This is a genomic window from Leifsonia sp. EB41 (genome assembly GCF_041262565.1).
Lineage (GTDB): Bacteria > Actinomycetota > Actinomycetes > Actinomycetales > Microbacteriaceae > Leifsonia.
Window position 1 is genome coordinate 620,907 of sequence record NZ_JBGCCJ010000001.1, and the last position, 56,309, is coordinate 677,215.

At 71.0% G+C, this 56,309-nt stretch carries 50 protein-coding genes and 1 other RNA gene (2 of these 51 cut by a window edge); 27 read left to right on the forward strand and 24 right to left on the reverse strand.

Annotated elements, in window-relative coordinates; all coding sequences use genetic code 11:
• The 3 genes in view from ABH923_RS03030 to dut are tightly spaced (each overlapping or abutting the next) and all read right to left on the reverse strand, a layout consistent with a single transcriptional unit that may run on beyond the window.
• Positions 1–581, reverse strand: the 5' portion of a protein-coding gene (locus ABH923_RS03030; RefSeq protein WP_370053857.1) for a DUF3159 domain-containing protein. It extends 232 nt beyond the left edge of the window; 581 of the gene's 813 nt are visible here — the first part of the coding sequence; it begins with the start codon at positions 579–581; its stop codon lies off the left edge, out of view.
• The gene (locus ABH923_RS03035) at positions 578–1,216 is read right to left on the reverse strand and encodes a DUF3710 domain-containing protein (protein ID WP_370053859.1); all 639 of its coding nucleotides are present in this window, start codon (positions 1,214–1,216) and stop codon (positions 578–580) included. Before ABH923_RS03035 ends, ABH923_RS03030 begins: the two co-directional genes overlap by 4 nt.
• On the reverse strand, positions 1,213–1,671 hold the full coding sequence (gene dut, locus ABH923_RS03040; RefSeq protein WP_370053861.1) for a dUTP diphosphatase: 459 nt from the start codon (positions 1,669–1,671) through the stop codon (positions 1,213–1,215). The genes ABH923_RS03035 and dut overlap by 4 nt, the downstream gene beginning before the upstream one ends.
• A 39-nt stretch (positions 1,672–1,710) precedes the next feature.
• On the opposite strand from dut, the gene ABH923_RS03045 reads away from it, so the two are divergent.
• Complete coding sequence (locus ABH923_RS03045) at positions 1,711–2,157, forward strand: DUF3093 domain-containing protein (RefSeq protein WP_370053863.1); 447 nt, start codon at positions 1,711–1,713, stop codon at positions 2,155–2,157.
• A gap of 44 nt (positions 2,158–2,201) precedes the next feature.
• Here ABH923_RS03045 and ABH923_RS03050 read toward each other — a convergent pair whose 3' ends face one another.
• Positions 2,202–2,495, reverse strand: coding sequence for a DUF4193 domain-containing protein (locus ABH923_RS03050; RefSeq protein WP_179605681.1), 294 nt, complete (start codon positions 2,493–2,495; stop codon positions 2,202–2,204).
• Between the two features lie 205 nt (positions 2,496–2,700).
• Here ABH923_RS03050 and sepH point away from each other — a divergent pair, with 205 nt between their 5' ends.
• The gene (gene sepH / locus ABH923_RS03055) at positions 2,701–3,864 is read left to right on the forward strand and encodes a septation protein SepH (RefSeq protein ID WP_370053865.1); all 1,164 of its coding nucleotides are present in this window, start codon (positions 2,701–2,703) and stop codon (positions 3,862–3,864) included.
• Between the two features lie 18 nt (positions 3,865–3,882).
• Here the strand turns inward: sepH and ABH923_RS03060 are convergent, their stop codons facing one another.
• Positions 3,883–5,007, reverse strand: coding sequence for an alkaline phosphatase family protein (locus ABH923_RS03060; protein WP_370057274.1), 1,125 nt, complete (start codon positions 5,005–5,007; stop codon positions 3,883–3,885).
• 88 nt (positions 5,008–5,095) lie between these two features.
• On the opposite strand from ABH923_RS03060, the gene ABH923_RS03065 reads away from it, so the two are divergent.
• A complete protein-coding gene (locus ABH923_RS03065) occupies positions 5,096–7,570 on the forward strand; it encodes a DNA topoisomerase (ATP-hydrolyzing) subunit A (protein WP_370053867.1) in 2,475 nt (824 codons plus the stop codon).
• Positions 7,571–7,651: 81 nt separating this feature from the next.
• Here the strand turns inward: ABH923_RS03065 and ABH923_RS03070 are convergent, their stop codons facing one another.
• Entirely contained in the window at positions 7,652–9,736 is a 2,085-nt protein-coding gene (locus ABH923_RS03070; protein ID WP_370053869.1) for a type IIA DNA topoisomerase subunit B, read from the reverse strand.
• Positions 9,737–9,958: 222 nt separating this feature from the next.
• Here ABH923_RS03070 and ABH923_RS03075 point away from each other — a divergent pair, with 222 nt between their 5' ends.
• From ABH923_RS03075 to ABH923_RS03085, 3 genes are read left to right on the forward strand one after another with little or no spacing between them, the layout of a single operon-like run.
• Positions 9,959–10,195, forward strand: coding sequence for a hypothetical protein (locus tag ABH923_RS03075; protein WP_055915732.1), 237 nt, complete (start codon positions 9,959–9,961; stop codon positions 10,193–10,195).
• A gap of 36 nt (positions 10,196–10,231) precedes the next feature.
• The gene (locus ABH923_RS03080; protein ID WP_370053871.1) at positions 10,232–10,999 is read left to right on the forward strand and encodes an alanine racemase C-terminal domain-containing protein; all 768 of its coding nucleotides are present in this window, start codon (positions 10,232–10,234) and stop codon (positions 10,997–10,999) included.
• Positions 10,996–12,072, forward strand: a complete 1,077-nt coding sequence (locus ABH923_RS03085; RefSeq protein ID WP_370053873.1) for an alanine racemase — start codon at positions 10,996–10,998, stop codon at positions 12,070–12,072. Before ABH923_RS03080 ends, ABH923_RS03085 begins: the two co-directional genes overlap by 4 nt.
• Positions 12,073–12,079: 7 nt before the next feature.
• Here the strand turns inward: ABH923_RS03085 and ABH923_RS03090 are convergent, their stop codons facing one another.
• The 5 genes from ABH923_RS03090 to ABH923_RS03110 form a co-directional block, all read right to left on the reverse strand.
• On the reverse strand, positions 12,080–12,808 hold the full coding sequence (locus ABH923_RS03090; RefSeq protein WP_370053875.1) for a type 1 glutamine amidotransferase: 729 nt from the start codon (positions 12,806–12,808) through the stop codon (positions 12,080–12,082).
• Positions 12,805–14,079 (reverse strand): MurT ligase domain-containing protein, encoded by a 1,275-nt coding sequence (locus ABH923_RS03095; protein ID WP_370053877.1) that lies wholly within the window; start codon positions 14,077–14,079, stop codon positions 12,805–12,807. The genes ABH923_RS03090 and ABH923_RS03095 overlap by 4 nt, the downstream gene beginning before the upstream one ends.
• 3 nt (positions 14,080–14,082) lie before the next feature.
• Positions 14,083–15,414 carry an RNA polymerase sigma factor gene (locus ABH923_RS03100; RefSeq protein ID WP_370053879.1) on the reverse strand — a complete coding sequence of 444 codons (1,332 nt, stop codon included), beginning with the start codon at positions 15,412–15,414 and terminating at the stop codon, positions 14,083–14,085.
• A 201-nt stretch (positions 15,415–15,615) separates the two neighbouring features.
• On the reverse strand, positions 15,616–16,956 hold the full coding sequence (locus ABH923_RS03105) for a nitrate/nitrite transporter (RefSeq protein WP_370053881.1): 1,341 nt from the start codon (positions 16,954–16,956) through the stop codon (positions 15,616–15,618).
• 49 nt (positions 16,957–17,005) lie between these two features.
• Complete coding sequence (locus ABH923_RS03110) at positions 17,006–17,950, reverse strand: proteasome assembly chaperone family protein (RefSeq protein WP_370053883.1); 945 nt, start codon at positions 17,948–17,950, stop codon at positions 17,006–17,008.
• Between the two features lie 118 nt (positions 17,951–18,068).
• Between ABH923_RS03110 and ABH923_RS03115 the strand changes: the two genes are divergently transcribed.
• The 3 genes from ABH923_RS03115 (at position 18,069) to sucB (ending at position 22,586) form a co-directional block, all read left to right on the forward strand.
• The gene (locus ABH923_RS03115; protein ID WP_370053885.1) at positions 18,069–19,550 is read left to right on the forward strand and encodes a leucyl aminopeptidase; all 1,482 of its coding nucleotides are present in this window, start codon (positions 18,069–18,071) and stop codon (positions 19,548–19,550) included.
• Between the two features lie 103 nt (positions 19,551–19,653).
• Positions 19,654–21,027, forward strand: coding sequence for a dihydrolipoyl dehydrogenase (lpdA, locus tag ABH923_RS03120; RefSeq protein WP_370053886.1), 1,374 nt, complete (start codon positions 19,654–19,656; stop codon positions 21,025–21,027).
• A gap of 65 nt (positions 21,028–21,092) precedes the next feature.
• The gene (gene sucB, locus ABH923_RS03125; RefSeq protein WP_370053887.1) at positions 21,093–22,586 is read left to right on the forward strand and encodes a 2-oxoglutarate dehydrogenase, E2 component, dihydrolipoamide succinyltransferase; all 1,494 of its coding nucleotides are present in this window, start codon (positions 21,093–21,095) and stop codon (positions 22,584–22,586) included.
• Positions 22,587–22,687: 101 nt separating this feature from the next.
• Here sucB and ABH923_RS03130 read toward each other — a convergent pair whose 3' ends face one another.
• Positions 22,688–23,623 carry a hypothetical protein gene (locus tag ABH923_RS03130; protein WP_370053889.1) on the reverse strand — a complete coding sequence of 312 codons (936 nt, stop codon included), beginning with the start codon at positions 23,621–23,623 and terminating at the stop codon, positions 22,688–22,690.
• A 169-nt stretch (positions 23,624–23,792) separates the two neighbouring features.
• On the opposite strand from ABH923_RS03130, the gene lipB reads away from it, so the two are divergent.
• From lipB to ABH923_RS03145, 3 genes are all read left to right on the forward strand, one after another.
• Positions 23,793–24,506, forward strand: coding sequence for a lipoyl(octanoyl) transferase LipB (lipB, locus tag ABH923_RS03135; RefSeq protein ID WP_370053891.1), 714 nt, complete (start codon positions 23,793–23,795; stop codon positions 24,504–24,506).
• A complete protein-coding gene (lipA, locus tag ABH923_RS03140; RefSeq protein ID WP_370053892.1) occupies positions 24,503–25,492 on the forward strand; it encodes a lipoyl synthase in 990 nt (329 codons plus the stop codon). The genes lipB and lipA overlap by 4 nt, the downstream gene beginning before the upstream one ends.
• A 120-nt stretch (positions 25,493–25,612) precedes the next feature.
• The gene (locus ABH923_RS03145) at positions 25,613–26,311 is read left to right on the forward strand and encodes a DUF4191 domain-containing protein (RefSeq protein WP_370053894.1); all 699 of its coding nucleotides are present in this window, start codon (positions 25,613–25,615) and stop codon (positions 26,309–26,311) included.
• Positions 26,312–26,396: 85 nt separating this feature from the next.
• Here ABH923_RS03145 and ABH923_RS03150 read toward each other — a convergent pair whose 3' ends face one another.
• Both ABH923_RS03150 and ABH923_RS03155 read right to left on the reverse strand, forming a co-directional pair.
• Positions 26,397–27,581: a low temperature requirement protein A gene (locus ABH923_RS03150; protein ID WP_370053895.1), complete on the reverse strand. Its 1,185-nt coding sequence runs from the start codon at positions 27,579–27,581 to the stop codon at positions 26,397–26,399.
• Between the two features lie 39 nt (positions 27,582–27,620).
• Positions 27,621–28,046, reverse strand: a complete 426-nt coding sequence (locus ABH923_RS03155) for an RDD family protein (protein ID WP_370053897.1) — start codon at positions 28,044–28,046, stop codon at positions 27,621–27,623.
• Positions 28,047–28,220: 174 nt separating this feature from the next.
• Between ABH923_RS03155 and glnA (ABH923_RS03160) the strand changes: the two genes are divergently transcribed.
• From glnA (ABH923_RS03160) to ABH923_RS03170, 3 genes are all read left to right on the forward strand, one after another.
• On the forward strand, positions 28,221–29,645 hold the full coding sequence (glnA, locus tag ABH923_RS03160) for a type I glutamate--ammonia ligase (RefSeq protein WP_370053898.1): 1,425 nt from the start codon (positions 28,221–28,223) through the stop codon (positions 29,643–29,645).
• 120 nt (positions 29,646–29,765) lie between these two features.
• Complete coding sequence (locus ABH923_RS03165; protein ID WP_370053899.1) at positions 29,766–30,161, forward strand: hypothetical protein; 396 nt, start codon at positions 29,766–29,768, stop codon at positions 30,159–30,161.
• Between the two features lie 594 nt (positions 30,162–30,755).
• Positions 30,756–31,265 carry a hypothetical protein gene (locus ABH923_RS03170; protein WP_370053901.1) on the forward strand — a complete coding sequence of 170 codons (510 nt, stop codon included), beginning with the start codon at positions 30,756–30,758 and terminating at the stop codon, positions 31,263–31,265.
• A gap of 3 nt (positions 31,266–31,268) precedes the next feature.
• Here the strand turns inward: ABH923_RS03170 and ABH923_RS03175 are convergent, their stop codons facing one another.
• Positions 31,269–32,603 carry an LCP family protein gene (locus tag ABH923_RS03175; RefSeq protein ID WP_370053903.1) on the reverse strand — a complete coding sequence of 445 codons (1,335 nt, stop codon included), beginning with the start codon at positions 32,601–32,603 and terminating at the stop codon, positions 31,269–31,271.
• A gap of 297 nt (positions 32,604–32,900) precedes the next feature.
• On the opposite strand from ABH923_RS03175, the gene ABH923_RS03180 reads away from it, so the two are divergent.
• The gene (locus ABH923_RS03180) at positions 32,901–33,212 is read left to right on the forward strand and encodes a hypothetical protein (protein ID WP_370053905.1); all 312 of its coding nucleotides are present in this window, start codon (positions 32,901–32,903) and stop codon (positions 33,210–33,212) included.
• A 60-nt stretch (positions 33,213–33,272) separates the two neighbouring features.
• On the opposite strand, the gene ABH923_RS03185 is transcribed toward ABH923_RS03180, so the two are convergent.
• A complete protein-coding gene (locus ABH923_RS03185) occupies positions 33,273–36,296 on the reverse strand; it encodes a bifunctional [glutamine synthetase] adenylyltransferase/[glutamine synthetase]-adenylyl-L-tyrosine phosphorylase (RefSeq protein WP_370053907.1) in 3,024 nt (1,007 codons plus the stop codon).
• A gap of 7 nt (positions 36,297–36,303) precedes the next feature.
• Positions 36,304–37,641 carry a type I glutamate--ammonia ligase gene (glnA, locus tag ABH923_RS03190; RefSeq protein WP_370053909.1) on the reverse strand — a complete coding sequence of 446 codons (1,338 nt, stop codon included), beginning with the start codon at positions 37,639–37,641 and terminating at the stop codon, positions 36,304–36,306.
• A 92-nt stretch (positions 37,642–37,733) separates the two neighbouring features.
• Between glnA (ABH923_RS03190) and panB the strand changes: the two genes are divergently transcribed.
• On the forward strand, positions 37,734–38,585 hold the full coding sequence (gene panB, locus ABH923_RS03195; protein ID WP_370053910.1) for a 3-methyl-2-oxobutanoate hydroxymethyltransferase: 852 nt from the start codon (positions 37,734–37,736) through the stop codon (positions 38,583–38,585).
• Here panB and ABH923_RS03200 read toward each other — a convergent pair.
• Both ABH923_RS03200 and ABH923_RS03205 read right to left on the reverse strand, forming a co-directional pair.
• On the reverse strand, positions 38,582–39,022 hold the full coding sequence (locus ABH923_RS03200; RefSeq protein WP_370057275.1) for a DUF6194 family protein: 441 nt from the start codon (positions 39,020–39,022) through the stop codon (positions 38,582–38,584). The two genes, panB and ABH923_RS03200, sit on opposite strands and share 4 nt — an antisense overlap.
• Positions 39,023–39,038: 16 nt before the next feature.
• Positions 39,039–39,251: an SPOR domain-containing protein gene (locus ABH923_RS03205; RefSeq protein WP_370053912.1), complete on the reverse strand. Its 213-nt coding sequence runs from the start codon at positions 39,249–39,251 to the stop codon at positions 39,039–39,041.
• Positions 39,252–39,263: 12 nt separating this feature from the next.
• On the opposite strand from ABH923_RS03205, the gene map reads away from it, so the two are divergent.
• The gene (gene map, locus ABH923_RS03210; protein ID WP_370053914.1) at positions 39,264–40,130 is read left to right on the forward strand and encodes a type I methionyl aminopeptidase; all 867 of its coding nucleotides are present in this window, start codon (positions 39,264–39,266) and stop codon (positions 40,128–40,130) included.
• Here map and ABH923_RS03215 read toward each other — a convergent pair.
• Entirely contained in the window at positions 40,093–41,556 is a 1,464-nt protein-coding gene (locus tag ABH923_RS03215; protein ID WP_370053916.1) for an MDR family MFS transporter, read from the reverse strand. The two genes, map and ABH923_RS03215, sit on opposite strands and share 38 nt — an antisense overlap.
• 67 nt (positions 41,557–41,623) lie before the next feature.
• Here ABH923_RS03215 and ABH923_RS03220 point away from each other — a divergent pair, with 67 nt between their 5' ends.
• The 8 genes from ABH923_RS03220 (at position 41,624) to ABH923_RS03255 (ending at position 51,034) form a co-directional block, all read left to right on the forward strand.
• A complete protein-coding gene (locus ABH923_RS03220; protein ID WP_370053918.1) occupies positions 41,624–42,259 on the forward strand; it encodes a TetR/AcrR family transcriptional regulator in 636 nt (211 codons plus the stop codon).
• Complete coding sequence (gene ppgK, locus ABH923_RS03225) at positions 42,256–43,011, forward strand: polyphosphate--glucose phosphotransferase (protein ID WP_370053920.1); 756 nt, start codon at positions 42,256–42,258, stop codon at positions 43,009–43,011. Before ABH923_RS03220 ends, ppgK begins: the two co-directional genes overlap by 4 nt.
• A 226-nt stretch (positions 43,012–43,237) precedes the next feature.
• Positions 43,238–43,327: a potassium-transporting ATPase subunit F gene (locus ABH923_RS03230; protein ID WP_370053922.1), complete on the forward strand. Its 90-nt coding sequence runs from the start codon at positions 43,238–43,240 to the stop codon at positions 43,325–43,327.
• 1 nt (position 43,328) lies between these two features.
• Positions 43,329–44,993, forward strand: coding sequence for a potassium-transporting ATPase subunit KdpA (kdpA, locus tag ABH923_RS03235; RefSeq protein ID WP_370053924.1), 1,665 nt, complete (start codon positions 43,329–43,331; stop codon positions 44,991–44,993).
• A 2-nt stretch (positions 44,994–44,995) separates the two neighbouring features.
• Positions 44,996–47,125: a potassium-transporting ATPase subunit KdpB gene (kdpB, locus tag ABH923_RS03240; protein WP_370053926.1), complete on the forward strand. Its 2,130-nt coding sequence runs from the start codon at positions 44,996–44,998 to the stop codon at positions 47,123–47,125.
• Positions 47,126–47,151: 26 nt separating this feature from the next.
• Positions 47,152–47,772, forward strand: coding sequence for a potassium-transporting ATPase subunit KdpC (kdpC, locus tag ABH923_RS03245; protein WP_370053928.1), 621 nt, complete (start codon positions 47,152–47,154; stop codon positions 47,770–47,772).
• A gap of 32 nt (positions 47,773–47,804) precedes the next feature.
• On the forward strand, positions 47,805–50,345 hold the full coding sequence (locus tag ABH923_RS03250) for a DUF4118 domain-containing protein (protein ID WP_370053929.1): 2,541 nt from the start codon (positions 47,805–47,807) through the stop codon (positions 50,343–50,345).
• The gene (locus ABH923_RS03255) at positions 50,342–51,034 is read left to right on the forward strand and encodes a response regulator (protein ID WP_370053930.1); all 693 of its coding nucleotides are present in this window, start codon (positions 50,342–50,344) and stop codon (positions 51,032–51,034) included. The genes ABH923_RS03250 and ABH923_RS03255 overlap by 4 nt, the downstream gene beginning before the upstream one ends.
• 21 nt (positions 51,035–51,055) lie before the next feature.
• Here ABH923_RS03255 and rnpB read toward each other — a convergent pair.
• From rnpB to ABH923_RS03275, 4 genes are all read right to left on the reverse strand, one after another.
• An RNA gene (gene rnpB / locus ABH923_RS03260) (RNase P RNA component class A) lies at positions 51,056–51,409 on the reverse strand.
• 75 nt (positions 51,410–51,484) lie between these two features.
• Entirely contained in the window at positions 51,485–52,219 is a 735-nt protein-coding gene (locus ABH923_RS03265; protein WP_370053932.1) for a zinc ribbon domain-containing protein, read from the reverse strand.
• Between the two features lie 34 nt (positions 52,220–52,253).
• The gene (locus tag ABH923_RS03270) at positions 52,254–53,072 is read right to left on the reverse strand and encodes a Nif3-like dinuclear metal center hexameric protein (protein WP_370053934.1); all 819 of its coding nucleotides are present in this window, start codon (positions 53,070–53,072) and stop codon (positions 52,254–52,256) included.
• 51 nt (positions 53,073–53,123) lie between these two features.
• Complete coding sequence (locus ABH923_RS03275) at positions 53,124–55,433, reverse strand: cytosine permease (protein ID WP_370053936.1); 2,310 nt, start codon at positions 55,431–55,433, stop codon at positions 53,124–53,126.
• 73 nt (positions 55,434–55,506) lie between these two features.
• On the opposite strand from ABH923_RS03275, the gene ABH923_RS03280 reads away from it, so the two are divergent.
• Positions 55,507–56,309, forward strand: partial view of a thymidylate synthase gene (locus tag ABH923_RS03280; RefSeq protein ID WP_370053937.1) — the 5' portion only. It continues 7 nt past the right edge of the window; 803 of the gene's 810 nt are visible here — the first part of the coding sequence; the start codon lies at positions 55,507–55,509; its stop codon lies beyond the right edge, outside the window.

The window sequence follows — 56,309 nt, forward strand, 5'->3', positions numbered from 1 at the left end:
GTCAGAGCCTGCATGACGCGGAACTTCGACTTCACCCAGCGCCAGGCGAGCCCGTCGCCCATCAGGTAGCCGGCCGCGAGGCCGATCAGCGGCCAGCGCACCAGGATCGAGATCAGGAGGGCGGCGGCGTAGGCGGCGTTCGTCCAGATCCCGAGGAGGAAGTTGTCCTCGCCGCGCCCGGTGATGAGCGCCAGGATCGCCGAGATCCCGACGCCGATCAGACCGGCGAGGGCCTGCGTGACGGGCGTCTTGCCGACGATGCGCACCACGGTGAACACGGCCGCGACCGCGACGGAGACGCCGATCGACAGCGGGACGTTCTGCGTGAACGTGAAGAGGATGAGGAAGACCAGTCCGGGAAGTATGGTCTCCAGCAGGCCGCGGACGCCGCCGAGGGCCGCCATCAGAGCGGTGCCGGTCGGCGTCTCGCCGTCCACGAGCTGGCCCATGCCCGAGTTGCGCGCGGCCTTCGCCAAGCTCTCGCCGAGCGTGGAGGCGACCGGGTCGCGCTCCTCGTCGCCGGGCTGCGCGCCGGGCTCCGGCTCGTGGTGCTGGTCGGTCACGTCACGGCCACCGCTCACAGCGAGCTGTATCCGCTGTCGCCGGTGCTCGGCGCCGACGGCATGCGCAGCGGGATGAGGTCGCGCGGCGGCATCGGGGTGTTGCCGCGCACGACGACGATGCTGCGGAAGAGGTCCTCGACCAAGGCCGCGGCCTCCGGCTTCACGGCCGCGTCGCCGGCGATCACGCCGCGCAGGAACCAGCGCGGGCCGTCGACGCCGACGAAGCGTGCGACCCGGGTCTCCCCCGGCGCGCCCTGCGGCGGGGCGACGGGGATCTCGGCCACCAGCTCGGGGCCGAAGACGCCGTCGCGCTCACTCACGCGGCCGCCCTGGCGCTGCACCTGCTCGGCGATCTGGCCGCGGATCTCGTTCCACAGGCCGGTGCTGCGCGGAGCCGCGAACGGCTGCACCTGCAGCGTCGAGTTCGCGTAGTCGAGCCCGACCGCGACGACGCGCTGCGACTCCTCCTCGACCTCCAGGCGGAGGTGGAGGCCCTCGCGCGGCAGGATCTTCACGCCGCCGAGGTCGACGTAGGGACGGACCGGGTTCGCCTCGCTCTCGTCGAGGGGACCCTCCGTCTCCCGATCCTCCGGTGCGGACTTGTCCACGTCCTGTGGCTCGGCCTCGCCGGGGGTGTCGATGCTGTCGGTCAAGCGTGTTCTCCTGCCTGCGTGACGGTGTAGCCGGACGAGCCGAAGCCCGCGGTGCCGCGGTGGCTGTCCGGGAGGGCGTCGACGGGGATGAACCGGGCCTGCGCGACCGGCATGACGATCAACTGCGCGATCCTGTCGCCGACGCCGATATCGTACGGCATCGACCTGTCCGTGTTCAGGACGGTCACCTTGATCTCGCCGCGGTAGCCCGCGTCGACGGTGCCCGGCGCGTTGACGATGGTGATGCCGTGGCGCATGGCCAGGCCGCTGCGCGGCACGACGAAGCCGAGGTAGCCCTCCGGCAACGCGATCGAGACGCCCGTCGGGACGGTGTGCCGTTCGCCCGGACCCAGCGTCACGGGCTCCGCCGCGCACAGGTCCGCGCCTGCGTCACCGGGGTGGGCGTACACGGGGATGCGGTCGGCGACGATCGGGACGTCCACGGTTTCTGTCACGTGTCGAGGGTAGTGCACGAAGGATGATCGAATAGTCCTATGGACCTCTACCGCGAACGGCTCTGGGCGACCCCCTGGCTCTTCATCTCCACCATCCTCGTCGTGCCCGCCGTGATGCTCGTCTTCGCCCCGATCAACTTCCCCGTCGGCGTCGTGCTGGCGATCGTCTTCTACGCCGCGATCGTGATCGCGCTGCTCGCCTCCGCCCCCGTGATCCGGGTGACATCGGCCGAGTTCACCGCGGGGAACGCGAAGATCCCGCTGGAGTTCATCGGTGAGCCGAAGGCGTTCACCGGCGAGGAGGCGACGATGGAGCGCGGGCAGCGGCTGGACGCCCGCGCCTGGCTGCTCATCCGCGGCTGGATCAAGCCGGTCGTGAAGGTGCCGCTGCTCGATGTGGACGACCCCGCGCCCTACTGGCTGATCTCGACAAGAAACCCGGACCAGCTGGTCCGGGTTCTCGATGAGGCCCGACGTCCCCTGTAGTCCGGTGAGGGGCTACCAGGCGTTGTGGCGATGCGGTGCGCTGCTTACGCGGCGCACTCCATGCAGATCGGTCCGAGCTTCGTCTCGTGGTCGATCTGCGAGCGGTGCTTCACCAGGAAGCAGCTCACACAGGTGAACTCGTCCGCCTGGGGAGGCAGCACCACGACGTCGAGGTCGAGGTCCGACAGGTCGGCGCCGGGGAGCTCGTAGCCGCCCGGGTTGTCGGCGTCTTCGACGTCGACGACACCAGACATCTTGTCCGGAACTCGCTCCTTGAGGGCCTCGATCGACTCGGAGTCGTCCTCGGTCTTCCGCGGTGCGTCGTAATCCGTTGCCATGCCCATCCACTTCTCGTCGTAACGGCCGATTCTCGCAATCGGCGGCCATAGTTTGCATCAATCGCCTGCGAATAGCAAAACCGCGCAGGAGCCTCTCAGCGTTTGCTCGGTGTTCAACTTCCGGCACGCCCGCGGTATTCCCCGGAAGTCCCCCATTCCCGTGGCATTCTGGGCCGGAACGAACGCGAGCTCGGAAGGCATCACAATGCAGGATTTGAAGGTCATCGGGGTCGAGAACGGTGCCATCGTCGCCGTCGGCGACGACGGTGAACGCTTCCGCATCGCCGTCGACGACACGCTTCAGTCGAAGATCCGGCAGGTGCGGCAGCAGGTCTCCGCCGAAGTCCCCAAACTGTCACCGCGCGAGATCCAGGCGCACATCCGCTCCGGCATGTCTGCCGACGATGTCGCCGCGGTCACGGGCGCGCCCCTGGACTATGTCCAGCGCTTCGAGGGACCCATCGTGGCCGAGCGCGAGCACGTCGTCGCGAGCGCCCTCAGCGTCCCGGTCCGCACCGCCGCCGAGGTCGACCCGCTGGGCGACCCCGACACGTTCGGCTCCGTCATCCGCGACCGCCTCGCCTCGCTGGGCGTCGCCGGCGAGCGCTGGGCGAGCTGGAAGGACGTCGAGGCCGGCTGGATCGTGAAGCTCGAGTTCACCGCGGACGAGATCGACCACGACGCCCGCTGGAGCTACGACCTCCGCAAGCACGCGCTCGCCCCGCTCAACTCGGAGGCCACCACGCTCTCCCAGGCCGGCGAGCTGCGCGGCGGCGCCCTCATCCCGCGCCTGCGCGCCGTCCTCCCGAACGAGGGCGAGCCGGACAGCTCCCGCTTCGACAGCGGGGCGTTCACCTTCCCCGCCCCCGGCGTCGACCTGCTCGGCCCGGAGGTCACCCAGCCGATCGAGCCGCTGGAGCAGCACGCTCCCGGCCGCGCCAACAACTCCATCGCGATCTCCGCGATCAAGCGCGCGGACGAGACGCCGCGCGACCTGCACCAGACCGCCGACCTCCTGGAGGCGCTGCGCCGCCGCCGCGGGGAGCGCGAGGCCGCAGGCTACGACGAGCCGGCACCGCAGACCGACCGCGGCGACCGGACCGGCCGCCACGAGCAGGTCGAACAGCCGACGCTCCTCGACCCGATCACGCCGTTCCGGGTCGTCGAGGAGTCGATCACCGTGATCGAGGAGTTCGGCCCGCCGCCCGCGGCGCCCGCCTCCGGCACGTCGACGCCTCCCCCGCCCGCGCCGCTGTCCTCCACGCAGGAGCAGACGCCGGTCGCGTCGGGCCGCCGCAAGGGACGCGCCGCGATGCCGAGCTGGGACGAGATCGTCTTCGGCGCGCGCACGGACGACGACCTGGCCTGAGCGCCTGCCTCCAGAGGTCTAGCCGGCTGCGCCGAACCGCAGCAGCGGCACGCGCGTCTCCTCGACCGTGAGCGAGCCGTGCTGCCCGATCATGCTGCGTCCGGTTCGCTGCGGGTCGCGCGAGTCGTAGTAGGCGATGCGCTTCCTGGCTGCGACGAGCACGTCGCCGATGCGCGGCGCGACCTCCGGCGCGACGGACGGGCCGAACCAGCCCGCCTCGATCGCCTCGGCGCGGGTCGCGACCCACGAGCGGCCGCCCTCCACCTCCTGCCAACGCGCAGCCACGGCGTCCGCGGGCGCGCCCTCCTCTGTATAGAGGTGCAGCAGCCGCGGCTCGCCCGCGACCTCCGCGACGCCCTCCAGCAGCTCGGGGGCGGTGTCGTAGAGCACATGCCCGCTCTCGGGGATGTCGACGATGCCGTGGTCGGCGGTGACCAGCACACCCTGGCCAGGGCTGAGGGAGGCGGCAAGCCCGGCGACAAGCGCGTCCAGGGTCTCCAACTCGGCCGTCCAGCGCGGCGACTCCCAGCCGCGCGCGTGGGCGACCTGGTCGAGCTCGGCGACGTAGAGATAGGTGAGCGCGGGACCGGGCGTCCGGAGCACCTCCCGCGCGGCGTCGAAGCGGTCGGCCATCGTGCGGCCGCCGATGAACTCCGCCCCGCGGAGCACAGCGTGGGTGAAGCCGGAGTCCGCGTACGCGGGGACGCCGAGCGCGTACGAGGCGACGCCGTCGGCAGCCGCACGCTCGAAGACCGTCTCGACGCGCTGCCAGGTGGCCGGGTCCATCCGGTCGTCCCAGCCGTTGAGCTGGTTGGTCAGCCGGCCCGCGTCGTCCCGGACGCGGTAGCCGACCAGGCCGTGCTCCCCCGGCGTCGTGCCGGTCGTCAGCGTCGCCAGAGCGGCGGCCGTCGTGGTCGGGAAGCCGGCGTCGATCGTCGTGGTCTTCCCGAGCCGGGAGGCCAGGGTCCTGGCGTGCCCCTCGCGCGCCCGCAGCGCCGCGGCGCCGAGGCCGTCGACGACCACGACGACGACATGCTGCAGCGGAGGCAGCCCGAGGTCGTTGCCCTCCCCGCGCAGCGCCCCCAGGGAACTCGGCATTACCGTGGCGAGGCTCGCTCGGGTGGTGAACGCGGCCGGTAGCATGGGGGGCATCCGGCCCAGTCTGTCACAGCTGGACGGACGGGAGCCGTCGAACCCCGCGCCTCCTGCCGCCCCACCACCGAATGCACGAATGACACCAGCAGACGACCAGGCCCCGACCACCGAACGCATCGAAGACGTCGACGTCACGACCGAGATGCAGGGCTCGTTCCTGGAGTACGCGTACTCCGTCATCTACTCGCGGGCGCTCCCCGACGCCCGCGACGGCCTGAAGCCTGTGCAGCGGCGCATCCTCTACATGATGACCGAGATGGGCCTGCGCCCGGACCGCGGTCACGTCAAGTCGGCGCGCGTCACCGGCGAGGTGATGGGAAAGCTGCACCCGCACGGCGACAGCGCCATCTACGACGCGCTCGTGCGTATGGCGCAGGACTTCACCCTGCGCGTCCCGCTGGTCGACGGCCACGGCAACTTCGGCTCGCTGGACGACGGCCCCGCCGCGGCCCGGTACACGGAGGCGCGCCTCGCCGCCGCCGCGCTCGCGCTGACCGAGGACCTCGACGAGGACGTCGTCGACTTCGTCCCCAACTACGACAACCAGCTCCTGCAGCCCGACGTGCTGCCCGCCGCGTTCCCGAACCTCCTGGTCAACGGCGCCAGCGGCATCGCGGTCGGCATGGCCACCAACATGGCCCCGCACAACCTGGTGGAGGTCGTCGGCGCCGCCCGTCACCTGCTGGCCAACCCGGAGGCCACGCTCGACGAGCTGATGGACTACGTGCCGGGCCCCGACCTCCCGAGCGGCGGCACCATCGCCGGCCTCTCCGGTGTGCGCGACGCCTATGCGACCGGCCGCGGCAGCTTCAAGATGCGCGCCAAGGTGGGCGTCGAGGCGATCACCGCGCGCAAGAGCGGCCTCGTCGTCACCGAGCTGCCCTACGGGGTCGGCCCGGAGCGCGTGATCGAGAAGATCAAGGACGGCGTCAACGCGAAGAAGCTGAACGGCATCTCCGACGTCACCGACCTCTCCGACCGCCAGCACGGCCTCCGGCTCGTCATCGGCATCAAGACCGGCTTCAGCCCGGACGCCGTTCTGGAGCAGCTCTACCGGCACACGCCGCTGGAGGAGGGCTTCTCGATCAACAACGTCGCCCTCGTCGCGGGCGGCCCGCAGACCCTCGGGCTGCGCGAGCTGCTGCGGGTCTACATCGACCACCGGATCAGCGTCGTCACCCGGCGCTCGGAGTTCCGGCTCGCCCGCCGCAAGGAACGCCTCCACCTGGTCGAGGGCCTCCTCGTCGCGATCCTCGACATCGACGAGGTCATCCAGGTCATCCGCACCTCGGACGACACCGACCAGGCGCGCACGCGGCTGCAGCAGGTGTTCGACCTCAGCACGCTGCAGGCCGACTACATCCTCGAACTGCGGCTGCGCAGGCTGACGAAGTTCTCCCGCATCGAGCTGGAGACCGAGCGCGACCAGCTGCGGGCGGAGATCGCCGAGCTGGAGGAGCTCCTGGGCAGCCGCGCGCGCATCGACGCGCTGGTGTCCGACGAGCTGGAGCAGGTCGCGCTGAAGTTCGGCACCCCGCGCCGCACGCTGCTCACCGAGGCCAAGCCGTCGATCGCGGGCGCGGGCTCGCGCAGCAAGGCGATGACGATACAGCTGGAGGTCGCAGACACCCCGTGCCGCGTCTACCTGTCGACCACCGGCCGCATCCTGCGCGTCGACGCGGGCGCCGGGGAGGGTGAGGGCCTGGACCGCATCCAGCCGCCGGCCCGCCGCAGCAAGCACGACGCGATCCTGTCGCGTCTCGACACCACCAGCCGCAGCGAGATCGGCGCCGTCACCGACCGCGGCCGCCTCATCCGGTTCTCCCCCGTCGACCTCCCGGCCGCCCCGCTCAACTCGGTGCAGCTCGGCGCGGGGGTGAAGGTGGGCGACTACCTCGCGCTGGCCGACCGCAAGGAGCGCGTGCTCGCGATCGTGTCTCTTGACGCTCCGCGTGCGATCGCGCTCGGCACCCGGCAGGGCGTGGTCAAGCGGGTGACGCCGGGCGACTGGGCGAACAAGCCCGAGTTCGAGGTCATCGCGCTGAAGGCCGGCGACGCGGTCGTCGGCGCAGTCCAGTCGGCGGACGACGCCGAGCTGATCTTCGTCTCCAGCGACTCCCAACTGTTGCGCTTCTCCGCCGGCTCGGTGCGTCCGCAGGGCCGCGCGGCCGGCGGCATGGCCGGCATCAACCTGGCCGGCGACGCCCGCGCGGTGTTCTTCGGCGCCGTGGAGGCCGATGAGCGCTCCGAGGCGGTGGTCGTCACCATCGCGGTCAGCGACCAGACCCTCCCCGGCGCCGACCCCGGCAGCGGCAAGGTCAGCGACTTCGCTGAGTTCCCGGCCAAGGGACGCGCCACCGGCGGCGTCCGCTCGCAGCGCTTCCTCAAGGGCGAGACCGAGCTCGCGCTCGCGTGGGTCGGCGCCGCTCCCGCCCTGGCCGTCGGCCCCGACGGCAGCGCCCGCATCCTCCCCGAGGGCGGCGCCCGCCGCGACGGCTCCGGCACCCCCCTCGACATGGTCGTCACCTCCCTCGGCCGCCGCCTCGCCTGACCCACGTCCCAGAGGGGACGCAACACGCCGTTTCGAAGTCGTCGAAACGGCGTGTTGCGTCCCCTCTGAGCGATGCCGACGTCAGGCGTCGATGCGGGCGCGGGACAGGTCGTCGGCGCCCGCGATGATGAACTCCTTGCGCGGGGCCACGTCGTTCCCCATCAGCAGCTCGAACACGCGATTGGCCGCCTCGGCGTCGGAGACGCGCACGCGGCGCAGCGTCCGGTGGGAGCGGTCCATCGTCGTGGTCGCGAGCTGGTCGGCGTCCATCTCCCCGAGGCCCTTGTAGCGCTGGATGGGCTCCTGGTACTTCCGGCCGCGCTTCTTGAGGTCGGCGAGCACCGCCTGCAGCTCGGCCTCCGAGTAGGTGTAGATCGTCTCGTTCGGCTTCGAGCCGGGGTTGACCGCGACCACCCGGTGCAGCGGAGGCACCGCGGCGAACACCCGGCCCTCCTCGATCATCGGCCGCATGTAGCGGAAGAACAGCGTCAGCAGAAGCGTCCGGATGTGGGCGCCGTCGACGTCCGCGTCCGACATGATGATGACCTTGCCGTAGCGCGCGGAACCCAGCTCGAACGAGCGCCCGGAGCCCGCGCCGATCACCTGGATGATGGCGGCGCACTCCGCGTTGGAGAGCATGTCGGAGACCGACGCCTTCTGCACGTTGAGGATCTTGCCGCGGATCGGCAGCAGCGCCTGGTACTCGCTGTCCCTGGCCCGCCGCGCGGTCCCCAGCGCCGAGTCGCCCTCCACGATGAACAGCTCGCTGTTGGCCACGTCGCTCGACCGGCAGTCAACCAGCTTCGCCGGCAGGGAGGACGTTTCCAGCGCGTTCTTGCGCCGCTGCGTCTCCTTGTGGGCGCGGGCCGAGATGCGGGACTTCATCTCCGCCACGACCTTGTCGAGCACCAGCGCGGACTGCGTCTTGTCGTCGCGCTTGGTCGACGCGAAGCGCTCGGCGAGGGTCTTCTGGATGACGTTGGCCACGATCGCGCGCACCGCCGGTGTGCCGAGGACCTCCTTGGTCTGGCCCTCGAACTGCGGCTCGGGGAGGCGCACGGTCAGCACGGCCGTGAGCCCGGCCATCACGTCGTCCTTCTCCAGCTTGTCCGTGCCCGCCTTGAGCCGGCGCGCGTTGAGCTCCACCTGCTGGCGCAGGAACTTGAGCAGCCCCTGGTCGAAGCCGGTCTGGTGGCTGCCGCCCTTGGGTGTGGCGATGATGTTGACGAACGAGCGCATCACGGTGTCGTAGCCGGTCCCCCAGCGCAGGGCGATGTCGACCTGGCACTCGCGCTTCAGCTCGGTCGGCACCATCGCGCCGCCGTCCGAGAGCACCGGCACCGTCTCGGTGAAGTGGCCCTCGCCGGTGAGCCGCCAGGTCTCGGTGATCGGGCTGTCCGGCGACAGGAAGTCCACGAACTCCGAGATGCCGCCCTCGTAGCTGAACGTGGTCCGCTCGCCCTCGGCCGAGCGCTGGTCGTCGATGGAGATCGCAAGGCCCGGGATGAGGAACGCCGTCTGCCGGGCGCGGCCCACGAGGTCCTCCACCGAGAAGTCGGCGCCGGCCGTGAACACCTGGCGGTCGGCCCAGTAGCGGATGCGGGTGCCGGTCACGCCCTTCCTGACCTTGCCCGCGATCCGCAGCTCGCTGCCGCTCACGAACGGGGAGAACTTCGCGTCAGGGCTCGGCGCGGCGTCACCGTCGTCGAAGACGCCCGGCTCGCCACGGTGGAACGACATCGCCCAGGTCTTCCCGTCGCGGTCGACCTCGACGTCGAGCCGCTCGGAGAGCGCGTTGACCACCGAGGCGCCCACGCCGTGCAGACCGCCGGATGCCGCATAGGACCCGCTGCCGAACTTGCCGCCGGCGTGCAGCTTGGTGAAGACGACCTCCACGCCGGTCAGTCCGGTCTTGGGCTCGACGTCGACCGGGATGCCGCGCGCCGTGTCACGGACCTCCACGCTGTCGTCGGGGTGCAGGATGACCTCGATCGCGGAGCCGTGCCCGGCGAGCGCCTCGTCGACGGAGTTGTCGATGATCTCCCACAGACAGTGCATGAGGCCGCGGGAGTCGGTGGAGCCGATGTACATGCCTGGGCGCTTGCGGACGGCCTCCAGGCCCTCCAGCACCGAGAGGTGCCTCGCCGAATAGTCCGAGCTCGCCACGAGCGCTCCTTGTGTTCCGTGCAGTGTTCCGGGTTGCGACGCGCTCGCGCGCGCCGTGCATCTTTCAGCGTACGTGCTGCGTCAGGCGATCCCGACCCCGACACCCACGGGCCCGAAGGCTACGCGTTGAGCGAAATAGCAGCGGATACGCGCCTCGTCTCCGGGTTTACGTGGTTCTATAGACGTACCGAGTTCACCGGTTGCGACGGAAAGGAGCATCACATGTCTACTATCACCTCGGAGAACGGTGCGGTTGACGAGCTCGAGTCGGGGCCGCAATTGACGGCCGCAGACCGCTGCGACAGCTGTGGCGCTCAGGCGTACATCCGCGTCGTGGTCAACAACGGCGAACTCCTCTTCTGCGCCCACCACGGCAAGAAGCACCAGGAGAAGCTCTCGCAGATCGCGCACAGCTGGCACGACGAGACGGCTCGTCTCTTCGAAGAGCAGCGCGCCTAGGGTCCCCGCGACTCACGCGAACGGGCTGATCGAGCGATGGCAGGGGCCACCGGCGTGCGCAGGCGCGCATTCGTCGACCTCGATGTCATCCGCTCGAACGCCACCACGGCGGCCACCGCGTCGCTCCCCGACTGCACCGCCGATCTCCGCGCGGACGCGTACGGGCACGGGCTCATCCCCGTCGCCCGGGCGCTGACCGACGCGGAGGTCGGCGGTCTTCTCGTCTCCCGGGTGGAGGATGCCGCGGCCATCGCGGACGCGGGGATCCCCGTGCCGGTGACCGTCGGCTTCCCGGCCGGCCGGCACGCCAGGGGCCCGGCCCACCTGCTCGGCCCCGAGCTGCTCGGGCTGACCGACGCTCCCGGCGTCGCCCCCGCATTGCGCCTCACCGGCGAGATCATCGCGGTGAAGCGCGTCGGCGCCGACCGCGGCGTCTCGTACGGCTACACCTACCGCACCGACCGCCCCAGCACACTCGTGCTTGTCGCGCTCGGCTATGCCGACGGCATCCTGCGCGTCGCCTCCAACAAGGCGCCCGTGCTGGTCGGCGAGACCACCGGCCGGATCACCGGCCGGATCGCGATGGACCAGTTCGTCGTCGACATCGGCGACGCCGACGCACAGCCGGGCGACCCGGTGGTGCTGTTCGGCGACCCGTCCCGCGGCGAGCCGTCGGCACTCGACTGGGAGGCCGCGCTCGGCGTCGCCGCTCCGGTCATCACGAGCCGGCTGGGCCGCCGCATCGAGCGGATGTACGGGCATTGGACCAAGGCGACTCCGGGGAACAGGAGGGCGGCGCAGTGACCATCGTGGACGCGATCGCGGAGCCGCTCCCCCGCGCGGTCATCGACCTCGCCGCGCTGCGACGGAACATCGCGCACCTCACTGCGCTGATCGCTCCCGCCGAGACCATGCTCGCGGTCAAGGCCGACGCCTATGGCCACGGTCTCCTGCCCATCGCCGAGGCAGGGCTGGAGGCGGGTGCGACGTCGCTCGCCGTGCTGGAGGTCCCCGCTGGGCTCGTCCTGCGCGCCGCGGGCATCACCGTCCCGCTGCTGGCCTGGCTGCATGGCGAGGACACCGACTGGCGCGCGGCCATCGAGGCCGACATCGAGCTCGGCATCTCGGCCGTCTGGCAGCTCGACGCCATCGCGGCCGCCGGCGCCGACCGTCGTGCCGTCGTGCACCTCAAGGTCGACACCGGCCTCAGCCGCAATGGCGCCACCCGCGAGCAGTGGCCGCACCTGATCGACGCCGCGCTCGAACTCCAGCGACAAGGCGTCGTGCGCATCCGCGCGGCCTGGTCGCACCTGGCCGACGCCTCCATCGCCGACGACGAGGCCTCCCTGGCGGAGTTCCGCAGCGCGGTGGCCGAGGCCGAGGAGCATGGAGCCCGGTTCGAGATCCTGCACCTCGCGGCGAGTTCGGCCGGCATCCGGATGCCCGAGGCCCGCTTCGACCTGGTGCGCTTCGGGATCGCCGCCTACGGCTTCTCCCCGTTCGACGACACCACCGGCGCCGAGCTCGGGCTGGAGCCCGTGATGCGGTTGGAGGCGCCGGTCGTGGAGGTGCACGTCGGGGGCACCACGCACGTCCGGCTCGGGATCGGGTTCGGCGACGGCGTGCCCGTCCTGGGCATCGCCAAGACGTCGGTCCTCCTCGCCGGCCAGCGCTGCCGCGTGATCGCGGTGGATGTCGACACCATGCTCGTGGACGCCGGCTCGGCGCGCGTCGCTGTCGGCGACTCCGCTGTCCTCTTCGGGTCGGGCCGGGACGGCTCGGTCACCGCGGAGAAGTACGCCGACTGGGCGGAGACCATCGCCGACGAGATGGTCACCGGCGTGGCTGTGCGCGTCCCGCGCGTCTACGAGAACTGACGCGCGGTCAGAGGGCGACGCTGAGACGCGCGGCGATCGCACGCCGCGCGTTCGCCGCGTAGCGGTCGACGCGCTCGGTCTGCGCCACCGGAGGCAGCTCGCCGCGCAGCGCGGTCTGCAGCATCCGGTCGGCCAGCACCGGGTTCATCGGGAGGACCGGACCGTGCAGGTGCGTGCCGATCGCACTCCCGAGCACGACGCCCTCCGTCTTGTCGCCGTTCCCGAAGCCGCTCACCACGTCGCCAAGGGGCGCCGCACCTGCGGCGTCCGCGCTGAACGTCGTGGTGGCCGAGTGGTTCTCGAAGCCCGCGAGCGTGACGCCATCGGCCATCCGCACGACGACCTCCGCGACGTGCCGACGCGACCCCAGCACCGCGCGGGTCGGGAACACCCCGGCACCGGCGAGCGTCTCGCCGTCGGGCGTCACGATCTCCTCGCCGAGGAGCTGCCAGCCGCCCGCGATCGCGAGGATCGGCACTCCGGCGTCGCGCCACTGCCGCAGCCGCGGGGCGATCCGTGCCACGTCCCCGGCCACGGCGCGCTGCGACGAGAGCGGGCCGGAGCCGATGTGCACGATGTCGGCGCTGGCCGGCAGCTCGCCGCCGGGAGCGTGCGACACGATGTCGACGTCCACGCCGCGCCAGCGTGCGCGCTCGGCCAGGGCGAGCACGTTGCCGGCGTCGCCGTTGATCCCGAGCTCGCGCGGGTAGAGGTGCAGGATGCGGAGGACGGTCACTTGTCGCCGCCTTCCAGGTCGAGGAAGCCGAGCTGCTTGCGGATCGCCATCATCTGCTCGTAGTTGACGATCATCGTCTTGGTGCCGCGGGACGGCTTCGGCAGGGCGAGGAACGCCTGGAGTGCGGGCCGCAGCTCCGGCATCACCTGGTCGACCTCGATGCCCGCGTAGGCGAACCGGGTCGCGAACTGCCAGGCCTTCGTGCCGGAGACGATGTCCACGTGCTCCAGCTTGGAGAGGTCGATGTCGTAGACCCAGGACGGATCGGGCGTGCCCTCGTCCACCGCGACGAAGACCTGCTCCGGGCTGTGGCTCAGGTAGTCGAGGTTGAGCTGGAGGCTCGGCGGGTTCTTCATCATGATGATCTCGATGTCCTCGTCGCCGACCTTCAGCGTCTCGCCGCGGCCGTAGACCGTGCGCAGCGAGCTCATCGCCGCGACGACGGCCTCCGCCTGGAAGCGGTCGCCCAGCACCCGGCGGGCCATCGCCGTCGCACCTGCGGCGTCCACCGCGTAGTGGAGGCCGCGCGCGGGCAGGCCGATGCGGATGGACTCGCCGCCCATCGTGAGCTGCGCGCTCTGCGTCTCCAGCTTGCTGACGAACACGGCGGGCACCGGGAGGGCGCCGGCGGCGATGCCGGAGAGGTCCGCCACATTGGCGAGTCCGTTGGGCGAGGACTCGATGATGGCCGGGGCCACCGCGAAGGTCGTCACGTCGCGGCCCGCGGCGGCGAGCTCCGCGCCTACCCGGGCGAGGCTGTCGTCGTCGGCGTTCACCACGACGAACTCCGCCGACCGCTCCGCGATCGTGCGCAGCATCCCGATCACGCGGGTGGGCTCGAAGAAGCGGTTGAGCTGGTCGATCTGCACGTTGAGGAGCAGTGAGCCGCGCGGCTTCAGGACGGTCGCGAGGTCCACGCCGTACGCCTCGTCCACCTCGATCACCCCGACGTCACCGCGGACATAGCCGTCGAGCGGCACGTCCGCCAGCAGTGCCGAGGCGATCCCCTGCGGCAGATTGCCGCCGGACGGGTTGGTGAAGACGTTCAGCCCGTGCTCGCGCAGGATCGCGGTGAGCATGTTCGTGGTCGTCGACTTGCCGTTGGAACCGGAGACGAAGACGACGCCCAGCGGGAGGCGGCTGACAGCACGTTCGAGGAACTTCGGCGCGATCGCGAGCGCGACCCGCCCCGGCACCGCGGAGCCGCCTCCCCGCAAGCGCAGCAGCCAGCGGGCGAGGCGGCCGGCGATGACCGCCAGTCGATAGCGCACCGTTTACTCGAGGTAGTCGCGCAGCGACTGCGAGCGGGACGGGTGGCGCAGCTTCGCCATCGTCTTCGACTCGATCTGCCGGATGCGCTCACGCGTCACACCGAAGGTGTCGCCGATCTGGTCGAGCGTCTTCGGCATGCCGTCGCCCAGGCCGAAGCGCATGCGGATGACGCCCGCCTCGCGCTCGGACAGGGAGTCGAGGAGGCTCTCGAGCTGCTTCTGCAGCATCGTGAAGCCGACCGCGTCGGCCGGCACGACCGCCTCGGTGTCCTCGATCAGGTCGCCGAACTCACTGTCGCCGTCCTCACCCAGCGGGGTGTGGAGCGAGATGGGCTCGCGACCGTACTTCTGCACCTCGATGACCTTCTCAGGGGTCATGTCGAGCTCCTTGGAGAGCTCTTCCGGGGTGGGCTCGCGGCCGAGGTCCTGCAGCATCTGCCGCTGGACGCGGGCCAGCTTGTTGATGACCTCCACCATGTGCACCGGGATGCGGATGGTGCGGGCCTGGTCGGCCATCGCGCGGGTGATCGCCTGACGGATCCACCAGGTGGCGTAGGTCGAGAACTTGAAGCCCTTGGTGTAGTCGAACTTCTCGACGGCGCGGATCAGACCCAGGTTGCCCTCCTGGATGAGGTCCAGGAACTGCATGCCGCGGCCGGTGTAGCGCTTGGCGAGGCTGACCACGAGGCGCAGGTTGGCCCCGAGCAGGTGGCTCTTGGCGCGCTGGCCGTCGCGGGCGACCCAGCGCAGCTCGCGCTCGAGCTCCTTGGGCATGTTCGGGGTGTTCGCAAGCTTGTCCTCCGCGAACAGGCCGGCCTCGATGCGCATCGCGAGCTCGACCTCCTCCGCGGCGTTCAGCAGCGGGACCTTGCCGATCTGCTTGAGGTAGTCCTTGACCGGGTCGGCGGTCGCGCCGGTGATCGTCGTGGAGTACACGGGGACGTCGTCGTCCTCGTCCACGGCGCGCAGCACGAGGGCGTCGGTGGGAAGCGGGGCGTCGGCCGCGGCCTGCACGGCCGCGCTCTCGCCCTTGGGGCCGGAGCCCTCGGCGTCGTCCGCCTCCGCGTCGTCGCCCTCGGACTCCTCGGTGTCGGCGTCGACGGCGTCATCGGCCACCACGGCCGTGTCGTCCACGTCGATCTCGACCTCGGCGTCCTCGTCGAGCTCCTCGTCGTCGTCGCCCTTGGCCTTGGTGGCGCCCTTCTTGGGCGCGGCCTTCTTCGCGGGCGCCTTGGCCGTCGTCTTCTTCGCTGCCGGCTTGGCGGCCGCAGCGGTCTCCTCGGTCTCCTCGACCGCTTCGGCCTCGCGGGCCTTGGTTGCTGCACGGGTTGCCATCTGCCTACCTTTCATACAAGCGAAGGCCATTCATCCAAGCGAAGGGCATCCATACCGGGCGGAGGGCCGTGGTGAGCCGACCGTGCGCCCGGGCTGAGGTCGCGTGCGGACATTACTAAGACCCATGTCAAGCCTTGGGCTGTCGCGCCGGGCACCATCAAGTGCTCCGACCCCAAGAACATGAACGGGTCCAGGTATCAATTATTGCACGTTCTCGCCAGGCTCCCGACCATTTCGCCTTCGCCAAGCGTCAACCAGTGCAACCCACAAGGGGCCCACTTCTATTCCCTCCTCCTCCGCGAGACGGCGGCGGGTTCGCCGGCGGGCGCGGACGAGGAAGACGACGCCGAGGCCGATGATCACGTACTGCAGGGCGAACGCCCAGCGGAAGGAGTCGAGAGCGTAGAGACCGGTCACCGTGTGGGCGGTGTTCTGGGCGTCCAGGGCGACGCCGATGAGGAACATCATCACGAAGCTCGCCAGGAACCCGCCGACGTTCACGATGCCGTTGGCGGAGCCCAGGCTGTGCAGCGGGTTGGAGGTGCGCGCGAAGTCGAAGCCGATCAGCGAGCCGGGTCCGCCGATCCCGATGGCCACCAGCACGAGGATCAGGAGCCAAAGCGGCGGCGTCCCCGGCCACAGCAGCAGGAGCGCCCAGACGATCCCCATCATCCCGACGATCGCGAGCACGAGGTTGCTGCGGCGCAGCGGGAAGCGCGCCGTCAGCAGCCCGAGGATCGGGCCGGCGATGAGCCCGGCGACGACCGACACGATCAGGAGGCCGCTGGCCTCCGCCGGGTCGATGCCCAGCGCGAACACCATGAACGGGAGGCCCCACATCAGGCTGAACACGGTGCCGGAGGACTGCGTGGTGAAGTGCGACCAGAACCCGAGCTGCGTCCCCGGCCGGGCGAGGCTGATCCGGAGCTGCCGGATCGACTCGCGCCAGGTCGCCGGTCGCGGGCCCTCGCTCGACCCGACCGGCCGGTCGCGGATGGCGGCGACGATCCCGACGAGCGCGACCACCGACACCGACGCGGCACTGAGGAAGGCGGTCGTCCAGCCGGACTCGTGCAGGAGCAGCGCGAACGGGACGGCGGTCAGCACCTGGCCGAGCTGGCCGATGTTGCCGATCCACTGCGAGAGCTGCGGGACGAGGCGGCCGCGGAACCAGGAGTTCACCAGCCGCATGAGCGAGGTGAACACGGTCGCGTCGCCCGCACCCACCAGGATGCGGCCGACGATGGCGAGCGTGATGGTCGGCGCGAAAGCGACCGTCACCTGCCCGACGACCATCAAGGCGGTCCCCGCGATCATCAGCGCCCGCGAGCCCACCCGGTCGATCAGCACCCCGACGGGCACCTGCATCGCCGCGTAGACGATGAGCTGGACGACCGCCATCGACGACAGGACGGCGGCGGAGACGTGGAAGCGGTCGGTCGCGGCGACGCCCGCGACGCCGATGCTCGTGCGCTGCATGACGGCGACGAGGTAGGCGAAGACTCCGATCCCGAAGATGACCCAGGATCGACGCGAATTCACCCCACGATCCTATGCCCGGCGAGCGAACGGGACCGTCGCGGAGGCCGGGTCAGCGGTCGGTGCGCGGGTTCTCGTCGTCGCCGCGGCGGTCGTCGCCGTGGCGACGGAACGCCAGGAAGTTCTCCAGCTCGGCCGCGATCTCGTCGGCGCTGGGCAGCTCGCCGTCGCGGTCGGTCAGCGGCGAACGGAGCTGGGTGTCCTCCATGTACGTGTCGTGCCGCTCCTCCAAGGTGCCGACCAGCTTGCCGAGCTCGGCGTTGCCGGCGACCTGCTCGTCGATGTTCGCGACGAACTCGCGGTCCTCCTCGCGCAGCCGGTCGGTCGGGAAGATGAGGCCGGTCGCCGCGCTGATGCTCTCCAGCCCGGCGATAGCCGCGGCCGGGTACTCGGTGTCGGCGAGGTAGTGCGGGATGAGCAGGACGAACCCGGCGATCGGGTACGAGAGCTGCTGCAGCCGGAACTCGAGCAAGTGGAGGGCGTTGCCCGGCACCTGGGTCTGCGGCTTCCAGATCGACATCGCCTCGATGAGGTCGCGGCGATTGCCGCTGACCGTCACGCCGATCGGCCGGGTGTGCGGCACCGGCATCGGGATGGAGTGCACCCAGGTGACGCTCTTGACCGCGTAGCGCTCGATCAGCCCGAGCACGGCCTCCGTGAACGCCTCCCAGCGGAAGTCGGGCTCGAACCCGGACAGGAGGAGGAACGGCTGGCGCAGCTCGTCGTAGACCAGGTGCAGCTTCAGCGTGGACGGCTGGTAGTCGGCCAGGTGGTCCTGGTCGAAGTAGATGATCGGCCGGCGGGCGCGGTAGTCGAGCAGGATGTCGGCGTCGAAGGTCGCCACGACCTCGCTGTCGAGCGTGCCGAGGAGGTAGGTGCCGAGCTGGCTGACGCCGGAGCCGGCGTCGGCGAAGCCGGTGAGGCCCGCGATCAGGGGCAGGCCCTCCGGCACCACCAGTGCCGGATTCAGCTCGTACAGTTCGCCCGGGTCTCGCATACATCAACTCTAGGCCGCGTGCCCCGCCCGGTCGCCGCGCACAGTGCCGCTCGCAGCACGCCCACAGCGAACATACGGCCTCCGCCGTCGCGCGGCGCTCAGCGGTTAGGGTCGAGATATGACGCCTCCCGCCCTCAGCCTCACTTCCGCTCCCTCCTCCTCCGCCGATGTCCTGGTCATCGCCGCGCGCTCCGGCGCCGACGGCGTCACCGTGCTGTCGGCGGCGGCCCCGGACGGGCTCGGCGTATCGCTCGCGGCGGTCGGCTTCGGCGGGGGCAAGGACGAGCTGGTCCGGCTTCCCGGCGTGGACGGCGGGCCCGCCCTCGCGGTGGTCGGCCTCCCCGAGCCGGTGGACGAGGACGCGCTGCGCTACGCGGCTGGCACGGCGATCCGCCAGCTCGCCGGTGTCGGGCACGTCGCGCTCGACCTCCCGACCGACGACGACGCGCAGCTCGGCGCCGTCCTCGAAGGTGCGGCGCTCGGCGCCTACTCCTTCACGGAGTACCGGTCCGTGAGCCGCGCGGGCGTCAAGACGCCCGTCGAGACCATCGAGGTCGTCGGCGAGTCGGCGGGGGGCGATGCTCTCGTCGCGCGCGCGGCCGCCGTGTCCGGCGCCGCCGCCCTGGTCAAGGACCTGGTCAACACTCCCCCGATCGACCTCTACCCCGCCTCGTTCACCTCGCGCGTCGAGGAGGCCGTCGAAGGCCTGCCCGTCACCGTGGAGGTCTGGGACGAGCGCCGCCTGGAGGCCGAGGGCTTCGGCGGCATCCTCGGCGTCGGCCAGGGGTCTGTGCGGCCGCCCCGGCTGGTGAAGGTCGACTACGCGCCGGCCGCCGCGGAGAAGCACCTCGCGCTGGTCGGCAAGGGCATCACCTTCGACTCCGGCGGCCTGTCGCTCAAGCCGCCGTCGGGAATGGTGGGCATGAAGTACGACATGACCGGTGCGGCCACTGTGCTCGCCGTTGCGCTCGCTGCCGCCCGCCTGGCACTGCCCGTCCGCGTCACCGCGTGGCTGTGCCTGGCCGAGAACATGCCTTCCGGCTCGGCCATCCGCCCGAACGACGTGCTGCGGATGCGCGGCGGCCGCACCGTCGAGGTGCTGAACACCGACGCCGAGGGCCGGCTCGTGCTCGCGGACGGCCTGGTCGCCGCCGGCGAGGAGCACCCCGACGCGATCGTGGACGTCGCCACTCTGACCGGCGCCGCGATGGTCGCGCTCGGCACCCGCTACGCCGCGGTCATGGGCTCGGACGACCTGGTCGGCGACGTCCTCGCCGCTGCGAAGGCCTCCGGCGAGCTGCTCTGGCCCATGCCGCTCGCGAGCGAGCTGCGCGCCACGATCAACTCCGACGTCGCCGACATCGCCAACGCCAACCCCGGCGTGACCGCGGGCGGCATGCTGCTGGCCGGCGTCTTCCTCCAGGAGTTCATCGGACGCACCGGCGACGAGGACGACGCGCCGCGCATCCCGTGGGCCCACCTCGACATCGCCGGGCCGGCCAAGGGTCCGTCGGCTCCGTACGGCTTCACCGGCAAGGGCCCGTCCGCCGTCAGCGTACGTGCGCTCATCCGTTTGGCCGAGGACTTTTCCCAGAGGTAGTAGGGTCGTATGGGCAGGAAAATCCTGCCAATGCAACGCCTGCCTCGAGTCATCCCTCGGGGCAGGATCGTGTCACGAATCCTGATGCGCGAGGAGTAGCTGGGTGTCTGAGCAGAACTTTGACATTGTGGTGCTCGGCGGTGGGAGTGGAGGCTACGCAGCAGCGCTGCGTGCGGCCGAGCTCGGTTTCACCGTCGGCATGATCGAGAAGGACAAGGTCGGCGGCACCTGCCTGCACCGCGGCTGTATCCCGACCAAGGCGCTGCTGCACGCGGCCGAGGTCGCGGACTACTCGCGGGAGTCGGCGAAGTACGGCATCGTCACCGAGCTCAAGGGCATCGACATCAACGGTGTCACCGAGTACCGCCAGAGCATCATCGCCAAGAAGTACAAGGGCCTCCAGGGCCTGGTGAAGGCTCGCGGCATCACGGTCATCGAGGGCGAGGGCAAGCTGACCTCCCCGACGACGGTGCAGGTCGGCGACGACACCATCACCGGCAAGAACGTCATCCTCGCCACCGGCTCCTACTCGCGCAGCCTCCCCGGCCTCGAGATCGGCGGCCGCGTGATCACCAGCGAGCAGGCCCTCGAGCTCGACTTCGTCCCCAAGAAGGTCGCGGTCCTCGGCGGCGGCGTCATCGGCGTCGAGTTCGCCAGCGTCTGGAAGTCCTTCGGCGCAGAGGTCACCATCATCGAGGCCCTCCCGCACCTGGTCCCCAACGAGGACGAGACCATCAGCAAGTCGCTGGAGCGCGCGTTCCGCCGCCGCGGCATCGACTACCGCCTCGGCGTCCGGTTCTCCGGCGTCACCCAGAACGAGGACGGCGTCGTCGTCTCGCTCGAAGACGGCAGCACGGTCGACGCCGAGCTCCTGCTCGTCGCGGTCGGCCGCGGCCCGCTCACGGCCGGCATGGGCTACGACGAGGTCGGCGTCACGCTCGACCGCGGCTTCGTCATCACCGACGAGCGCCTGCAGACCAACGTCCCCGGCGTCTACGCCGTCGGCGACATCGTCCCCGGCCTGCAGCTCGCGCACCGCGGCTTCCAGCAGGGCATCTTCGTGGCCGAGGAGATCGCGGGCCTCAACCCGATCGTCGTCCCCGACGTCAACATCCCGAAGGTCACCTACTGCGACCCCGAGGTCGCCTCGATCGGCCTCAGCGAGGCCAAAGCGGCTGAGCAGTACGGCGCCGACGCGATCTCGAGCTACGACTACAGCCTGGCCGGCAACGGCAAGAGCGAGATCATCGGCACGAGCGGCACCGTCAAGGTCGTCCGCGTCAAGGACGGCCCTGTCGTCGGCGTGCACATGATCGGCGCGCGCGTCGGCGAGCTCATCGGCGAGGCGCAGCTCGCGGTGAACTGGGAGGCGTACCCGGAGGACATCGCCCCGTTCGTCCACGCGCACCCGACGCAGAACGAGTCGCTCGGCGAGGCCTTCCTGTACCTCGCGGGCAAGCCGCTGCACACCCTCTAAGGCGTCCGCCGCGCGAGCGGCTGCAATAAGCTACTGAACGATCAGGTTTTGAAGGAGAGAAGCTCATGAGCGAATCCGTCAGCCTCCCGGCACTCGGCGAGAGTGTCACGGAAGGCACGGTCACCCGCTGGCTGAAGAACGTTGGCGACCGTGTCGAGGTGGACGAGCCCTTGCTCGAAGTCTCGACCGACAAGGTCGACACCGAGATCCCCTCGCCCGTCGCGGGCGTCATCGAGGCGATCCTGGTGCAGGAGGACGAGACGGTCGAGGTGGGCACTGCGCTCGTGACGATCGGCGACGGCTCCGGTGCGGGCGAGGCTCCGGCCGCCGCGCCGGAGGCGGAGGCTGCGCCGGCTGAGGCTGCGCCCGCCGAGGCTGCGCCCGCTCCGGCCGCTGCGCCCGCTCCGGCTGCAGAGGCTGCGCCGGCCGCCCCGGCTCAGGAGGCTCCGGCCCCCGCCGCCGAGGCCGCTCCTGCCGCTCCCGTTCAGGAGGCTCCTGCCCCCGCTCCCGCCCCCGCGCAGGAGGCACCGGCCGCTGCTCCGGCGCCGGCTGCTGCTCCGGCCCCGGCTGCTGCTCCGGCCCCCGCCGCTGCTCCGGCTCCCGCCGCTGCTCCGGCCCCCGCGGCCGAGGCTCCGGCAACGTCGGGCGGCGCGCACGCCGGCACCTCGGGCTATGTGACCCCGATCGTCCGCAAGCTCGCCAACGAGCACGGCGTCGACCTGGCGAACGTGACCGGAACCGGCGTCGGCGGACGCATCCGCAAGGAGGACATCCTCGCGGCTGCCGCTCCGGCTTCTGTCGCCGCGGCTCCGGCCGCCGCCGCTCCCGTGGTCGAGGTCTCCCCGCTCCGCGGCACCACGCAGCAGATGTCGCGCCTCCGCAAGGTCGTCGCCGAGCGCGCCGTCATCTCGATGCAGTCGACCGCGCAGCTCACCACGGTGGTCGAGGTCGACGTGACCAAGGTCGCCGCCCTGCGCGACAAGGTGAAGGGCGACTTCCTCGCCAAGACCGGCACGAAGCTCTCCTTCCTGCCGTTCTTCGCCCTCGCGGCCGCCGAGGCGCTGAAGGCCTACCCGGTCATCAACGCCACGGTCGACGGCGACAGCATCGTCTACCCGGACCACGAGAACATCTCGATCGCCGTGGACACCGAGCGCGGCCTGCTCACGCCGGTCATCCGCAACGCGTCCGACCTCGACATCGCCGGCCTCGCCGGTGAGATCGCGGACCTCGCCCAGCGCACGCGCGACAACCACCTCAAGCCGGACGAGCTCGCCGGCGGCACGTTCACGCTGACCAACACCGGTTCGCGCGGCGCGCTGTTCGACACTCCGCTCGTGTTCCTCCCGCAGGTCGCGATCCTGGGCACGGGCATCGTCACCAAGAAGCCGGTCGTGATCACGGCCGACGGCTCGGACTCGATCGCCATCCGGTCCACGGTGTACCTCGCCCTGTCGTACGACCACCGGATCGTCGACGGCGCCGACGCGGCCCGCTTCCTCGTCGCGGTGAAGAACCGCCTCGAGGGCGGTGCCTTCGAGGGCAGCCTCGGCATCTGAACCGCCTGACGGACGGCCCGGCTCCCTGCGGAGCCGGGCCGTTCCGCGTTTCCGGGGTCCCCGCGAGCGAAGCGGCCAGCCGCCGAGCGTGCGAGCGGGCATCACCCCGGAACGTCGTGTCCGGGAATCATCAGCAGCACCGCGACGCCCACCAGCGGTAAGCACGCGACCGCGACCACCTTCGGGCGTGCGGCGATCCATCCCCGTGCCACCGCCAGCCCGCGAGCGATGGGCCGGTCGCCCAGTACGTCGAGTGCCCGCTCCAGGATGCCGAGAACGTCGCGACCGCCTCTCTCCCCCGGGCGTTCGCGCGGATCGGCGACAAGCGCCCCGGCCGCGTCCGGATCGCCGCGCGCCCGTGACTCCGACCCACCGGGAGCGCCGCTCCCCACCGCACGCACGACCGTCGCGTCGGCAGCCCGCAGGACTCCCGCGGCGACATCCTCCCAGCTCCGGTGCCGCCGGTCGGTGGCCGCCGCGAGTACGGCGTCCCCCAGGGTGACGGCACCGCACAGCACGCCGGCCAGCTCCGCGAAGGCGGCGACGTCCTCCGCCATCGTCTGCTGGTCGAGCTCCCGCAGCCGGTCGATCGCCGTCAGCACCGGGCAGCCGTCGTCGCGCAGGCCGATGTCCGCCGGCCTGAGCCGCACCCCACCGCGCCCGGCCCCGTGCAGACCGGAGAGGCCGCGCGCCACCGCGGCCAGCACCGTGACGGCCTCGCCCGCTGTCAACCCGCGATCGGCGGCGAGCACGTCCTCCAGCGTCCCGCCCGCCGGGTGCTCCCGCAGCCGGACGAGCACCCCGCCTCGGCGTCCCCGCCGCTCGTGCGGCGGCGGCAGCGACCGCGGCAGGTGCGACGACGCGACACGGTCCCACGGCTGCCCACCGACGGCGGCGACCGTCAGCACCGCCTGACCTCGAAGCTCGCCTCCTTCGACGATGAGCGACACCCCGCCGCTCGCGTCCCCCGGCCGCCGCCCGAGCACCGTCCACCCTTCCGCGTCCACGATCGCCGCCGCGCATCTCCCCATGTCCACCGGTCTCCGTCTCGTCACCATGCCCCCAGTACACGCCACCAGTAGCACCCCCGAGTCCGCCGCCCGCACATCCGTGGACAACCCGCTCCCCCTCCGAACCTGTGCAGGAATTCAGCCGCTGCGGCCCACGGTGGACATTTTCTGTACTCAGTCCATTTAGGATGCCTCTATGACGATCTTCGATGTCTCCGGACTCGGCGGGCCGCACGTCCCGTACGACGACGGCCTCCGCCAGCAGCGCAGCACCCACGCCGACGTGGTCGCGGGGCGCGCGCCCGACACCGTCTTCCTGCTCGAGCACGCCCCGGTCTTCACCGCGGGCAAGCGCACCTCCCCCGACGAGCGCCCCACCGACGGCACCCCCGTGATCGACGTCGATCGCGGCGGGAAGATCACCTGGCACGGGCCGGGCCAGCTCGTCGGCTACCCGATCCTCCGGCTGGCCGAGCCGATCGACGTCGTGGGCTACGTCCGCTGGCTGGAGGGCGTCCTCATCGAGGTCCTCGTCGGGCTCGGCGTCCCGGGCGAGCGCGTGGAGGGCCGCTCCGGCGTGTGGCTGCCGGGGCACGGCACCACGGACGACGGGGGGCCGTCCGACGAGAAGATCGCCGCCATCGGCATCCGCGTCGCCGAGGGGGTCACGATGCACGGCTTCGCGCTCAACTGCTCCAACAGCCTCGACCCCTACGAGAAGATCGTCGCGTGCGGCATCCGCGACGCCGGCGTGACCACGATCTCCCGCGTCCTCGGCCGAACCGTCACTCCGCAGGACGTCGCTCCCCTCGTCCAGGCCGCCCTCGACCGCGCGCTGGCCGACGCATCCTCCAGCCCGGTCGCGGCCGCCGGCCGGACCACCACGACCGCGACGGAGGTCGCCGCATGAGCGCAGAACCGCAGGGCCGCCGCATGCTCCGCCTGGAGGTGCGCAACGCCCAGACGCCGATCGAGCGCAAGCCCGCCTGGATCAAGACCAAGGCGAAGATGGGGCCCGAGTACCGCCAGCTCCAGAACCTCGTGAAGTCCGAGGAGCTGCACACCGTCTGCCAGGAGGCCGGCTGTCCGAACATCTACGAGTGCTGGGAGGACCGCGAGGCGACGTTCCTGATCGGCGGCTCGCAGTGCACCCGGCGCTGCGACTTCTGCCAGATCGACACCGGCAAGCCGGCCGACTTCGACCGGGACGAGCCCCGCCGCGTCGGCGAGTCGGTCGCGAAGATGGGCCTGCGCTACTCGACCGTGACCGGCGTGGCCCGCGACGACCTCCCGGACGAGGGCTCCTGGCTGTATGCGGAGACGATCCGCGAGATCCACCGCCAGAGCCCCGGCACCGGCGTGGAGATCCTGGTCCCGGACTTCTCCGGCAACCCGGAGTACCTGGGCGAGGTGTTCTCGGCAGAGCCGGAGGTGTTCGCGCACAATGTGGAGACCGTGCCGCGCATCTTCAAGCGGATCCGGCCGGCGTTCCGCTACGAGCGCTCGCTCGACGTCATCACGCAGGGCCGGCACGCCGGGCTGATCACCAAGTCCAACCTCATCCTCGGGATGGGCGAGGAGCGCGAGGAGATCAGCCAGGCCCTCCGCGACCTCCACGACGCGGGCACCGACATCATCACGATCACGCAGTACCTGCGGCCGAGCCCGCGCCACCTCCCGGTCGCCCGCTGGGTGCACCCGGACGAGTTCGTCGAGCTCAAGCAGGAGGCGGAGGAGATCGGCTTCCTCGGCGTGCTGTCCGGCCCGCTGGTGCGCTCGTCGTACCGCGCCGGCCGGCTCTGGGCGCAGTCGATGGCGGCCAAGGGACGCGAGGTCCCGGCCGAGCTGCAGCACCTCGCCGACGCGTCGGCGGGCTTCGCGCAGGCCGTCTCCTGACGATGATCCCGACGCCGATCCCGGAGGCCGCGCGAACGTCTGAGCGCGGCCTCCGGATCGGCGCTACGCCTGCCGTGAACAGGTCAGCCGGGGGCCGGGCGAGCCGGTATCCTTATAGCTATGGCACGTAAGGACAAGTCCACCAAGGAGCCCGGTCGGCTGAAGCAGATGTGGCAGGTCTTGCAGATGACCCGCCGCTACGACGACCGCGCGCTGCTCTACATCGTGGGCGGAATCGTGCTGCCGATCCTCGCGGGCGTCGCGATGGCGGTGTTCCTGTCGGGCGGCAACGTCTTCACGATGGTCCTGTGGATCGTCGCTGGCGTCCTCGCCGGCGTGCTGCTCGGCCTGATCATCCTCGGCCGCCGTGCCGAGCGCGCCGCCTACTCGCAGATCGAGGGCCAGCCCGGCGCCGTGGGCGCCGTCCTGCGCAGCTCGCTCAAGCGCAGCTGGCGCGGCTCGGAGATGCCGATCGCCGTCAACGGCAAGACGCAGGACGCGGTCTACCGTGCCACCGGCCGCGGCGGCGTCGTGCTCATCAGTGAGGGCCCGAAGACCCGCACGCAGCGGATGGTCGACGAGGAGCGCCGCAAGATCAACCGCGTGCTGCCGAACGTGCCCGTCTCTGTCATCTCGGTGGGTCCGGACGCCGACTCCGTTGCGCTGCACAAGGTCCCGCGCACCCTGTCCAAGATCAAGCCGACGCTCACCAAGGCCGAGGTCATCGCGATCAGCAACCGCCTGGCGTCGCTGGAGAACGCGATGCCGATCCCGAAGGGCGTCGACCCGATGAAGGTCCGGGCTCAGCGCGCCCGCTGACGCGTCTCTTCCACTCTGAGGTGCCGAGGGGCACGTCGTTGTCACGTCCCGACCGGAGAAGTGACAACGACGTGCCCCTCGTTCGTTAACCAGTCAGGGTGGGGGTGCGGCGGGAGGTGAGGGATTCTGTGAGGAGGACCAGCGCCAGCACCACATTCACGCCCCACGCGACGACCGCCGTCGGCAGGAGGCCGGCGACCGGCCAGAGCACCGCGACCACCGCCGCGCCGGCCACCAGGGTGAGCGACCAGCGCATCCCGGTCGCCCGGCGGAACAGCAGCAGCCCGACGAGGTAGACGATCGCGGAGCCGCACAGCAGCCCCGCCGTCCACGACGTCGGAGTGCCGACCGGCCGCTGCAGGACGAGACCGTCGCCGACCGCAGAGAGCACGATGCCCAGCACCAGCAGCAGAGGGATGTACGTGTATGCGGTCTGCGCGATCATCCCCCGCTCCGTCGCGCGCTCGATGTACGCGCTCCCGCTCTGCTGACTGTGCGAGAAGTAGAGCAGCCAAAGCAGCACCGTCCCCGCGAACGCAGCGAGGAACGCCGCGAGATGGACGACGTCCAGCGGCGCGGTCGAGAACGCGGCCCCGGTGACCACGATCGACTCGCCGAGCGCGATGATCAGGAACAGACTGACCCGCTCGGCCATGTGCGCGCCCGAGATGTTCCAGCTCGCCAGCGCCGAACTGCCGAGGCCCGGCGTCCAGAACCGCGTGCGCGGCCCGATGTAGTCCACGGCCAAGGCGATCAGCCAGACCACGAGCCGGCCCTCGTCGGGGAGGAAGGCGCCGACCATCCACAGCGTCCCGGCCAGGGCATGCCACACGATGATGCGCACGAAGTTCACCGCGTGCTCGGGATGTGCGCGGCCGAACGCGAGCAGGGTGAAGACGCTGCGACTGAGCTGCATGAGCACCAGGCACACGGCGAACAGCACGGCGCGGTCGCCGAACGCCTCCGGGATCGCGGACGCCAGCAGCAATCCGAGCAGCATCAGCACCACGAACAGGCCGCGCACCGCGCCGCGCTCCGGATCCAGCCAGCTCGACGCCCACGTGGTGAACATCCACACCCACCAGACCACCATCGCCAGCATGACCGCGTGCAGCAGGGCGACGGCGGACTGCTCGTGCAGCAGCACGTGCGACACCTGGGTCACCGCGAACACGAAGACGAGGTCGAAGAACAGCTCGGTGTACGTCACGCGGTGGGCGCCCGCGGAGTCCGACCGGAGCAGGTCGCGGGCGAAGCCGAAGGCGCGCATGCCAGGAGTGTAGCGGCGCGCAGGATGCGGCCGGAGCGGCTACGCGCGGATCAGCACCGTCCCGGCGACCTTGTCGTGGAAGCCGCGCTGATCCGAGTCCCACACCAGGGCCGGGATGACGATGCACAGCAGCACGGTGCGCACCACCGGCCGCCACACGCCGACCCAGCCGCCGGCGACCGCGACGACGCGCATCCCGAAGATCCGTTGGCCGATGCTGCCGCCGATCGTTGGGATGAAGACGACCTGCATCAGCGCGAAGATGCCGATGTTCGCCCACGAGTCGTAGTGGAAGAACGCGAGCGAGATGAGCGACGCGAGCGCCCAGTCGACGACGATGGCGCCGAGGCGTCGGCCGAACCTCCCGACCGACCGCGGGCCCGACTCCGGGAGGCCGAGCCGCTCCCCCGGGTAACGGCTGGGAGCGAGGTCGCCGGAGCGAGCGGGCGGAGTGTTCTGCGGCACCCCACCAGTTTACCGGGGACGGGCCTCCCCCTCCCCCGGCCGTACCGCCCGCAGGCAGCGAACCGCGTAACATGCCGGAAACATTTGCGTCACCGGAGGGAAACGGCCTCCCCCTAGCGTGTAGCTTGGGCTGCACGCGCAGTCCGCCACCGCAAGCCAATGGGAGTCCTCCGTATGTTCCGTGATTCTTCCGAGGTGCTCAAGTACATCAAGGACACCGACGTCAAGTTCCTTGATATCCGCTTCACCGATCTGCCCGGTGTTCAGCAGCACTTCAACATCCCCGCAGCGACCGTCGACGAGGAGTTCTTCTCGGTCGGCCAGCTGTTCGACGGTTCCTCGATCCGCGGCTTCGCGTCGATCCACGAGTCGGACATGCAGCTCATCCCGGATGTCTCGACCGCGTACATCGACCCGTTCCGCGTCGAGCGCACGCTGATCATGGTCTTCGACATCTACAACCCCCGCAATGGCGAGATCTACGCGAAGGACCCGCGTCAGGTCGCCAAGAAGGCGGAGAAGTACCTCGCCTCCACGGGCATCGCGGACACCGCGTTCTTCGCGCCGGAGGCCGAGTTCTACATCTTCGACGACGTCCGGTACGAGGTGAAGCAGAACTCCAGCTTCTACGCGGTGGACTCCGAGGAGGGCGCCTGGAACTCCGGCCGCGTCGAAGAGGGCGGCAACCTCGGCAACAAGACCCCGTACAAGGGCGGCTACTTCCCGGTGAGCCCGGTCGACAAGCAGGCCGACCTGCGCGACGATATTTCGCTGAAGCTGATCGACGCCGGCCTCATCCTGGAGCGCGCGCACCACGAGGTGGGCACCGGCGGCCAGGCGGAGATCAACTACCGCTTCGACACGATGGTCCACGCGGCTGACGACATCCTGAAGTTCAAGTACATCGTCAAGAACACGGCCGAGCAGTGGGGCAAGACCGCCACGTTCATGCCGAAGCCGCTCTTCGGCGACAACGGCTCTGGCATGCACACCCACCAGTCGCTGTGGAACGACGGCAAGCCGCTGTTCTACGACGAGGCCGGCTACGGCGGCCTGTCCGACATCGCCCGCTGGTACATCGGCGGCCTGCTCAAGCACGCCCCGGCGGTGCTGGCGTTCACGAACCCGACGGTGAACTCGTTCCACCGCCTGGTCCCCGGCTTCGAGGCACCGGTCAACCTGGTCTACTCGGCCGGCAACCGCTCGGCGTCCATCCGCATCCCGATCACGGGCACCAACCCGAAGGCCAAGCGCATCGAGTTCCGCGCGCCGGACGCCTCGGGCAACCCGTACCTCGCGTTCGCAGCGCAGCTCATGGCGGGCCTCGACGGCATCAAGAACCGCATCGAGCCGCACGAGCCGGTCGACAAGGACCTCTACGAGCTCCCGCCCGAGGAGGCCCGCAACATCCCGCAGGTGCCCGGCTCGCTCGGCGAGGCGCTCGACGCGCTCGAGGCCGACCACGACTTCCTCACCGCAGGCGGCGTGTTCAGCCCGGAGCTCATCGAGACCTGGATCGAGTACAAGCGCGAGAAGGAGATCAAGCCCCTCGCGCAGCGCCCGCACCCGTTCGAGTACGAGCTGTACTACGGGGTTTAAGACGTCGCGGACGCGTTAGTCCGCACAGAGTCCGCACGAGTTGCAGGGCGGTCGCGAAAGCGACCGAAACCGCAGCTCGTGCGGACTCTTTTTCGGGGTCGGCGCTGCTAGGTTCTAGCCATGACGTCGGGCGACCTCCACACGGAGACGAACACGAACGGCCCGCAGCAGACACGTTCGCGCACGTGGCTGAACGGATCGGCGGCAGTCGCCATCACCCTGGGCCTCGTCGTGCTGGCTGTCGCTGCGATCGCTGTCGGGATCGGCTCCCTCTGCCTCTATGCACAGTCAGGCGCGTTCTGGCCGGAAGCCATCCCTCCGTATGTGGACTACCTCGGTGAGTCCTACCATTGCATGGACCTGGGCTCCCCGGACATGCGGGGTCTGACCATGCAGGGGCACACCATCGGGGGCGGTCTGATCTACGCGCGCCCTCCGATCGGATCAAAGGCTTCGGCCGGATTCGTCGTTGTCACCGACGGACATCGCCGGGAGACCTGCGTCATGGGCGGTTGATAGAGATCCGGACGACGGCTTCAGGGTTCTACGCACGGTTCGATCGCTTGGTGAACACGCCGCGGACGATCTCCGGCAGCGTCCGCCGCACCGCAGCGACGGGCCGTGGCGCTGCGGCCACCGGGACGAAGGCGGTCGTGCCGCAGCGGCGGCACTCTGCGACCTCCGAGTGCACGGAGAGGCCCGTTCGAAAGTACGGGTTCGGGGAGACCCGGGTGGGCCCGCCGCACTCCTCGCACTCGGGGCCGTGCGTGCCTGCCACAGTTTCCCCTCCCCGCCTGTCGGTCCTTCACGTCGGGCAAGACTGGGAGGGCCCGGCGCACGCGACTCGCCGCGTCCGGGCCCTACAACGCTTCGGCCTACCCGAAAGGCCGCGCGTTCAGAAAACCGCGTTCGATCTCCGAATATCGATTGCGGTTGTACACACAATTTTTCATGGAGTCGTGGGGATGCCAAGACCCCAGAGCGGGGGCGGCGCTTCCTCCTCTGGGGCAGTCGCGACAGCTGCCGCCGCCCCGACGTGCGCTCGCCCCTCCGCACCGTTACGGTAGTCGCGGGCGTCCGCATCCGCAGCAGGACGCCGAGGAGGATCGCATGGAGCAGAGAGACCTGACCGAGGTGCTCGAGGAGGTCGGGCAGTCGCTCTCGGGCGCCGGGTGGATGCAGTTGCGGAGCGACGACCGCGCCGAATGGTTCGGTCACTTCGTCAGCGGGATCGCGCTCGCGGTCGGGCTCCGGCCGATCGAGCACCTGGACTCCGGGGTGCGCGTCGACGACGCCGGCGTGTTCTCGGCGAAGGTCGTGGTGTTCACCGACAAGACCATCGTGTTCGCCGACGCCACCGGGCGCAGCGCCGATCCGTACGACGTTGCGACGGTGGTCGTCGCGCGGCCGCGCGCCGGGCTCGCCCAGCTCACGATCTCGGACGCAAACTCTGCGTTCCGGCGCGACCTGTTCGACCCGTGGCCGGGCGACTTCCGGGTCACCGCGGAGTGGTCGTACGGTGCGAAAGTGACCTTCCCCTTGAGCCCGATCGAGACGGACGACCACCGGGCGCGGTTCAGTGCGCTCTACGCCGCGCTGATCGACGCTCTGGGCGAGTAGTCCCTACTTCACGCAGGGCACTCCCCCGGACGGCAGCGGCGCGTTCGGGTCGGTGTACGTCCCGTTCGGGCCGGCCGGGGTCGACGCGGTCGGCGACGGGGAGGCGGCCGGCGTGGTCGGGGGTGCGCTGGCCTGGGTCGTCGCCCCCGGGGTGGCGGTCGGCGTCGGCGTCGCGGTCGCAGGGTTCAGGAGCTGCTGCACCACGGCGTGGATCTGGTTCGGGTCGACGAGGTTGACGTCCTTGCCGTCCTTCACCCCGTAGCCCGTGATCGGCAGCGTCGTGAAGGTGATGTTTCCGCCAGCCAGGTGCTGAGCCTCCGACGCGAAGCTGAGGAGGTCGAAGCCGGAGTCGAGGGCGATGTTCTGTTTGGCGGCGGAGATCAGGGACTCCAGAGTGGCCGGGTTGGCGAAGGTGTCCGCCTTCTTCAGCTTCGTCGCCAACGACACGATGAACGCCTGCTGGCGGCGCTCACGGTCGAGGTCGGTGAAGTTCAGCGCCGTGTTGTTCTCGTCGCGGCGCTGCCGGACGAAGCTCACCGCCTGGGACGCCGTGAGCTGCTGGACGCCCGCCTTGAAGTCCGCGCCGGAATACGGGTCCTGAGTGTCCTGCGCGACGCACACGGTGATCGGCTGGACCGCCTGGGCCACCTGGTAGAACGCGGCCATCGTGACCTCGATGAAGTGGTCGATCCGCACGCCGCCGAGGAAATCCGACACGGTCTGCAACTCGGTCTGGCGGGCGAACGTGCGCGCCTGCTGGTAGGCGTCGCTCTGGGCGACACCCGCCTTCATCAGCTCGGTGAGCTTCTGGTCGAGGGCGAGCCCGTACGCCTCCTTGATCTTGGAAGCGGACACGCCGTCCGGGCTCCCGGACAGCGGCGCGTAGTCGTCGCGCGGGATCGAGATGCCCACGGCCTTCTTGCCGCCGGCCGGGATGTGGATGAGCATCAGCACGTTGGCGTTGTAGCCGCCGTCGCCCTGGTTCCCGGCGTGCAGGGCGTTGTAGACGTCGGTCGGGAGGGCGTTCCCGTTCTCGTCCAGCCGGCTGTCGAGGCCCATGACGAGGATGTTGCTCTCGGCGACGTCCTTCTTCTTGCCGGCCCCCGGGAGCGTGATGTTCGAGCGATGCAGGCCGTTCGACAGGTCCACGTAGGAGTAGGCGGCGAACGCCCCGACCGCGACCGCGACGGCGGCGACAGCGCCGGCCACCGAGAGCAGGATGCGCTTGGTCAGGGAGTTGCGGCGGCGCTGGGCGTGCGCGACGTTCCGGCGGAGGGGCTCGGCGGCGCCGCGGTCGCCGGCCGGGAAGGCCGGGTCGGGCTGGCGGGGCGAGGTCATCGGGTCTCCTTGCGGGATTCGGGGCCGCTCGGACGCGCGGTGGAGGCGCTTTTCGGGGGCGCCGGGGTTCGGGTACGCGGGTCGAGCGTGCTGCGGGCCTCCCGATCGTCCCACCGAAAACCACCGTGGTCAGCGGACGCCCGATGAACTCCCAGAAACCACGGGTGAGCACTCAGGTGCGAACAGGTGAAAACTGTCGCAGGTTGCCCTCCGGCTGTTCCCTCCCCGCCGGCGCAGCACTAGATTCGGTGACGCCCGGGCCAACCCCGGCCCGCGCGAAACGGAAGGGACCCCACCATGGCCCGCTACCTCCTCCTCTACCGCGCCGACCCCGAGGCGATGGCCTCGATGCCGGAACCCACCCCCGAGCAGGCCGAGCAGATGAACGCCGCCTGGAACGCCTGGGCCCAGCAGGTCGGAGACGGCCTGATCGACTTCGGCGCGCCGACGGCCGCCGTCTCCGAGGGCGCCGACCGCAGCGTCGGCGGCTACACCCTCATCGAGGCCGACGGCGCGGATGCCGTCGAGGGCCTCCTCACCGGCCACCCGCACCGCGCGATGGGTGGCACCATCGACGTCTACGAGCTGACGCCCGTTCCCGGGATGTGAGCCGTCCGTCCGGGTCCGCGTGCCGTGTGTGGTACGCGGACCCGGACGTGGCGTTGTTATTCACCCGGTCGGCGTCGGCCGCTGCGGGAGGCCGTAGAAGGCGCGCTCGAACACCGCCCGCGCGCGGCGGGTGACCGCGAGGTAGTCCTCCTCCAGGCGGCTCGCCGAGCCCGGCGGGTACTCCAGGAGGCGGGCGACGCCCTCCAGAGCCACACGGTCGGCCGGGAGGACGTCGGCGGTCTTGTTGGTCCAGAGCGTCATCGCCGAGCGGGCCCGGGAGGCCAGGAGCCAGGCGTCGCGGAGTTTGGCCGCGTCGTCGTCGGCCACCAGGCCGTTGTCGACGGCGACCGCCAGCGCGTCCAGGGTCGACGTCGTGCGCAGCGCCGGGATCGCGGCGCCGTGCTGGAGCTGGATGAGCTGGACGAACCACTCGACGTCGCTCAGCGAGCCACGGCCGAGCTTGAGGTGGCGGGCCGGGTCGGCGCCCTGCGGGAGGCGCTCGTTCTCGACGCGGGCCTTGATGCGCTTGACCTCGCGGACCTCCTGCTCGCCGATCGCGGCCGGGTAGCGGACCTCGTCCGCCACCGTCTCGAAGTCGGCGAGCAATGCCGCATCCCCGGCGACTCCGCGGGCGCGCAGCAGCGCCTGAGCCTCCCAGGTCAGCGACCAGCGCTTGTAGTACGCGCGGTAGGCCTCCAGCGAGCGGACCGGCGGACCGTTCTTGCCCTCGGGGCGCAGGCCGATGTCGAGGTCGAGCGGGAGGCGGTTGTCGTCCGTCAGCCGGTTGAGGTCCGCGACGATCGCCAGCGCGGCCCTGTGCGCGGCGTCCTGCTCGGCGGCGAGCGGGCGGAAGACGTACATCACGTCGAGGTCGGAGCCGAAGCCGAGCTCCGTGCCGCCGAACCGGCCCATGCCGATGATCGCGAACTCCAGGGCGGCCGCGTCGCCGCGTTCGGCGCGGATCGCGGACAGCACACCCTGGATCACGTTCTCGTTGACGGCGGTCAGTCCGCGGGCCAGCTCCTCGATCGTGGCGAAGCCGAGGATCGCCGAGAACGCCAGACGCAGCACCTCGCGGCGGCGGACGGCGCGCAGCGATGCGGCCGCGGTCGCCGCGGACTGGTGCCGGCCGAGGATCGCGGCGGTCTCCTCGCGCAGCACGTCGGCCGTGCGCGGGCGCAGCTCCTCCTCCGACTCCAGCCAGGCGACGGACTCCGGGATCCGGCCGAGCAGCTCGCCGGCGTACCGCGACCCGGACAGCACCCGGGTGAGCCGCTCGGCGGCGCCGGTGGAGTCACGCAGCATCTTCAGGTACCAGTGCGTCGTGCCCAGGTCCTCGCTGAGCCGGCGGAAGGTCAGGAGGCCGTAGTCGGGGTCCGCTCCGGCGGCGAACCACTGCAGCAGCACGGGCAGCAGGTGACGCTGGATGGTCGCCCGTCGCGACACGCCCGCGGTGAGCGCGGCGATGTGCGCGAGCGCGCCGCGCGGGTCGCGGAAGCCGATCGCGGCGAGGCGGGCCTCGGCCTGCTCGCTGGTCAGCCCGGCGCCCCCGGTCAGCCCGGTGTCGTCGGTGGGCATGGCGGCGACCGCGCTGAGCAGCGGGCGGTAGAACAGGCGTTCGTGGAGGCCGCGCACCCGGTGCTTGATCGCGTTCCAGCGAACCAGGAGCTGCTCGGCGCTCGGCGCCAGCCCGGTCGCGCGGGCCAGGATGCGCACGTCGCCCTCGTCGCGCGGCATCAGGTGGGTGCGGCTGAGGTGGCGCAGCTGGAGGCGGTGTTCCATCAGGCGCAGCGTGCGGTAGTCCTGCGAAAAGGCGGCTGCCTCGTCCCGGCCGATGTAGCCCTGCTCGGCCAGCGCGGCGAGGGCGGAGAGCGTGTCGCGCTGCCGCACCCGCTCGTCGGTCTGGCCGTGGACGAGCTGGAGGAGCTGCACGGTGAACTCGACGTCGCGCAGGCCGCCCGGCCCGAGCTTGATCTGGTAGTGGGTCTCGTCGTCGGGGATGTTGTCGGTGACGCGCTCGCGCATCCGCTGCACCGACTCCACGAAGTTCTCGCGGGAGGCGCTGCTCCACACCTTCGGCGCGAGCGCGGCGACGTAGCGCTCCCCCAGCTCGAGGTCGCCCGCGAGGGGCCGCGCCTTCAGCAGCGCCTGGAACTCCCAGCCCTTCGCCCAGCGGTCGTAGTACGCGATGTGCGACTCCAGGGTGCGCACGAGCGCGCCGTCCTTGCCCTCCGGCCGCAGATTGGGGTCGACCTCCCAGAGGCCCGGCTCGATCGCGGGCTCATGGATGCCGCGCTGCGTGAGCATCGCCAGCCGGGTGGCGATGTCCACGGCGCGGCCGGAGCTGAGGCCGGCCCCCTCGTCGCCCTCTGTGACGTAGATGACGTCGACGTCGCTGACGTAGTTGAGCTCGCGCGCGCCGGCCTTGCCCATCCCGATCACGGCGAAGCGGGTGGCGCGCACCTCCGCCTCGGGGAACCGGCCGGGGCCGGTGCCGATGGTCTGCCGGCGGGCGACCGCGAGGGAGGCCTCCAGTGCGGCGGCGGCGAGGTCGGACAGCGCAGCGGCGACGCCGTCGAACCCGGCGACCGGGTCCTTCTGCTCGAGGTCGAAACTGGCGAGCTGCACGAGCCGCCGCCGGTAGCGCACGCGGAGGGCGGTGCGCGCGGCGTCGTCCTCGATCGCGGCGACGCCGTCCACGGCGCCGACGGAGTCGAGCAGGTCGGCGCGCAGCTCGGCCGCGGTCGGCAGCGCGGTGACCGGATAGTCGAGCGCGCTCAGCTCGGCCGGCTGACGCAGGAAGAACTCGGCGGCGCCCTCGGACGCGCCGATCACCCGGAACACGCGGCGCGCGTCGTTCCGCGACGGCACGTAGCGCGCCGTCTGCACCGGCGCGTGCCGCAGCAGCCGCAGGGCCAGCGCGAGCGCGGTGTCCGGATCGGCGGCCGCCGACAGCGCGGGAAGGAGGTCGTCCACGCCGAAGCCGGTCAGCTCGACCAGCTCGTCCAGCTCGCTCCGGACCGAGCTCAGCCCCACGAAACCGGCGCGAGCCAGCGTCGTGAGGGAGAGCTGCTCGCGGGTCACGTTCGGGTCAGAGGATCTCGAGGTTCGACCGCAGCTCGAACGGCGTGACCTGCGCCCGGTACTCGGCCCACTCGCGCCGCTTGTTCAAGAGCACGTAGTTGAAGACGGACTCGCCGAGTGTCTCGGCGACCAGCTCGGAGTCCTCCATCAGCGAGATCGCGTGGTCGAGGCTGGCCGGGAGCTGGTTGTAGCCGAGCGCGCGGCGCTCGGCGTCGGACAGCGCCCACACGTTGTCCTCGGCCTCCGGCGGCAGCTCGTAGCCGCCCTCGATGCCCTTGAGGCCGGCGGCCAGCATCAGCGAGAACGACAGGTACGGGTTCGCGGCGGAGTCGATCGCGCGGTACTCGACGCGCGAGCTCTGGCCCTTGTTCGGCTTGTAGAGCGGCACGCGCACCAGTGCGGAGCGGTTGTTGTGGCCCCAGCAGACGAAGCTCGGCGCCTCGTCGCCGCCCCAGAGCCGCTTGTAGGAGTTGACGAACTGGTTCGTGACGGCGGTGATCTCCGGCGCGTGCTTGAGCAGACCGGCGATGAACTGCCGCCCGGTCTGCGAGAGCTGGTACTGCGCGCCGGCCTCGAAGAACGCGTTGGTGTCGCCCTCGAACAGCGACATATGGGTGTGCATGCCCGAACCGGGGTGGCCGGAGAGCGGCTTCGGCATGAAGGTCGCGTAGACGCCCTGCTCGATCGCCACCTCCTTGATGACCGTGCGGAACGTCATGATGTTGTCGGCCGTGGTCAGCGCGTCGGCGTACCGGAGGTCGATCTCGTTCTGGCCGGGGCCGGCCTCGTGGTGGCTGAACTCCACCGAGATGCCGAGGTCTTCGAGCATCCGCACCGAACGGCGGCGGAAGTCGTGCGCCGTGCCGCCCGGGACGTTGTCGAAGTAGCCGGCGGAGTCGACAGGCTCCGGGCCCTCCTCGCCGAAGGTGGAGGACTTGAGCAGGTAGAACTCGATCTCCGGGTGCGTGTAGAAGGTGAAGCCGCGGTCGGCCGCCTTCTCCAGCGTGCGCTTGAGCACGTTGCGCGGGTCGGACACCGACGGCTGCTCGTCGGGCGTGGTGATGTCGCAGAACATGCGGGCGGTCGGGTCGACCTCCCCGCGCCACGGCAGGATCTGGAACGTGGTGGGGTCGGGATGAGCCAGCAGATCGGACTCGAACGCGCGGGTCAGGCCCTCGATGGCGGAGCCGTCGAAGCCGAGGCCCTCGGTGAACGCGCCCTCGACCTCGGCGGGCGCGATCGCGACGGATTTGAGCGTGCCGACGACGTCGGTGAACCACAGCCTCACGAACTTGACGCCGCGCTCCTCGATGGTGCGAAGAACGAAGTCGCGCTGCTTGTCCATCCTGCCCCTTTCGTCGGCCCCTCCAGACTAGTGGCTCATCGGGCGGAAACCTGCCCGATGACCGTCGGTGCCGCGTCACTAGACTGAGGCGCATGAGCGAGCAGTCACCTGTGCCCTCCGTCCACCCCGCCACCCCGTCGATGGAGTCGCTGAAGCGGGTGCGGACCCGTCACTTCCAGTCGGCGAAGGAGGCGGGCGAGCCGTTCACCGGGCTGACCAGCTACGACATGCTGACCGCCCAGATCTTCGACGAGGCGGGCATCGACTTCCTGCTGGTCGGCGACTCGGCAGGCAACAACGTCCTGGGCTACGACACGACGCTCCCGGTCACGGTGGACGACCTGATCCCGCTGACGCGTGCCGTCGCGAAGGCCGTGAAGCGCGCGTTCGTCGTCGCCGACATGCCGTTCGGCTCCTACGAGACCGGGCCGCTGGAGGCGCTGCACACCGCGGTCCGCTTCATGAAGGAGACCGGGGCGCACGCGGTCAAGCTGGAGGGCGGCGAGCGCAGCGCCAAGCAGATCCGGCGCATCGTGGGCGCCGGCATCCCGGTGATGGCGCACATCGGCTTCACCCCGCAGAGCGAGCACGGGCTCGGCGGCCACCTCGTTCAGGGCCGCGGCGAGGGCGCCGAGCAGATCCTCGCCGACGCGCACGCGGTCGAGGACGCCGGGGCGTTCGCGGTCGTGATGGAGATGGTGCCGGCGGACGTGGCCCAGCGGGTCACGCAGGAGCTGCGCATCCCGACGATCGGCGTCGGCGCCGGCCCGCACGTTGACGGTCAGCTGCTGGTGTGGACGGACTGGGCGGGATTCACGACCGGGCGCATCCCGCGCTTCGTGAAGCAGTACGCGGACCTCAGAGGCGCGCTGTCGGAGGCCGCGCGCACGTACAAGGCGGAGGTGCAGGGCGGGGTGTTCCCCGGCCCGGAGCACAGCTTCTAGGTCGCCTCGCGGCGCTCCAGCCGCCGCCGGTCGTCGGCGTGCGCGTCGCGCAGGGCAGCCAGCGCTCGATCGAGCGTGGCCGCACCGGGGTTGACGACGCACACCCAGCCGTAGTCGCCGTAGAGCGGGTGCGGGAGGAAGACGTCCTCGGCGTCGTAGCCGGCGGTCGCTCCACCCGTCAGCTCGGCCGCCGCCTGCGCTCCCACGTGGATGTTGAGCCGCCAGCGCCCGGGATCGTCGAGCCGGGAGGCCACGTCGTCCGGGTAGTCCTTCGTGACGATCGTCGCGTACGGCTGCCGGTTGGTCGGCACCTGGCCGTCCGGCGCGTAGTAGAAGAAGTGGTCGCCCCAGGAGATCTCCGGGAACTCGCTGCCGGGCTGCGGCGCGAGCTCCAGCACTCCGTCGAAGCCCCTGACCTCGGCGAGGATCCGGTCCATCGTCACGATGGCCTCGCTAGCGGTTGTCCTCGGCGTCCTCCTCGGCCCACTTGGCACTGTTCTCGCGGAGCTTCTCGAGCGCGTGCTCGGCCTCCCCGCGGGTGTCGAACGGGCCGACGCGGTCCGGGGCGGGCGAGAGGAAACCCTGCTCGACCTGGCCGGTCTTCATGTTGTACCAGTACTTGTGCTCGGCATCCTGCTCGATGCCGTAGTCGTTCTCGCCGGTCATAAGCTTGATCCTATGCCCAAGGATTCCGCCGGTCACCTGGTTCCGGGACGCGTCACCGCGATGCGCTCCGTCCCGTCGCGCATCCCGCGGCCGGAGTACGTCGGCAAGCAGGGACCGACCCCGTCGGACCGCGGCGACGTGTACTCCCCGGCGGAGGTCGAGCTGATCCGGGAGTCCGGCCGGATCGCCGCGCGCGCCATCGAGCGCGTCGGCCAGGCGGTGCGCCCCGGCATCACGACCGAGGAGCTGGACGCGATCGGCCACGAGTTCCTGATCGAGCACGACGCCTACCCGTCGACGCTCGGCTATCGCGGCTACCCCAAGTCGATCTGCAGCTCGGTCAACGAGGTCGTCTGCCACGGCATCCCGGACGACACCGTGCTGGCGGACGGCGACATCGTCAACATCGACATCACCGCGTACAAGAACGGCTTCCACGGCGACAGCAACCAGACCTTCATCGTCGGCACGGCGTCGCAGGAGGTCACCCTCCTGGTCGAGCGGACCAGGGAGGCCCTGAACCGCGGCATCAAGGCCGTCGCGCCCGGCCGCCAGGTCAACGTGATCGGCCGGGCCATCGAGTCCTACGCCAAGCGCTTCGGCTACGGGGTGGTGCGCGACTTCACCGGCCACGGCGTCGGCGCGACCTTCCACTCCGGGCTGATCATCCCGCACTACGACGCCGCGCCCGCCTTCGACGACGTGATGGAGGTCGGGATGGTGTTCACCATCGAGCCGATGCTGACACTCGGGTCCCACGACTGGGACCTGTGGGCGGACGACTGGACGGTCGTCACCCGCGACCGCAGCATCACGGCGCAGTTCGAGCACACGCTCGTGGTCACGGAGCGGGGCGCGGAGATCCTGACGCTGCCGTGACGGCCTGACCGCCGCCCGCTGGGGCCGCCGCGGCCGCGCGCTCGCGCGCCGGGCCGCCGGACGGGAGCACGAAGGCGATCAGCACGCCGAGCACGGTCGCGCCCGACGCGACCCAGAACGCCGTGTCGAACGCCGACGCGACGCTCGCGCCGCCCTGCACCGCTGCCTGCAGCAGCACGGCGAAAAGGGCGGTTCCGAACGATCCGCCGAGCTGCTGGGCGGTGCGGGTGAGGATGCTGGAGTGCGCGAGCTGCTCGCCCGCCAGCCCCTGGAAGGACGCGACCATGAGCGGCATCGTGATCGCGCCGAGCCCGAAGCCGCGGACGAACAGCGCCACGAGCAGCAGTGGGTCGGCGGACGGCGCGGGCGACAGCGCGAACGGGACGGTGGAGACGGCGACGATCGCGAAGCCGGCGAGTGCGATCCACCGCACTCCGACCCGGTCGATGAGGCGCCCGGCGAGCGGACGGCAGGCGAGCGTGCCCAGACCCTGGGGCACCAGCAGGAGCCCGGCGCCGAGGGCGTCCGTGCCGCGCACCTCCTGGAAGAACAGCGGCAGCAGCAGCATCGCGCCGTAGAGCGCGACGCTCGACAGGAACAGCAGCGTGGAAGCCGACCAGACCGTCCGCACGCGCAACAGCCGGACATCCACCAGGGCGTCGCCGCGGCGGTGGAGTGCCCAGATCACGAACGCGACGACCAGGAGCACGCCGGCGACGAGCGGCAGCCACGCGTCCAGCCGGGCGAAGCCGCCGTCGAGGACGGAGTCCGACAGCCCGAGCAGGATGCCGGCGAGGCCGGGCACGAGGAGCAGCACGCCGACGACGTCGAGCCGGCGGCGCGGGTCCCGGCCGCGGTCGGAGGGCAGCATCCGCCAGGCGAGGACGAGCCCGGCGACCGAGAACGGGATGTTGACCCAGAACACCCAGCGCCAGTCCCCCAGCGCCAGGATCAGGCCGCCGATGACCGGCCCGAGGACCGGCCCGGCCATCGCGGGCAGGCCGATCACGGCCGAGACCCGGCCGAGCTGCCTGCCGCCCGCGACCTCCATCACCATCGTCGTCATCACCGGCAGCATCAGCCCGCCGCCGACGCCCTGGAGGACGCGGAAGGCGATGAGCGCGTCGGCGTTCCAAGCGAGGCCGGAGAGGATCGAGCCGGCGAGGAAGATCGCGAGGGCGGCCATCCAGACCCGCTTGCCGCCGAACCGGGCGAGGCACCACGCCGACAGCGGGACGGTCGCGGCGAGCGCCAGCAGGTACCCGGTGGTGACCCACTGGATCTGCGCGACCGTGGTGTGCAGGTCGGTGGCCAGCGTGTGCAGTGCGACGCTCAGGATGGTCGTGTCGAAGACCACCGCGAGCGCTCCGACGACGAGCGCCGTCGCGGTCCGCACGACCGTCCTGTCGAGTTTCTCCGCTGCCATGATCACTCCTTTAGATACGTGCATGTATCTTAATCGCAAGAGTACTCCGGCGCGATAAGATACGCAAATGGACTCTAAATCGGCCACCCCGCAGCGCCGTAGAGGCGAAGCCCTGGAGCGCGCGCTCCTGGACGCCGCGTGGGCCGAGCTCGACGCCAACGGCTACTCCGACCTGACGATGGAGGCCGTCGCCGCCCGTGCGGGGACCAGCCGGCCGGTGCTCTCCCGCCGCTGGCCCACGCGCAGCGACCTCGCGCTCGCGGCCATCCGGCACCACTTCGACGCGGACCCGATCGACCTCCCCGACCACGGCAACCTGCGCGACGACCTGATCGACTACCTGCGTCAGGCGAACGAACGGCGCAGCCAGCTCGTCGGCCCGCTCATGCTGCGGTTCAGCGGGATCGTCTCCGACAGCGACGGCGGCCTCGCCGGCCTGCGCGAACAGCTCATCGGCGGCCGGCCCACGATGCTCGACACCATCCTCGACCGGGCCGCCGCCCGAGGCGAGCTCGACCGGGCCGCACTGCCGCCCATCGTCGCCCAGCTCCCCTTCACGCTGCTGCGGCACGAGCTGCTGATGCGGATGGCGCCCGCCGACGACGCCACGATCGTCGCGATCGTCGACGAGGTCTTCCTCCCGCTCGCGACGCGGCGGGGCCCTGCGGCTTCAGGGCACAGCGGGGTAGATTCGAGACCATGAGCGCGCAGAACCACGCAATCGGCATCGACGTCGGCGGAACGGGCATCAAGGGAGGGCTGGTCGACCTCGAGACCGGAGAGCTGATCAGCGACAGGATCAAGCTCCCCACTCCCGACGGCGGCAAGCCGGACGACATCGTCGAGACCACCAAGGAGATCGTCGAGAAGCTGACCGCCGAGGACCCGGACGCTCCGGTCGGCGTCTGCTTCCCCGCGATCGTCAGCCACGGTGTCACGCTCTCGGCGGCGAACGTGTCCAAGAAGTGGATCGGGCTGCACGCCGAGGAGCTGTTCGAGAAGGCACTGGGCCGGCCGATCCACTTTGTCAACGACGCGGACGCGGCGGGCTACGCCGAGTCGCGCTTCGGCGCGGCGAAGGGCACGAACGGCCTGGTCATCATGACCACCCTCGGCACCGGCATCGGATCGGCGCTCATCTACGACGGCGTGCTGATCCCGAACGCGGAGCTCGGCCACCTGGAGATCGAGGGCCACGACGCCGAGTCGCGGGCGGCCTACTCGGCGAAGGAGCGCGAGGAGCTCTCCTGGGAGAAGTGGGCCAAGCGCCTGCAGAAGTACTACTCGACGCTGGAGTTCCTCTTCACTCCCGACCTGTTCATCGTCGGCGGAGGCGTGTCCAAGAACTACACGGACTTCCTGCCGCTGCTGGAGCTCAACACGATGATCGTGCCGGCGACCCACCGCAACAACGCCGGGATCCTGGGCGCGGCGGCACTCGCAGCGAAGAGCTGAACCGCGGGCCGCGTGAGCGATCCGCATGGATCGCGCGCAGGCCCGTTAGAGAACCGTGAGGACGCTCACCCGCGTCCTCATCCGGGTGTGGACTCTCTCTCGCCCCCGGCCACCCGGCGGGGGTGTCCCGATGGATGGAGAGAGTCGTGCTTGACCTCGTCTACCTTCTCGCCGTCGCAGCGCTGGCGTTCGTCGTCGCGCTCGTCGGCCGGGGGGTCGAGAAACTGTGATCGTCATCACCCTGATCGCCGCGCTGCTCGGCGTCGCGGCGATCGGCTACCTCGTCGTCGCCCTGGTCAAGCCGGAGCGGTTCTGAGATGGGGACGTTCTGGTTGTTCGTCGCGCAGCTCGCGACCCTCGTCCTCCTGCTCGCCCTCGCCTACCGCCCGCTCGGCGACTACCTCGCGCGCGTCTTCACGACCGACAAGGACCTCGCCGCCGAGCGCGGCGTCTACCGGCTGATCGGCATCGACCCGCGGTCGGAGCAGTCCTGGCCCGCTTACCTGCGCGGCGTGCTCGCGTTCTCCGTGGTCGGCATCCTGATCGTCTACGGGCTCCAGCGGCTGCAGCAGTTCCTGCCGTACAGCCTCGGCTTCCCGGCTGTCCCCGAGGGCACGGCGTTCAACACCGCCATCTCGTTCGTGACCAACACGAACTGGCAGTCGTACTCCCCCGACGTGACCCTCGGCTACACGGTGCAGTTCGCCGCGCTCGTCGTGCAGAACTTCGTGTCCGCCGCGGTCGGCATCGCCGTCGCGGTCGCCCTGGTCCGCGGGTTCGCGGCCCGCCGTAGCGGCGGCGCGTTCACCCAGGCCGGGATCGGCAACTTCTGGGTCGACCTGATCCGCGGCACGGGCCGCGTCCTTCTGCCCCTGGCCCTGGTCTCGGCCGTGGTGCTCATCGCCGGCGGCGTCATCCAGAACGTCGGCGGCTTCGACACGGTGCACACGATCGCGGGAGCGACGCAGTCCATCCCCGGCGGGCCGGTGGCCTCCCAGGAGGCGATCAAACTGCTCGGCACGAACGGCGGCGGCTTCTTCAACGTCAACTCGGCGCACCCGTTCGAGAACCCGACGGCCTGGACGAACCTCGTCGAGATCTTCCTCATGCTCGTGATCCCGTTCTCGCTGCCCCGCACGTTCGGAACGATGGTCGGCGACAAGCGCCAGGGCTACGCGATCCTGGCGACGATGGGCTCGCTGTTCCTGGTCTCGCTCGTCGCCATGACGCTGTTCGAGGTGGGCGGGTCGATGGAGGGCAAGGAGACCGTCTTCGGCGCCCTCGGCTCCACGCTGTTCAACACGACCTCGACCGTCACGTCGACCGGCGCGGTGAACTCGATGCTCGACAGCTACACCCCGCTCGGCGGGATGATGGCGATGATCAACATGATGCTCGGCGAGACCGTGCCGGGCGGCGTCGGCTCGGGACTGTACGGCATCCTCGTCATCGCGGTCATCGCGGTGTTCCTCGCCGGGCTGATGGTCGGCCGCACCCCCGAGTACCTCGGCAAGAAGCTCGGCCCGCGCGAGATCAAGCTCGCGAGCCTCTACATCCTGACCACCCCGGCGATCGTGCTGCTGGGCACCGGGCTGAGCTTCGCCGTCCCGGCGATCCGCGCGGACGTGGAGAAGACCTCCATCCTCAACCCGGGGCTGCACGGCTTCAGCGAGGTGCTCTACGCGTTCACCTCGGCGGCGAACAACAACGGCTCGGCCTTCGCCGGGCTCACGGCGGCCACACCCTGGTTCAACACGGCGCTCGGCGTCGCGATGTTCCTCGGCCGGTTCGTGCCGATCGTCTTCGTGCTCGCGCTGGCCGGCTCGCTCGCCGCCCAGAACAAGGTCCCGGCGACCGCCGGCACGCTCCCCACGCACCGCCCGCTCTTCGTCGGGCTGATGGCCGGCACCATCCTGCTGGTCTCCGCACTCACCTACTTCCCCGTTCTCGCGCTGGGTCCCCTGGCGGAAGGGCTGCACTGACCATGACCACCATCCACTCGACGGCGAACCGCACGGTCGCCACCCCGGCCGGGGCGTTCTCGGCCCGGCAGCTCGTCGCGGCCCTCCCCGGTGCGCTGCGCAAGCTCGACCCGCGCTTCATGTGGCGCAACCCGGTGATGTTCATCGTGGAGGTCGGCGCCGCGCTCACGACGGTGATCGCGATCGCCCAGCCGTTCCTCGGCGCGGGCGGCGCGGGACCGGCGACGCTCGCCTTCACCTGGAGCATCGCGGTGTGGCTGTGGCTGACCGTGCTGTTCGCCAACCTGGCGGAGTCGGTCGCCGAGGGGCGCGGCAAGGCGCAGGCGGCCACCCTCCGCAAGACGCGGTCCACCACGATGGCGACGCGCGTGGCGCACTACGACGAGACCGGGGATGCGGAGGCGCTGACCGCCGCGACCGAGCAGATCACCTCCAGCGACCTGCGGCTCGGGGACGTGGTCGTGGTGACGGCGGGCGAGCTCATCCCCGGCGACGGCGACGTCATCCGCGGCATCGCGACCGTGGACGAGTCGGCCATCACGGGCGAGTCCGCTCCGGTGGTGCGCGAGTCCGGCGGCGACCGCAGCGCGGTGACCGGCGGCACCCGGGTGCTCTCCGACCGCATCGTGGTGCGGATCACCAGCAAGCCGGGCGAGACCTTCGTCGACCGGATGATCGCGCTCGTGGAGGGCGCCTCCCGGCAGAAGACCCCGAACGAGATCGCGCTCAACATCCTGCTGGCCAGCCTGTCGATCATCTTCGTGATCGTGGTGCTGGTCCTCCAGCCGGTCGCCGGCTACTCGAACGTCTCGCCGACCGTCCCGGTGCTGGTCGCGCTGCTGGTCTGCCTCATCCCCACGACGATCGGCGCGCTCATCTCGGCCATCGGCATCGCGGGTATGGACCGCCTGGTGCAGCACAACGTGCTCGCCATGTCGGGCCGCGCAGTGGAGGCCGCGGGCGACGTGACCACTCTGCTGCTCGACAAGACCGGCACCATCACGTACGGGAACCGCCGGGCCAGCGAGTTCACGGCTGTCGGCGGCACCGCGGGCGACGAGCTCGTGCGGGCGGCGGCGGAGTCCTCGCTCAGCGACCCGACGCCGGAGGGGGTCTCGGTGGTCGAGCTGGCGGAGACGCTCGGCTACGAGCGGCCCGCGCACATCGCAGGCGAGATCGTGCCGTTCACGGCGCAGACCCGGATGAGCGGCCTCGACCTCCCGGACGGCTCGCAAGTGCGCAAGGGTGCGGCGAGCGCCGTCGTCACCTGGGTCCGCGAGAGCACGCCGCCGTCCGCGGCCGCGCTGGCGGAGCTGGACCGAGAGGTTGAGCGCATCTCCCAGGTCGGCGGGACCCCGCTGGCCGTGGCGACGCGCGACGCGGACGGCACGGCCCGCCTGCTCGGCGTCGTCTACCTCAAGGACATCGTGAAAGAGGGTCTGGCCGAGCGCTTCGCCGACCTCCGGAAGATGGGCATCCGCACGGTGATGGTCACCGGTGACAACCCGCTGACCGCCAAGGCGATCGCGGCGGAGGCGGGCGTGGACGACTTCCTCGCCGAGGCCAAGCCCGAGGACAAGCTCGCGCTCATCCGCCGCGAGCAGGAGGGCGGCGCCCTCGTCGCGATGACCGGAGACGGCACCAACGACGCGCCCGCGCTCGCGCAGGCCGACGTCGGAGTGGCGATGAACACCGGCACCTCGGCGGCGAAGGAGGCCGGCAACATGGTCGACCTCGACTCCGACCCGACCAAGCTGATCGACATCGTCCGGATCGGCAAGCAGCTCCTGATCACCCGCGGCGCCCTCACCACCTTCTCGATCGCGAACGATGTGGCGAAATACTTCGCGATCATCCCCGCGATGTTCGTCGGGGCCTTCCCCGGCCTCGCCGTGCTCAACGTGATGGGGCTGCACTCGCCGGCCTCCGCCATCCTCTCCGCGGTGATCTTCAACGCGATCGTGATCGTGCTGCTCATCCCGCTCGCCCTGCGCGGCGTGCGCTACCGGCCGTCGGCGGCGTCCTCGCTGCTCGGCCGCAACCTCCTCATCTACGGGCTCGGCGGGATCATCGCCCCGTTCATCGGCATCAAGCTGATCGACCTCGTCGTCGCCCTCATCCCCGGATTCTGACCACCCACAGTAAGGAATCGCAGAACATGAACCGCCTCCGCGGCGCCTGGCGCCAGTACTGGGTCGCCATCCGCGCCATGATCGTGCTCACGGTCGCGCTCGGCGTCGCCTACACCTTCGTCGTGACCGGGATCGGGCAGCTCGCCTTCCCTGCACAGGCGAACGGGTCGATGATCACGCAAGACGGGAAGACCGTCGGCTCGGCCCTCATCGGCCAGGCCTTCACCGACAAGAAGGGGAACCCGCTGCCGCAGTGGTTCCAGTCACGCCCGTCCGCTGCGACGTCGAACGGCCCCGCCGGCTACGACGCGGCGGCGTCCTCCGGCAGCAACCTCGCCACCGGCAACCCGGTGCAGGTGAAGGCGGTGCAGGACCGCACGGCCGCGATCGAGAAACTGGACGGGGTGCCCGCGTCGGCGATCCCCTCCGACGCGGTGACCGCGTCCGGCTCCGGGCTCGACCCGCACATCTCCCCCGCCTACGCGCTGCTGCAGGTCAAGCGCGTCGCGGAGGCCCGCGGGCTGCAGGAAGCAACGGTGAAGGAGCTGGTCGAGTCTAGGATTCAAGCACGGGACCTCGGCTACCTCGGGGACCCGACCGTGAACGTGCTCCAGCTCAACCTGGCGCTCGCCCAGCTCGGCCGCTGACCGGCCGACATCGAGAAAGGGATCGAGAGCGAATGGCGCGTGGCCACCTCCGGGTCATGCTCGGCGCGGCGCCCGGCGTCGGCAAGACGTACGCGATGCTCGAGGAGGGCAAGCGGCTGAAGGCGCTCGGCAAGGACGTCGTGGTTGCGGTCGTGGAGACCCACGGCCGTGCCGCCACCGCCTCGATGCTTGAGGGCTTGGAGGTCGTGCCGCGCCGCACGATCGAGCACCGCGGGGTGGAGCTCACCGAGCTCGACCTCGACGCCGTGCTCGCCCGCGCGCCGCAGCTCGCCCTCGTGGACGAGCTCGCCCACACCAACGCGCCCGGTCCCGACGACGGATCGCACAGCAACGCCAAGCGCTGGGAGGACGTGGACGCGATGCTCGCGGCCGGCATCGACGTGATGTCGACGGTCAACATCCAGCACATCGAGTCGCTGAACGACGTGGTCGAGCAGATCACCGGAGTGCAGCAGCGGGAGACCATCCCGGACGCCGTGCTGCGCCGCGCCGACCAGATCGAGGTCGTCGACCTCGCCCCGCAGGCACTGCGCGACCGGCTCGCCGAAGGCGTTGTGTACCCGGCGGCGCGCGTGGACGCCGCGCTCTCCAACTACTTCCGGCTCGGCAACCTGACCGCGCTGCGCGAGCTGGCGCTGCTCTGGCTGGCCGACGAGGTGGACAGCGCGCTGCAGCAGTACCGCGCCGAGCACGGCATCGCCGGAAAATGGGAGGCCCGCGAGCGCGTCGTCGTCGCCCTCACCGGCGGACCGGAGGGCGAGACGCTGCTGCGGCGCGGCGCCCGGATCGCCGCGCGCTCGGCCGGCGGCGAGCTGCTCGCCGTGCATGTGACCAGCCAGGACGGCCTCCGCGAGGCGAACCCCGGCGCGCTCGCGTCGCAGCGCGCGCTGGTGGAGCAGCTCGGCGGCAGCTACCACCAGGTGGTCGGCAGCGACATCCCGCAGGCGCTGGTCGAGTTCGCGCGCGGCGAGAACGCGACGCAGCTCGTCATCGGCGTCTCCCGGCGCAGCCGGCTCGCAGCACTGCTGACCGGGCCGGGGATCGGCGCGACGGTGGTCAGGGAGTCCGGCGACATCGACGTGCACATCGTCACGCACTCCCGGGCGGGCGGCCGGTTCTCACTGCCGCGACCGCGCGGCGGCCTCACGGCACGACGGCAGGTCTACGGCTTCCTCCTCGCGCTGATCGGCGGCCCGCTGCTGACGCTGGTGCTGGTGAGCATGCGCTCGGGCGAGTCGATGACGGCCGATGTGCTCAGCTACCAGCTCCTGGTGGTGGTCGTGGCGCTGGTCGGCGGGATCTGGCCCGCGCTGTTCGCCGCGCTGCTCTCCGGGCTGACGCTCGACTACTTCTTCGTCGCCCCGCTCTACACGATCACGATCGCCGAGCCCCTGCACCTGCTGGCGCTGATCCTCTACATGGTCATCGCCGCACTGGTCAGCCTGGTCGTGGACCAGGCGGCGCGCCGCACGCGTGCCGCCCAGCGCGCCGCCGCGGAAGCCGAGCTGCTGGCCACTGTCGCCGGCGGCGTCATCCGCGGTGAGGACGCCCTCCAGGCGCTGGTGACCCGCACCCGCGAGGCGTTCTCGCTGACCGGGGTGCGCCTGATGGTCGGCGACGAGGTGGTCTCCACCGACGGGGAGCCTGCGGACTCCGCGCACACGCAGCGCATCACGGTGGGCGACCGCGGCACGCTGGAGCTGTCCGGCCGCGACCTGGAGGCCGCCGACCGGCGCCTGCTCGCGGCGATCGTCGCGCAGCTCGACGCGGCGCTGGAGCACCGCGAGCTCGCCGCGACCGCGAGCGAGCTCGGCCCGCTCGCCGAGGCCGACCGGGTGCGCAGCGCGCTGCTCGCGGCCGTCGGCCACGACCTCCGCCGCCCGCTCGCCGCGGCGACGGCCGCCGTCACCACCCTGCGCCAGCGCGACCTCGCGCTCAGCGACGGCGACCGCGAAGCGCTGCTGGAGACCGCGGAGGACAGCCTGGAAGGCCTCGCCACGCTGGTCACCAACCTCCTCGACGTCAGCCGGGTGCAGGCGGGCGTGCTCGGCGTCTCGCTCGCGCCGACCGAGCTGGAGGATGTCATCCCGGCCGCGCTCGAGGAGCTGGGGCTGGGACCCGCGAAGGTGGAGCTGGACCTGGCGGAGTCCGTGCCGCCGGTCCTCGCCGACGCGGTGCTGCTGCAGCGCGTGCTGGTGAACCTGCTCGGCAACGCGCTGCGGTTCTCGCCGGACGGTCGGCCTCCCATCATCGGCGCGAGCGAGTTCGGAGGGACGGTGCAGCTACGCGTCGTCGACCACGGGCCCGGCATCCCCGGCGAGCGCCGCGAGGCCGTCTTCCTGCCGTTCCAGCGGCTGGGCGACACCGACAACGACACCGGGATCGGGCTCGGGCTCGCCCTCTCCAAGGGGTTCGCCGAGGGGATGGGCGGAACGCTGGAGGCCGAGGACACCCCGGGAGGCGGGCTCACGATGGTGGTGTCGCTGCCGGCCGCGATCATGGACCCCGCCACCCCGACCCCCGCCACTTCGACCCCGGAGGAGACACGATGAGGATCCTGATCGCCGACGACGACCAGCAGATCCTGCGCGCCCTGCGCATCCTCCTCACCGCGCGCGGCTACGAGGTGCTCACCGCCCGCACCGGTGCGGAGGCGGTGACGCAGGCGGTGGAGCACCATCCCGACCTGGTCATGCTCGACCTCGGGATGCCCGAGCTGAACGGCATCGAGGTGATCGAGGGGCTGCGCGGCTGGTCGGCCGTCCCGATCCTGGTCGTCTCCGGGCGCACCGGCTCGGCCGACAAGGTGGACGCGCTCGACGCGGGCGCCGACGACTACGTGACCAAGCCGTTCGCGGCCGACGAGCTGCTCGCGCGCATCCGGGCGCTGACCCGGCGCCAGTCCGGGCCGGCCGACGAGCCGGCGGTGCGCTTCGGGGACATCACGGTGGATCTGGCCGCTCATCAGGTGCTGAAGCGCACGGCCGACGGGGAGTCCCCGGTGCGGCTGACGCCGACCGAGTGGGCGATCCTGGAGGTGCTGGTGCGAAATCCGCGCCGGCTGGTCACCCGGCAGGCGCTGCTCACGCAGGTCTGGGGTCCGCAGTACACGAACGACACCGGCTATCTGCGGCTTTACCTCGCCCAGCTCCGCAAGAAGCTGGAGCCCGTCCCGTCCAGCCCCCGCTACCTCCTGACCGAGGCCGGCATGGGCTACCGCTTCACCCCGGACCCCGACTGACGTCGAAGGCACGGGGGTGAGGGAACGGGTCGGCCGATACGCCGGGTTCTGTCGTGGACGGCCATCTCTCTCGGGACGACGTTGCCGCCGCCCTCTAGCGGTCTACCCGGGGACGAGGCGAGCAGCCTCATGGTCCCCTGTCTGACCTTGCTCCGGGCGAGGTTTACCCAGCCGGCCGGGTCACCCCGGCCGCTGGTGGTCTCTTACACCACCGTTTCACCCTTACCGCGCACTCGCGTGCGAGGCGGTCTGCTCTCTGTTGCACTTTCTCGCGGGTTGCCCCGGGTGGGTGTTACCCACCACCCTGCTCTGCGGAGCCCGGACGTTCCTCGGCGGCCCGCTCGCGCGGACCGACGCGACCGTCTGGCCGACCCATTCCGGGCCCAAGACTAGCGCACTGCTTGCATTGACCCACGCCCGGCGCTGGATCACCGAGGGACTAGCGCACTGCTAGAGCCCGGACTCCTCGTTGCGGATCAGGATCGCACCGCTGTCCGGGCAGAGCACCACGTCGTCGGCCGCCGCCCGGCGGATGTCGGCGAGGTCGGACTCGGTGAGCTTCACGTTCGAGCCCATCGACACCCCACGCAGCAGCAGCGCCGCGCCGACGCCGTACCGCGACCGCTGCCGCTCGTAGAGGGCGACCAGGTCGGCGGGGAGCGCCCCGGCGATCGTGGCGCGGTCGCGGGCGAGGGCGTCGCGCTGGGCGCCCACCGTGCCGGCCTCGCCGTCGCGGGCGGCCTCCAGGGTCTGCACCCGGCCTTCCAGTTCGCCGCGCTCCGCGTCGATCGAGGCCAACGAGGCCTCCAGTCCCTCCAGCCGTTCCATGACCGTGAGCTCGATCTCCTCCAGGTCGCCCTGCCGCTTCGCGAGGGACGCGAGCTCGGCCTCCAGCGCCTGCACGTCCTTCATCGAGGAGGTGTGCTGCACGCGCTCGGTGTCGCGGCGCTTGCGGGCCTCCACCACCTCGACGTCGGACTCGACCCGCTTCAGCTCGGACTTGGCGTCCTCCACCTCGCCGGTCGCGGCGATCCAGCGGGAGCGCAGGGCGTCGATCTCGGGCTGCAGCGCGGCGAGCTGAGCCGCTTGCGGGAGGTTGCGGACCGTGTGGTCGAGCTGGCTGAGCCGGGTGTCGGCGGCCTGCAGCCGGAGGAGCTCGTTCTGGTCGGAGGGGCTGGCTTTCATGCTCTGCTCTCTGCTGTTTCGGTACGTGTGAGGATCATTGCAGGATCGCGAAATCCCAGGGGTCGGTGCGCAGCTCGCTGACCACGACCTCCACGCCGGGCAGCGCGCGGCGGAGGCTCTCGGCGGCCGTGTCGAGCCAGAGCCATTCGCTCGCCCAGTGCGAGACGTCGAGGAGCGCGGGGCCGCCGCCGAGGACGGCCTGCTCGCGCGCCTCCGACGCCGGGTGGTGGCGGAGGTCGGCGGTGATGTAGACGTCTGCGCCGCGCACGGCGTCGCTGGCCAGCAGCGAGTCGCCAGCACCGCCGCAGACGGCGACGCGGGAGACGGGCTGGTGGTAGTCGCCGGCCGCGCGGACTCCCCCGGCGGTCGGCGGCAGGAGGTCGGCGAGCGCGCGGGCGAGTGCGCCGAGCGTGGTCGGCTCGGCCAGCGTGCCGACCCGGCCGATCCCGGTGACGCCGTCGGGCGCGGGCGCGATCGGCGTGGTGTCCCGGAGGCCGAGGGCGGCGGCCAGGACGGCGCTCGTGCCGTCCGCCACCACGTCGGCGTTGGTGTGCGCGGCGATCAGCGCGCAGTCGTTGCGGATCAGCGTGGCCAGCAGCGACCCCTTGTAGCGGTCCTCGGCGACCGAGGTCACGCCGCGCAGCAGCAGCGGGTGGTGGGCGATCAGGAGGTCGGCGTGGAGCGCGACGGCCTCCTCGACGGTCGCGGCCACGGCGTCCACCGAGAGGAGGATGCGCTCCACGCTCGCGGCCGGGTCGCCCGACACGAGCCCCGGCGCGTCCCATCCCTCCGCGCCGGCGATCGGCCAGAGCGATTCGACGACCTCGCTGACGGAACGGAGAGTGTGCGGCACGCAGTAGAGCCTAGCCCTGCTCGCCGGGGAGGGGCTCCGGGGAGCCGCGCCTCAGGCCACCACCGCCTCCTGCCTCCGCACCTCGCGGACGCCCGACACCATCGGCGTCACGAGCCCGATGCCGAGAGCGAGCAGCACGCCGACGTTGCTCGCGCCGATCCCCGGGTCGGCGCCGAGCAGCCGGACGAGGTAGCCCTCCCAGGCCAGCCACGGCAGCGGCGAGCTGACGAAGCCGAGCCCGATCGCGCTGGCGACGACGAGCATCGTGAGGTTGGCCCAGCGCCAGTCCGGGTAGACGCCGCCGCGGCGCAGCAGCGAGCCGTGGTGGAAGCGACGCGTGCGAAGCATCATCTCGCCGGCGAACAGCCCGGCCCACGCGGCGACCGGCACCGACAGCGCGGTCGGGATGCCGCGGATGACGATATCCAGGTCGCTCACCGTGAAAGCGAGCACGACGCCCGCGACCGCGATCACGGCGCCGATGACCACCGTGCTCCAGCGCCGGCCGAGACGCACGCCGAGCGCGTCGAGGGTGAAGCCGCCCGAGTAGATCGTGAGCACGAGCGCGGAGATCAGGCTGAGCCCCACCGCCAGCAGCAGCGGGACCGGGTACCAGGCCGGGAGGCCGAGCTGCACGAACCCTCCCACCGGGTCGCTGGCCAGCTCTGCGGCCAGGTGCGGGTCGGAGGCCGCGAGCAGGCCGCCGTAGGAGACGAGCACGAACGGCGGCACTCCCGCCCCGAACGTCGCCCACAGCATCCCGGCCGCGCCGGACGAGCGCCGGCGCTGGTACCGGGCGACCTCCGAGCTGCTCATCGCCCAGGCCAGCCCGACGTAGCTGAACACGAGCACCGCGCCCGTCACGACGTGCGTCCAGAGCGCGTCGGGGACGGCGAGCGCGCGCGACACATCGACGTGCCGCCAGGTCGCCGCGATCGTCACGGCGATGAGCACCGCGGAGGCGATCGTGAGCACGAGCTGCACCCGGGAGACGAGCCCGTAGCCGAAGAAGGCCACGACGCCCGCGGCGGCGATCGTCACGACCAGCGCGATCGCGGTCGGGATCGCCGCGCTGTGCGACCAGCCCTCCGAGACCGCCAGCGACCCAGCCGCCGACCCGGCCAGCCAGAGCAGCACGGCACCCCAGAACAGCTTGGTGACCAGCGCGAGCACGGTCGGGAGGACGTTGCCGCGGAGGCCGAAGATGGCTCGCGACACCACCATCGTCGGCTGCCCGCTCCACTTGCCCGCGAGCGTCCCGAGCCCGAGCGGGAGGAACGACAGCGCGACCCCGAACAGCGTCGCGACCAGGAGCTGGCGGAGGCTCAGCCCGAGCAGAAACAGGGTCGCGCCCACGCCGACGCTGATCAGGGAGGAGGTGCCGGCGAACCAGAGCCAGAACAGCCGGGACGCGTGCCCGGCCCGCCGGTCGAACGGCGTGGGCTCCAGGTCCACGGTCTCCGGCACGAAGGCGGGAGGTGCGACCGGGCCGGTGTGCAGCACCGCGGAGTCCTCGGGCTGCCGGGGGGCCGCGACGGGAGTCGGCGCGCTGTGCGCGTCGTCCGCGTCGACGTGGTCGGGGGCCGCGGCCGGGCCGAGGTCGGGGGCGGCCGCCGGGGTGGGCTCGGCGACGGCTCCGGCCACCGGCGCCTCGAGCGCGACGGGGAGGGCATCGGCGAGCAGCGGGACCGGCTGCGAGTCGGTCGGCGCCAACTCCGCGGGCACGAGGCCGAGCGGCTCGACGCGCGGTGCGGGGGTCTCGGGAGCGGGCGGCTGCTGCTGCGCGGCGGTCGAGGTATCGAGCGCGATCGTCGGGAACTTGGGCGGAGACACGTCTGGCCGCTGCTGAACCGGAAGCTGCTGCGCCGGCGGCTCCGGCTCCGGCTCCGGCGCTGCCGGCTGCGGCACGGCCGCCCCCACCCACGCGCTGTACGTCGGCTGCGGCCCGTCGTCCCGCCGCGGCACCGGGAGGTCGTCGAAGCTGATCAACTGAGTCGGCGGCCCGACCCAGTCCTCCTCCTCGCCGCCTTGGTCCTCTTCCTCCTCGACGTCGTCCGCCGGCTGCCCAATCACGGGGATCGCCGCCGTCGCCCGCGCCTGCAGCACGTTCTGCAGGTGCTGGATCGCCCCGAACGTGTCGTGGATCCGCAGGTCCGCGTCCACGATCGCCGTGACCTCCGCGTCGCTGAGTGCCGCGTCGTCCGTGGCGGCCGGGGCAGCCGGCGGCCCCGCGACGATGGGGATGGCCGCCGTCGCGCGGTCGACCTCGACCTGGAGGGCGTCGGCGAGCTCGTCGTCGCTGTGGCGTGCTCCGCCCGGCTCCGCGACGCCATTCCCCTTCACGTCATCGGCCCGCTCCATGCTCCGAGCCTACGACCGTAACGGTCAGCGGGTCAGGGGGCATCCTCGCCGCCGGAGAAGTACCATCGTCTCGATGAGCACGCCGATCCCGACTCCGTACGAAGACCTGCTGCGCGACGTCCTCGCGAACGGCAGCCACAAGTCCGACCGCACCGGCACCGGGACGCGCAGCGTGTTCGGCCGCCAGCTCCGGTTCGACCTCGCCGAGGGCTTCCCGCTGATCACCACCAAGCGGGTGCACTTCAAGTCGATCGCCTACGAACTGCTGTGGTTCCTGCGCGGCGAGAGCAACGTCGGCTGGCTGCGCGACAACGGCGTCACCATCTGGGACGAGTGGGCCGACGAGCGCGGCGAGCTCGGCCCGGTCTACGGCGTGCAGTGGAGGTCGTGGCCGGCGCCCGACGGAACCCACATCGACCAGATCCAGCAGGTGATCGACACCCTGCGCAGCAACCCGGACTCCCGCCGGATCATCGTCTCCGCGTGGAACGTCGCCGACATCCCGGACATGGCACTCGCACCGTGCCACGCGTTCTTCCAGTTCTACGTCGCCGACGGCCGGCTCTCCTGCCAGCTCTACCAGCGCAGCGCCGACATGTTCCTCGGCGTCCCCTTCAACATCGCCAGTTACGCCCTCCTCACGATGATGGTCGCCCAGCAGGTGGGCCTGGAGCCCGGCGACTTCGTCTGGACCGGCGGCGACTGCCACATCTACGACAACCACGTCGAGCAGGTGACCGAGCAGCTCACCCGCGACCCCTATCCCGCGCCGACGCTGCGGTTCGGGCGGAAGCCGGAGAGCATCTTCGACTATCGGTACGAGGACTTCGTGGTGGAGGACTACCAGCACCACCCCGCGATCCGCGCGGCCGTAGC

Bases quoted from the DNA above. Each gene is read 5' to 3' on its own strand.
- ABH923_RS03045 (WP_370053863.1), top strand. From the start codon at position 1,711: ATGGACCTCTACCGCGAACGGCTCTGGGCGACCCCCTGGCTCTTCATC.
- ABH923_RS03050 (WP_179605681.1), bottom strand. From the start codon at position 2,495: ATGGCAACGGATTACGACGCACCGCGGAAGACCGAGGACGACTCCGAG.
- sepH (WP_370053865.1), top strand. From the start codon at position 2,701: ATGCAGGATTTGAAGGTCATCGGGGTCGAGAACGGTGCCATCGTCGCC.
- ABH923_RS03060 (WP_370057274.1), bottom strand. From the start codon at position 5,007: ATGCTACCGGCCGCGTTCACCACCCGAGCGAGCCTCGCCACGGTAATG.
- ABH923_RS03065 (WP_370053867.1), top strand. From the start codon at position 5,096: ATGACACCAGCAGACGACCAGGCCCCGACCACCGAACGCATCGAAGAC.
- ABH923_RS03075 (WP_055915732.1), top strand. From the start codon at position 9,959: ATGTCTACTATCACCTCGGAGAACGGTGCGGTTGACGAGCTCGAGTCG.
- ABH923_RS03080 (WP_370053871.1), top strand. From the start codon at position 10,232: ATGGCAGGGGCCACCGGCGTGCGCAGGCGCGCATTCGTCGACCTCGAT.
- ABH923_RS03100 (WP_370053879.1), bottom strand. From the start codon at position 15,414: ATGGCAACCCGTGCAGCAACCAAGGCCCGCGAGGCCGAAGCGGTCGAG.
- ABH923_RS03110 (WP_370053883.1), bottom strand. From the start codon at position 17,950: ATGCGAGACCCGGGCGAACTGTACGAGCTGAATCCGGCACTGGTGGTG.
- ABH923_RS03115 (WP_370053885.1), top strand. From the start codon at position 18,069: ATGACGCCTCCCGCCCTCAGCCTCACTTCCGCTCCCTCCTCCTCCGCC.
- sucB (WP_370053887.1), top strand. From the start codon at position 21,093: ATGAGCGAATCCGTCAGCCTCCCGGCACTCGGCGAGAGTGTCACGGAA.
- lipB (WP_370053891.1), top strand. From the start codon at position 23,793: ATGACGATCTTCGATGTCTCCGGACTCGGCGGGCCGCACGTCCCGTAC.
- lipA (WP_370053892.1), top strand. From the start codon at position 24,503: ATGAGCGCAGAACCGCAGGGCCGCCGCATGCTCCGCCTGGAGGTGCGC.
- ABH923_RS03145 (WP_370053894.1), top strand. From the start codon at position 25,613: ATGGCACGTAAGGACAAGTCCACCAAGGAGCCCGGTCGGCTGAAGCAG.
- ABH923_RS03150 (WP_370053895.1), bottom strand. From the start codon at position 27,581: ATGCGCGCCTTCGGCTTCGCCCGCGACCTGCTCCGGTCGGACTCCGCG.
- glnA (WP_370053898.1), top strand. From the start codon at position 28,221: ATGTTCCGTGATTCTTCCGAGGTGCTCAAGTACATCAAGGACACCGAC.
- ABH923_RS03165 (WP_370053899.1), top strand. From the start codon at position 29,766: ATGACGTCGGGCGACCTCCACACGGAGACGAACACGAACGGCCCGCAG.
- ABH923_RS03170 (WP_370053901.1), top strand. From the start codon at position 30,756: ATGGAGCAGAGAGACCTGACCGAGGTGCTCGAGGAGGTCGGGCAGTCG.
- ABH923_RS03175 (WP_370053903.1), bottom strand. From the start codon at position 32,603: ATGACCTCGCCCCGCCAGCCCGACCCGGCCTTCCCGGCCGGCGACCGC.
- ABH923_RS03180 (WP_370053905.1), top strand. From the start codon at position 32,901: ATGGCCCGCTACCTCCTCCTCTACCGCGCCGACCCCGAGGCGATGGCC.
- glnA (WP_370053909.1), bottom strand. From the start codon at position 37,641: ATGGACAAGCAGCGCGACTTCGTTCTTCGCACCATCGAGGAGCGCGGC.
- panB (WP_370053910.1), top strand. From the start codon at position 37,734: ATGAGCGAGCAGTCACCTGTGCCCTCCGTCCACCCCGCCACCCCGTCG.
- ABH923_RS03200 (WP_370057275.1), bottom strand. From the start codon at position 39,022: ATGGACCGGATCCTCGCCGAGGTCAGGGGCTTCGACGGAGTGCTGGAG.
- ABH923_RS03205 (WP_370053912.1), bottom strand. From the start codon at position 39,251: ATGACCGGCGAGAACGACTACGGCATCGAGCAGGATGCCGAGCACAAG.
- map (WP_370053914.1), top strand. From the start codon at position 39,264: ATGCCCAAGGATTCCGCCGGTCACCTGGTTCCGGGACGCGTCACCGCG.
- ABH923_RS03215 (WP_370053916.1), bottom strand. From the start codon at position 41,556: ATGGCAGCGGAGAAACTCGACAGGACGGTCGTGCGGACCGCGACGGCG.
- ABH923_RS03220 (WP_370053918.1), top strand. From the start codon at position 41,624: ATGGACTCTAAATCGGCCACCCCGCAGCGCCGTAGAGGCGAAGCCCTG.
- ppgK (WP_370053920.1), top strand. From the start codon at position 42,256: ATGAGCGCGCAGAACCACGCAATCGGCATCGACGTCGGCGGAACGGGC.
- kdpA (WP_370053924.1), top strand. From the start codon at position 43,329: ATGGGGACGTTCTGGTTGTTCGTCGCGCAGCTCGCGACCCTCGTCCTC.
- kdpB (WP_370053926.1), top strand. From the start codon at position 44,996: ATGACCACCATCCACTCGACGGCGAACCGCACGGTCGCCACCCCGGCC.
- kdpC (WP_370053928.1), top strand. From the start codon at position 47,152: ATGAACCGCCTCCGCGGCGCCTGGCGCCAGTACTGGGTCGCCATCCGC.
- ABH923_RS03250 (WP_370053929.1), top strand. From the start codon at position 47,805: ATGGCGCGTGGCCACCTCCGGGTCATGCTCGGCGCGGCGCCCGGCGTC.
- ABH923_RS03255 (WP_370053930.1), top strand. From the start codon at position 50,342: ATGAGGATCCTGATCGCCGACGACGACCAGCAGATCCTGCGCGCCCTG.
- ABH923_RS03265 (WP_370053932.1), bottom strand. From the start codon at position 52,219: ATGAAAGCCAGCCCCTCCGACCAGAACGAGCTCCTCCGGCTGCAGGCC.
- ABH923_RS03275 (WP_370053936.1), bottom strand. From the start codon at position 55,433: ATGGAGCGGGCCGATGACGTGAAGGGGAATGGCGTCGCGGAGCCGGGC.